At 68.8% G+C, this 55,859-nt stretch carries 55 protein-coding genes (1 of these 55 running past the window's edge); 33 read left to right on the plus strand and 22 right to left on the minus strand.

Annotated features, from left to right (window positions below; all coding sequences use genetic code 11):
* Nucleotides 1-58 precede the first annotated feature (58 nt).
* From GZ64_RS0112325 to GZ64_RS0112335, 3 genes are read left to right on the plus strand one after another with little or no spacing between them, the layout of a single operon-like run.
* On the plus strand, nt 59-1,417 hold the full coding sequence (locus tag GZ64_RS0112325; RefSeq protein WP_029266846.1) for an FAD-dependent oxidoreductase: 1,359 nt from the start codon (nt 59-61) through the stop codon (nt 1,415-1,417).
* The gene (locus GZ64_RS0112330) at nt 1,414-1,923 is read left to right on the plus strand and encodes a flavin reductase family protein (RefSeq protein ID WP_021199247.1); all 510 of its coding nucleotides are present in this window, start codon (nt 1,414-1,416) and stop codon (nt 1,921-1,923) included. Before GZ64_RS0112325 ends, GZ64_RS0112330 begins: the two co-directional genes overlap by 4 nt.
* Nucleotides 1,924-1,935: 12 nt before the next feature.
* Complete coding sequence (locus GZ64_RS0112335; protein ID WP_029266847.1) at nt 1,936-2,565, plus strand: superoxide dismutase; 630 nt, start codon at nt 1,936-1,938, stop codon at nt 2,563-2,565.
* Between the two features lie 13 nt (nt 2,566-2,578).
* Here the strand turns inward: GZ64_RS0112335 and GZ64_RS0112340 are convergent, their stop codons facing one another.
* Entirely contained in the window at nt 2,579-2,866 is a 288-nt protein-coding gene (locus GZ64_RS0112340; protein ID WP_021199245.1) for a metal-sensitive transcriptional regulator, read from the minus strand.
* Nucleotides 2,867-3,123: 257 nt separating this feature from the next.
* Here GZ64_RS0112340 and GZ64_RS0112345 point away from each other — a divergent pair, with 257 nt between their 5' ends.
* The gene (locus GZ64_RS0112345; RefSeq protein WP_029266849.1) at nt 3,124-4,770 is read left to right on the plus strand and encodes an FAD-dependent oxidoreductase; all 1,647 of its coding nucleotides are present in this window, start codon (nt 3,124-3,126) and stop codon (nt 4,768-4,770) included.
* On the opposite strand, the gene GZ64_RS0112350 is transcribed toward GZ64_RS0112345, so the two are convergent.
* Together GZ64_RS0112350 and GZ64_RS0112355 are read right to left on the minus strand one after the other, a co-directional pair.
* Entirely contained in the window at nt 4,767-5,774 is a 1,008-nt protein-coding gene (locus GZ64_RS0112350) for a LacI family DNA-binding transcriptional regulator (RefSeq protein WP_021199243.1), read from the minus strand. The two genes, GZ64_RS0112345 and GZ64_RS0112350, sit on opposite strands and share 4 nt — an antisense overlap.
* Before the next feature lie 86 nt (nt 5,775-5,860).
* A complete protein-coding gene (locus GZ64_RS0112355; RefSeq protein ID WP_021199242.1) occupies nt 5,861-7,531 on the minus strand; it encodes a glycoside hydrolase family 13 protein in 1,671 nt (556 codons plus the stop codon).
* A gap of 227 nt (nt 7,532-7,758) precedes the next feature.
* On the opposite strand from GZ64_RS0112355, the gene GZ64_RS0112360 reads away from it, so the two are divergent.
* Both GZ64_RS0112360 and GZ64_RS0112365 read left to right on the plus strand, forming a co-directional pair.
* Nucleotides 7,759-8,187, plus strand: a complete 429-nt coding sequence (locus GZ64_RS0112360) for a DUF1761 domain-containing protein (protein WP_021199241.1) — start codon at nt 7,759-7,761, stop codon at nt 8,185-8,187.
* Nucleotides 8,188-8,376: 189 nt separating this feature from the next.
* Nucleotides 8,377-9,642 carry a hypothetical protein gene (locus tag GZ64_RS0112365; protein ID WP_029266851.1) on the plus strand — a complete coding sequence of 422 codons (1,266 nt, stop codon included), beginning with the start codon at nt 8,377-8,379 and terminating at the stop codon, nt 9,640-9,642.
* A 55-nt stretch (nt 9,643-9,697) separates the two neighbouring features.
* Here GZ64_RS0112365 and purQ read toward each other — a convergent pair whose 3' ends face one another.
* The 3 genes from purQ to GZ64_RS0112380 all read right to left on the minus strand — a co-directional run bounded on the left by purQ (nt 9,698) and on the right by GZ64_RS0112380 (nt 11,392).
* The gene (purQ, locus tag GZ64_RS0112370) at nt 9,698-10,405 is read right to left on the minus strand and encodes a phosphoribosylformylglycinamidine synthase subunit PurQ (RefSeq protein ID WP_029266853.1); all 708 of its coding nucleotides are present in this window, start codon (nt 10,403-10,405) and stop codon (nt 9,698-9,700) included.
* On the minus strand, nt 10,402-10,650 hold the full coding sequence (gene purS / locus GZ64_RS0112375) for a phosphoribosylformylglycinamidine synthase subunit PurS (RefSeq protein WP_017204254.1): 249 nt from the start codon (nt 10,648-10,650) through the stop codon (nt 10,402-10,404). The genes purQ and purS overlap by 4 nt, the downstream gene beginning before the upstream one ends.
* A 208-nt stretch (nt 10,651-10,858) precedes the next feature.
* Nucleotides 10,859-11,392, minus strand: coding sequence for an adenine phosphoribosyltransferase (locus GZ64_RS0112380; protein WP_029258801.1), 534 nt, complete (start codon nt 11,390-11,392; stop codon nt 10,859-10,861).
* Nucleotides 11,393-11,527: 135 nt separating this feature from the next.
* Between GZ64_RS0112380 and GZ64_RS0112385 the strand changes: the two genes are divergently transcribed.
* From GZ64_RS0112385 to GZ64_RS0112405, 5 genes are all read left to right on the plus strand, one after another.
* Entirely contained in the window at nt 11,528-12,838 is a 1,311-nt protein-coding gene (locus GZ64_RS0112385; protein ID WP_029266855.1) for an ABC transporter substrate-binding protein, read from the plus strand.
* A 98-nt stretch (nt 12,839-12,936) separates the two neighbouring features.
* A complete protein-coding gene (locus tag GZ64_RS0112390) occupies nt 12,937-14,025 on the plus strand; it encodes a carbohydrate ABC transporter permease (RefSeq protein WP_029266857.1) in 1,089 nt (362 codons plus the stop codon).
* Nucleotides 14,022-14,912, plus strand: coding sequence for a carbohydrate ABC transporter permease (locus GZ64_RS0112395; protein ID WP_029266859.1), 891 nt, complete (start codon nt 14,022-14,024; stop codon nt 14,910-14,912). The genes GZ64_RS0112390 and GZ64_RS0112395 overlap by 4 nt, the downstream gene beginning before the upstream one ends.
* Nucleotides 14,913-14,917: 5 nt before the next feature.
* Nucleotides 14,918-16,348, plus strand: a complete 1,431-nt coding sequence (locus GZ64_RS0112400; protein ID WP_197020527.1) for a GH1 family beta-glucosidase — start codon at nt 14,918-14,920, stop codon at nt 16,346-16,348.
* 139 nt (nt 16,349-16,487) lie between these two features.
* Complete coding sequence (locus GZ64_RS0112405) at nt 16,488-17,483, plus strand: LacI family DNA-binding transcriptional regulator (protein WP_029266862.1); 996 nt, start codon at nt 16,488-16,490, stop codon at nt 17,481-17,483.
* A 99-nt stretch (nt 17,484-17,582) separates the two neighbouring features.
* On the opposite strand, the gene GZ64_RS19480 is transcribed toward GZ64_RS0112405, so the two are convergent.
* Together GZ64_RS19480 and GZ64_RS0112415 are read right to left on the minus strand one after the other, a co-directional pair.
* Nucleotides 17,583-18,620: a hypothetical protein gene (locus GZ64_RS19480; RefSeq protein ID WP_051668021.1), complete on the minus strand. Its 1,038-nt coding sequence runs from the start codon at nt 18,618-18,620 to the stop codon at nt 17,583-17,585.
* Complete coding sequence (locus GZ64_RS0112415; RefSeq protein ID WP_021199231.1) at nt 18,617-19,489, minus strand: DUF1266 domain-containing protein; 873 nt, start codon at nt 19,487-19,489, stop codon at nt 18,617-18,619. The genes GZ64_RS19480 and GZ64_RS0112415 overlap by 4 nt, the downstream gene beginning before the upstream one ends.
* A 125-nt stretch (nt 19,490-19,614) precedes the next feature.
* On the opposite strand from GZ64_RS0112415, the gene GZ64_RS19485 reads away from it, so the two are divergent.
* Complete coding sequence (locus GZ64_RS19485; RefSeq protein WP_231479890.1) at nt 19,615-20,301, plus strand: TetR/AcrR family transcriptional regulator; 687 nt, start codon at nt 19,615-19,617, stop codon at nt 20,299-20,301.
* 68 nt (nt 20,302-20,369) lie between these two features.
* Here the strand turns inward: GZ64_RS19485 and GZ64_RS0112425 are convergent, their stop codons facing one another.
* Entirely contained in the window at nt 20,370-21,188 is an 819-nt protein-coding gene (locus GZ64_RS0112425) for a matrixin family metalloprotease (RefSeq protein WP_029266867.1), read from the minus strand.
* 235 nt (nt 21,189-21,423) lie between these two features.
* Complete coding sequence (locus GZ64_RS0112430; protein ID WP_029266869.1) at nt 21,424-22,062, minus strand: GntR family transcriptional regulator; 639 nt, start codon at nt 22,060-22,062, stop codon at nt 21,424-21,426.
* A gap of 172 nt (nt 22,063-22,234) precedes the next feature.
* Here GZ64_RS0112430 and GZ64_RS0112435 point away from each other — a divergent pair, with 172 nt between their 5' ends.
* From GZ64_RS0112435 to GZ64_RS0112455, 5 genes are read left to right on the plus strand one after another with little or no spacing between them, the layout of a single operon-like run.
* On the plus strand, nt 22,235-23,512 hold the full coding sequence (locus GZ64_RS0112435; protein WP_021199227.1) for an NRAMP family divalent metal transporter: 1,278 nt from the start codon (nt 22,235-22,237) through the stop codon (nt 23,510-23,512).
* 4 nt (nt 23,513-23,516) lie between these two features.
* On the plus strand, nt 23,517-24,281 hold the full coding sequence (locus tag GZ64_RS0112440; RefSeq protein ID WP_021199226.1) for a LamB/YcsF family protein: 765 nt from the start codon (nt 23,517-23,519) through the stop codon (nt 24,279-24,281).
* A gap of 1 nt (nt 24,282) precedes the next feature.
* Nucleotides 24,283-25,083: a putative hydro-lyase gene (locus tag GZ64_RS0112445; protein ID WP_029266870.1), complete on the plus strand. Its 801-nt coding sequence runs from the start codon at nt 24,283-24,285 to the stop codon at nt 25,081-25,083.
* Nucleotides 25,083-26,687, plus strand: a complete 1,605-nt coding sequence (locus GZ64_RS0112450; protein ID WP_029266871.1) for an urea amidolyase family protein — start codon at nt 25,083-25,085, stop codon at nt 26,685-26,687. Before GZ64_RS0112445 ends, GZ64_RS0112450 begins: the two co-directional genes overlap by 1 nt.
* Nucleotides 26,684-28,423: an acetyl/propionyl/methylcrotonyl-CoA carboxylase subunit alpha gene (locus tag GZ64_RS0112455; protein WP_029266873.1), complete on the plus strand. Its 1,740-nt coding sequence runs from the start codon at nt 26,684-26,686 to the stop codon at nt 28,421-28,423. The genes GZ64_RS0112450 and GZ64_RS0112455 overlap by 4 nt, the downstream gene beginning before the upstream one ends.
* Before the next feature lie 84 nt (nt 28,424-28,507).
* On the opposite strand, the gene GZ64_RS0112460 is transcribed toward GZ64_RS0112455, so the two are convergent.
* A complete protein-coding gene (locus GZ64_RS0112460) occupies nt 28,508-29,836 on the minus strand; it encodes a uracil-xanthine permease family protein (RefSeq protein ID WP_029266875.1) in 1,329 nt (442 codons plus the stop codon).
* A gap of 234 nt (nt 29,837-30,070) precedes the next feature.
* Nucleotides 30,071-30,949, minus strand: coding sequence for a phosphoribosylaminoimidazolesuccinocarboxamide synthase (locus GZ64_RS0112465; RefSeq protein ID WP_029266877.1), 879 nt, complete (start codon nt 30,947-30,949; stop codon nt 30,071-30,073).
* 90 nt (nt 30,950-31,039) lie between these two features.
* Between GZ64_RS0112465 and GZ64_RS0112470 the strand changes: the two genes are divergently transcribed.
* From GZ64_RS0112470 to GZ64_RS0112495, 6 genes are all read left to right on the plus strand, one after another.
* Nucleotides 31,040-31,588, plus strand: coding sequence for a GNAT family N-acetyltransferase (locus tag GZ64_RS0112470; protein ID WP_029266879.1), 549 nt, complete (start codon nt 31,040-31,042; stop codon nt 31,586-31,588).
* 82 nt (nt 31,589-31,670) lie between these two features.
* Nucleotides 31,671-32,297, plus strand: a complete 627-nt coding sequence (locus GZ64_RS0112475; RefSeq protein ID WP_029266881.1) for a PadR family transcriptional regulator — start codon at nt 31,671-31,673, stop codon at nt 32,295-32,297.
* Complete coding sequence (locus tag GZ64_RS0112480; protein ID WP_269320247.1) at nt 32,294-33,865, plus strand: MFS transporter; 1,572 nt, start codon at nt 32,294-32,296, stop codon at nt 33,863-33,865. The genes GZ64_RS0112475 and GZ64_RS0112480 overlap by 4 nt, the downstream gene beginning before the upstream one ends.
* A 66-nt stretch (nt 33,866-33,931) precedes the next feature.
* On the plus strand, nt 33,932-34,486 hold the full coding sequence (locus GZ64_RS0112485; protein WP_029266885.1) for a GNAT family N-acetyltransferase: 555 nt from the start codon (nt 33,932-33,934) through the stop codon (nt 34,484-34,486).
* Nucleotides 34,487-34,540: 54 nt separating this feature from the next.
* Nucleotides 34,541-36,019: an amino acid ABC transporter substrate-binding protein/permease gene (locus GZ64_RS0112490; RefSeq protein WP_021199216.1), complete on the plus strand. Its 1,479-nt coding sequence runs from the start codon at nt 34,541-34,543 to the stop codon at nt 36,017-36,019.
* Nucleotides 36,016-36,744: an amino acid ABC transporter ATP-binding protein gene (locus GZ64_RS0112495; protein ID WP_029258788.1), complete on the plus strand. Its 729-nt coding sequence runs from the start codon at nt 36,016-36,018 to the stop codon at nt 36,742-36,744. Before GZ64_RS0112490 ends, GZ64_RS0112495 begins: the two co-directional genes overlap by 4 nt.
* Before the next feature lie 129 nt (nt 36,745-36,873).
* Here GZ64_RS0112495 and GZ64_RS0112500 read toward each other — a convergent pair whose 3' ends face one another.
* The 4 genes from GZ64_RS0112500 to GZ64_RS0112515 all read right to left on the minus strand — a co-directional run bounded on the left by GZ64_RS0112500 (nt 36,874) and on the right by GZ64_RS0112515 (nt 40,928).
* Complete coding sequence (locus tag GZ64_RS0112500; RefSeq protein ID WP_029266887.1) at nt 36,874-38,184, minus strand: MFS transporter; 1,311 nt, start codon at nt 38,182-38,184, stop codon at nt 36,874-36,876.
* A complete protein-coding gene (locus GZ64_RS0112505; RefSeq protein WP_051668023.1) occupies nt 38,181-38,660 on the minus strand; it encodes a winged helix-turn-helix transcriptional regulator in 480 nt (159 codons plus the stop codon). The genes GZ64_RS0112500 and GZ64_RS0112505 overlap by 4 nt, the downstream gene beginning before the upstream one ends.
* A 272-nt stretch (nt 38,661-38,932) precedes the next feature.
* On the minus strand, nt 38,933-40,210 hold the full coding sequence (gene purD, locus GZ64_RS0112510; RefSeq protein ID WP_021199212.1) for a phosphoribosylamine--glycine ligase: 1,278 nt from the start codon (nt 40,208-40,210) through the stop codon (nt 38,933-38,935).
* Between the two features lie 43 nt (nt 40,211-40,253).
* On the minus strand, nt 40,254-40,928 hold the full coding sequence (locus GZ64_RS0112515; RefSeq protein WP_081859751.1) for an NUDIX hydrolase: 675 nt from the start codon (nt 40,926-40,928) through the stop codon (nt 40,254-40,256).
* Nucleotides 40,929-40,977: 49 nt separating this feature from the next.
* Here GZ64_RS0112515 and GZ64_RS0112520 point away from each other — a divergent pair, with 49 nt between their 5' ends.
* A complete protein-coding gene (locus GZ64_RS0112520) occupies nt 40,978-41,346 on the plus strand; it encodes a sterol carrier family protein (protein ID WP_029266890.1) in 369 nt (122 codons plus the stop codon).
* Nucleotides 41,347-41,436: 90 nt separating this feature from the next.
* Here GZ64_RS0112520 and GZ64_RS0112525 read toward each other — a convergent pair whose 3' ends face one another.
* Entirely contained in the window at nt 41,437-42,255 is an 819-nt protein-coding gene (locus GZ64_RS0112525) for a BtpA/SgcQ family protein (protein WP_029266892.1), read from the minus strand.
* Nucleotides 42,256-42,380: 125 nt separating this feature from the next.
* Here GZ64_RS0112525 and GZ64_RS0112530 point away from each other — a divergent pair, with 125 nt between their 5' ends.
* The 8 genes from GZ64_RS0112530 to GZ64_RS0112565 all read left to right on the plus strand — a co-directional run bounded on the left by GZ64_RS0112530 (nt 42,381) and on the right by GZ64_RS0112565 (nt 52,375).
* The gene (locus tag GZ64_RS0112530; RefSeq protein ID WP_021199208.1) at nt 42,381-43,154 is read left to right on the plus strand and encodes a DeoR/GlpR family DNA-binding transcription regulator; all 774 of its coding nucleotides are present in this window, start codon (nt 42,381-42,383) and stop codon (nt 43,152-43,154) included.
* A 172-nt stretch (nt 43,155-43,326) separates the two neighbouring features.
* Nucleotides 43,327-44,361, plus strand: a complete 1,035-nt coding sequence (locus GZ64_RS0112535; protein ID WP_021199207.1) for an autoinducer 2 ABC transporter substrate-binding protein — start codon at nt 43,327-43,329, stop codon at nt 44,359-44,361.
* A 63-nt stretch (nt 44,362-44,424) separates the two neighbouring features.
* Nucleotides 44,425-45,963 (plus strand): sugar ABC transporter ATP-binding protein, encoded by a 1,539-nt coding sequence (locus tag GZ64_RS0112540; RefSeq protein WP_021199206.1) that lies wholly within the window; start codon nt 44,425-44,427, stop codon nt 45,961-45,963.
* Nucleotides 45,960-46,988: an ABC transporter permease gene (locus GZ64_RS0112545; RefSeq protein WP_231479891.1), complete on the plus strand. Its 1,029-nt coding sequence runs from the start codon at nt 45,960-45,962 to the stop codon at nt 46,986-46,988. Before GZ64_RS0112540 ends, GZ64_RS0112545 begins: the two co-directional genes overlap by 4 nt.
* A 2-nt stretch (nt 46,989-46,990) precedes the next feature.
* Nucleotides 46,991-48,088 (plus strand): ABC transporter permease, encoded by a 1,098-nt coding sequence (locus GZ64_RS0112550; protein ID WP_051668025.1) that lies wholly within the window; start codon nt 46,991-46,993, stop codon nt 48,086-48,088.
* 24 nt (nt 48,089-48,112) lie between these two features.
* A complete protein-coding gene (locus GZ64_RS0112555; RefSeq protein WP_036331505.1) occupies nt 48,113-49,600 on the plus strand; it encodes an FGGY-family carbohydrate kinase in 1,488 nt (495 codons plus the stop codon).
* Nucleotides 49,600-50,673, plus strand: coding sequence for an aminopeptidase (locus GZ64_RS19490; RefSeq protein WP_051668027.1), 1,074 nt, complete (start codon nt 49,600-49,602; stop codon nt 50,671-50,673). The genes GZ64_RS0112555 and GZ64_RS19490 overlap by 1 nt, the downstream gene beginning before the upstream one ends.
* A 1-nt stretch (nt 50,674) precedes the next feature.
* Nucleotides 50,675-52,375 (plus strand): dihydroxyacetone kinase family protein, encoded by a 1,701-nt coding sequence (locus GZ64_RS0112565; RefSeq protein WP_029258780.1) that lies wholly within the window; start codon nt 50,675-50,677, stop codon nt 52,373-52,375.
* Nucleotides 52,376-52,388: 13 nt separating this feature from the next.
* Here GZ64_RS0112565 and GZ64_RS0112570 read toward each other — a convergent pair whose 3' ends face one another.
* The 3 genes from GZ64_RS0112570 to GZ64_RS0112580 form a co-directional block, all read right to left on the minus strand.
* A complete protein-coding gene (locus GZ64_RS0112570) occupies nt 52,389-52,841 on the minus strand; it encodes a hypothetical protein (protein ID WP_029258779.1) in 453 nt (150 codons plus the stop codon).
* 122 nt (nt 52,842-52,963) lie between these two features.
* On the minus strand, nt 52,964-53,740 hold the full coding sequence (locus GZ64_RS0112575) for an inositol monophosphatase family protein (protein WP_051668029.1): 777 nt from the start codon (nt 53,738-53,740) through the stop codon (nt 52,964-52,966).
* A 64-nt stretch (nt 53,741-53,804) separates the two neighbouring features.
* Nucleotides 53,805-54,173, minus strand: coding sequence for a VOC family protein (locus GZ64_RS0112580; protein WP_029266904.1), 369 nt, complete (start codon nt 54,171-54,173; stop codon nt 53,805-53,807).
* A gap of 63 nt (nt 54,174-54,236) precedes the next feature.
* Between GZ64_RS0112580 and GZ64_RS0112585 the strand changes: the two genes are divergently transcribed.
* On the plus strand, nt 54,237-54,686 hold the full coding sequence (locus tag GZ64_RS0112585; RefSeq protein ID WP_029266907.1) for a MarR family winged helix-turn-helix transcriptional regulator: 450 nt from the start codon (nt 54,237-54,239) through the stop codon (nt 54,684-54,686).
* Between the two features lie 11 nt (nt 54,687-54,697).
* Here GZ64_RS0112585 and GZ64_RS0112590 read toward each other — a convergent pair whose 3' ends face one another.
* Entirely contained in the window at nt 54,698-55,471 is a 774-nt protein-coding gene (locus GZ64_RS0112590; protein ID WP_029266908.1) for a heme ABC transporter ATP-binding protein, read from the minus strand.
* Nucleotides 55,468-55,859, minus strand: partial view of a FecCD family ABC transporter permease gene (locus tag GZ64_RS0112595; protein WP_029258774.1) — the 3' portion only. Its footprint extends 682 nt past the window's final position; the window shows 392 of its 1,074 coding nt (coding positions 683-1,074); the start codon falls outside the window, past its right edge; the stop codon is at nt 55,468-55,470. Before GZ64_RS0112595 ends, GZ64_RS0112590 begins: the two co-directional genes overlap by 4 nt.

A 55,859-nucleotide genomic window follows, 5' to 3' on the forward strand; every position in this document is an offset into this window, starting at 1 on the left:
GCGTGTACGCGTTCGACCACCCGATCATCGCCGCGCTCGCACCACAGGGGGAACACGCATGACCAACGCCGAACCGCGCATCGCCGTCGTCGGCGCGGGGCCCGCGGGCATCTACGCGGCCGACATCCTGCTCGACCGGGTGCCGACCGCATCGATCGACCTGTTCGAGAAGCTCCCGGCACCGTATGGTCTCGTCCGCTACGGCGTCGCGCCCGACCATCCCCGCATCCGCAAGATCACGGATGCCCTGCACGAGGTGCTCGTGAACCCGCGCATCCGGCTGCGGTGCAACGTCGAGGTCGGCGTGGACATCGGGATCGACGAGCTGCGTGCCGCGTACGACGGAGTGATCGTGGCCACGGGGGCCGACCTCGATGTCGCTCTCGACATCCCGGGCATCGACCTGCCCGGTTCGTTCGGCGCGGCCGACTTCGTCGCCTGGTACGACGGGCACCCCGATGTGCCGCGCACCTGGCCGCTCGCCGCCGAGGCGGTCGCGGTGCTCGGCGCCGGCAATGTGGCGCTCGACGTGACGAGGATCCTCGCCAAGCATGCGTCGGCGCTGACCCACACCGACACCCCGGATGCCGTGCTCGACCAGCTCGCTGCCAGCCCGCTGCGCGACGTGCACCTGTTCGCCCGTCGGGGCCCGGCCGATGTGCGTTTCTCGGCCATGGAGCTGCGCGAGCTCGCCGAGCAGGACGACGTCGATGTGATCGTCGACCCGCACGAGCTCGCCCTCGACGAGCACGCCGAGCGGATGGTGGCGCAGTTCTCGCAGCGCCGTATCGTCGTGCGCACCATGACCGAATGGGCAGCCCTCGATCCCGCGAGCCGCAGCGCCTCGCGCCGCATCCACCTGCACCTGCGGCAGCGTCCGGTGCGCGTGCTCGGCACGGACGCGGTCACCGGTATCGAGATGGAACGCACCGCATCCGACGAGCTGGGCCGCATGGTCGGCACGGGGGAGCTGCTGCGCTATGACGTCGGAGCCGTCTACCGCGCAGTGGGCTACCGCTCGACACCTGTTCCCGGGGTGCCGTTCGACGCCGCTCGCGGCGTCGTGCCGCACGTCGAGGGTCGCGTCGTCGATGCGGACGGAGCGCCGATCCCGCGACTGTACGCGACCGGTTGGATCAAGCGCGGCCCGGTCGGGCTGATCGGGTCGACCAAGTCGGATGCCGCGCAGACGATCGGCCACGTCGTCGACGACCTCGATGCGATCGAGCGCGAGGCGCGCGACATCGATCCGATCGCCCATCTCTCGCAGGCGGTCGACCTCGACGGCTGGCTGCGCATCGACGCCGCCGAGCGCGGGGCCGGAGCGGAGCGCGGTCGCGAGCGGACGAAGCTCGTCGAGCGTGATGAGATGCTGGCACATGCGAAGCAGCAGCAGATGATGGAGGCAGGTCGATGACCGCGACACCCGTACCCACGCCGATCGGCGAGGCGCTCAAAGCCGCCTTCCGCACCCATCCGGCGGGAGTCGCGATCATCACCGCGAGCACCCCGGAAGGGCCGGTCGGTCTCACCGCGTCCAGCGTCGCCTCGGTGGCGGTCGATCCCGCGGCGATCGTGTTCTCGGTGACCCGTGCCACCGGTTCTGCAGGAGCGATCCTCGGTGCCGACACCTTCGTGGTGCACCTCATCGACGACGAGCACTCCGATCTCGCCCAGAGCTTCGCGGTCAGCGGGTCCGAGCGGTTCACGCCCGAGCAGGGATGGGCCACGCTGCCGACCGGCGAACCGCACCTCCCCGAGGCCAGGGTGGCCCTGCGCTGTCGTCCGATCCAGACGGTCGCCGTCGGTTCGTCGACCGTGGTCATCGCTGAGGTCATCGAGGTGCTGCCTGGTCTCTCCGGGCGCCCTCTGGTCTACATCGATCGCCGTTTCCACGCACTTCCACACGACAACAACCACTGAAAGGAAGACGTCATGACCACGCTCTACACACTCCCCGAGCTGCCGTACGACTACTCGGCCCTCGAGCCGCACATCTCGGGCAAGATCATGGAGCTGCACCACTCCAAGCACCACCAGGCCTACGTCACGGGGGCGAACACCGCACTCGAGCAGCTCGCCGCCGCCCGCAGCGCGGGTGACCTCGCGAACGTGAACAAGCTCGAGAAGGACCTCGCCTTCAACCTCGGCGGCCACATCAACCACTCGGTGTTCTGGCAGAACCTCTCGCCCGAGGGCGGCGGAGCACCCGAGGGTGAGCTCGAGGCCGCACTGGTCGACGCCTTCGGATCGATCGACGCCTTCCGCGCCCACTTCACCGCGACCGCACTCGGTGTGCAGGGATCCGGTTGGGCCGTGCTCGCCTGGGACAGCGTGGGCGCGCGTCCCGTGATCTTCCAGCTGTTCGACCAGCAGGGCAACGCGCCGCTCGGCGTCACCCCGCTGCTGCAGCTCGACGTCTGGGAGCACGCCTACTACCTCGACTACCTCAACGTGCGCGCCGACTACGTCAAGGCGTTCTGGAACCTCGTGAACTGGCCCAATGTGCAGCGCCGCTTCGAGGCCGCCCGCACGGCGACGAAGGGTCTCATCGTCGCGAGCTGACCCGCGCCGCCGGTCACGCGAGGGAGAGGAACAGCTTCTCCAGTTCGGCCATCGACACTCCACGGGTGTCGGTGGCCGCTTGCGTCTCCGCCTCGGGCTCGGTCATGCAGTCCTTCATGGCGGAGGCGATGATCTGGAAACCCGCCTTGTCGAGAGCCGAGGTGACGGCGGCGAGCTGTGTGACCACCGCCCGGCAGTCGCCACCCTCTTCGACCGCGGCGATGACGGCGCCGAGCTGTCCTCGGGCTCGCTTGAGACGGTTGGCGATCCTGCGCTGGGTGTCGGCGTCTGCGGATGACATGGTCGCTCCCTGGGTATCGGCTGGACTGCCCACTATACCCCTGGGGGTATAGTGGGCACCGATACCCATGGGGGTATCGGTGAGGAGACGATGAAGATGTGCCGAGCAGTCCGTTGCAAGACCTGCGGCAAGACGACCTGGGCGGGGTGCGGTCAGCACGTCGACGCCGTGCGGCGAACGGTGCCTGCCGCGCAGTGGTGTTCCGGACACCCGAAGGAGCAGGCGCAGGGCGGCTTCTTCTCGCGGATGTTCCGGCGATGACCACCGTGCAACCGCTCACCGTGGTCATCGTCGGTGGGGTCGCCGGGGGCATGTCCGCCGCCGCGCGCCTGCGCCGCCTCGACGAGCACGCGCAGATCATGGTGTTCGAACGAGGGCCCGAGGTCTCGTACGCGAACTGCGGCCTGCCCTATTACGTCGGAGGGGTGATCGCGGAACGCGAATCGCTGCTCCTGCAGACGCCGGAATCTCTGCGCAGCCGCTTCCGACTCGATGTGCGTGTGCGTCACGATGTCACGCGAATCGACACTGCGCAGAAGCTCGTCGAGGTCATGGACATCGACTCCGGGCGCCGCTTCACACAGAGCTACGACAGGCTGATCCTCGCCACCGGCGCACGCCCCCGTCTGAACGAGCCCTCCTCGGGCATCCGTACGCGCAGTCTGCGGACGGTCGAAGACGCGGATGCGATCGACGCCGCGCTCTCGCGGGCGGGCGTTCCGGTGGTGGTGGTCGGCGGAGGCTACACGGGCCTGGAAGCGGTCGAGAACCTCGTCGCTCGCGGCGCATCCGTGACGCTGGTGCAGCGGGGATCCCACCTCCTCTCCCCGCTCGATGCGGAGATGGCCGCACCGATCACCGCCGAGGTCCGCGCGCACGGCGTCGATGTGCGCCTCGGTGTCGAGGTCGTGCGTGCCGTATCCGGGCGGGTCACGCTGAGTGATGGGGCATCCGTCCCCGCCGAACTCGTGATCGATGCCTCCGGAGTCGTACCGGAGACGGCGCTCGCCGAAGGTGCCGGCATCCGGCTCGGTGAGACCGGCGGCATCGCGGTCGATTCGATGTGCCGCACGAGCGCTCCCGACGTGTTCGCGGTGGGCGACGGCGTCGAGAAGCTCGACCTCGTGGGCGGCGACACGGCTCTCATCACGATGGCCGGCCTCGCGAACCGACATGGACGCATGGTGGCCGACCTCATCGCGGGGAGGACGGAGACGGCGCGCCCCGCGCTCGGCACCGGGATCGTCCGCGTGTTCGGGGTCGACGCAGCGAAGGTGGGCTGGAGTGAACGGCAGCTCCGGGCCGCAGGACGTGACTTCTACGTCGTGCATGTGCATCCCGGATCCCACGCCGGCTACTACCCCGGCGCCGAGACGCTGTCCATGAAGATGCTCGCCGACCCGGCCTCCGACGTGATCCTCGGTGTGCAGGTGGTGGGGCGAGACGGTGTCGACAAGCGGATCGATGTGGTGGCGACCGCCATGCAGACCGGCATCACGGCCGCCGGGCTCGCGAATCTCGAACTCGCCTACGCCCCGCAGTTCGGCTCGGCGAAGGACGCGGTCAACATCCTCGGCTACGTCGCCGAGAACACCCGCTCCGGCACGACTCCGACCATCCAATGGCATGAACTCGCTGAGGAGCAGCGTGGGGGAGCGACACTGATCGACGTGCGCTCGACGGCCGAGCATGCTGCCGGCGCGATTCCCGGCGCCGTCAACGTGCCGCTCGACGAGCTCAGGGAACGGCTCGACGAGGTTTCCGATGGACCCGTCATCGTGCACTGCCAGGTCGGATTGCGTGGGCACATCGCCACGCGGATCCTCCGGCAGCGAGGCGTGGACGCGCGCAACCTCGACGGCGGCTATCGCACCTGGCGCGACGCCACCCTGGTCGAACGCTAGAGCAGGCGGGAGGTGGTCCCGCGCACGTTCAGCTCGTAGGGCAGCGCCGACGGGATGTGCACGGCGTCGGGGGTGGCGAGCTTCGCCAGCACGGCATCGGCTGCCCGCTCGCCCTGTCCGAGCGGGAACTGATCGACCGTGGTCAGGCGGAAGAACTCGCCGAGTTCATGCCCGTCGATGCCGACGATCGACAGCTCCTCGGGAACGCTGAAGCCCAGGTCTCGGGCCGCGAGGAGTGCGCCGATGGCCATCTCGTCCGAGGCCGCGAACACGGCGGTCGGGCGGGGGCCCGGGCGGCCGAGCAACTGCTTCGCCGCCCGGTAGCCGCCCTCGACCGTGAAGTCGGCGGGCTCGAGGAAGGCATGGTTGAGGGGGATGCCCGCCTTCGCCAGCGCCTTCTCGAACCCCAGGCGGCGGTTGGTCGGGATGTGGAAGTCGATGTCGAACTCCGGGTTCGCCCCGATGTGCGCGATATCGGTGTGGCCCAGGCTGATCAGATGCTCGGTGGCCAGTTGCGCGACCGCGACGTCGTCGACGGTGAGGGTGTCGAGCTTCGGGTTCGGACCGCCGATCGCGATCACAGGAAGTCCGAGGTCGAGCAGATACTGCGTCTCGTCCTCGTCGAGCTCGATCGACACCGCGATCACGGCGTCGACGCGCTGTCGGCGCAGGAAGGTGTCGAACACGTGCCGACGTACGTCCTTGTCGGCAGTGATGTTGTACAGCGTGATGTCATAGCCCTCGCGCATGAGGGCGGCGGAGACGCCGGAGAGCACCGTGCTGAAGAACCACCGGTCGAGGAAGGGCACGATCACCCCGACGTTGCGCGTGCGACCCGAGGCCAGGCTCGACGCCCGCGACGAGACGACATAGCCGAGCGACTGCGCCGCGGCCTGCACCCTCTCCTTCGCGGACTCCGATACGTGACCGCGTCCGCTCAGTGCGCGGGAGACGGTCGCGGTGGAGACTCCGGCGAGCCGGGCGACCTCATCGATGCTGGCCATGTGTTCCTCTGTCGAAAGTGCTCCGGTCGCGATTCCTGCCGGTTCACGCGGGCGTGAGCGACAGGAATCGCGACCGGAAGGGCGTGTCAGGCCTGCGTCGCTGTGGTGTACCAGACGGCGGTGTCGACCGGGATCGACGCGCCTTCGAACGGCTGGCTCTGCAGCATCACGAAGGCGTCGGCCGGCAGCTCGATCGGCGCCGTGCCGAGGTTCGCGACGACGTGCACGTCACCACGTCGGAAGGCGACCGCGTCGGGCCCGGCGTCTTCCCAGACCAGCGAGCCGCTGCCGAAGCCGTGCTCGCGGCGCGCGGCCAGCAGGCGCTTGTACAGCGCGAGCGTCGATGCGGGATCGACCTCTTCGACGTCGCGGGCGTAGGCCGCCCAGTCTGCGGGCTGCGGGAGCCACGAGAGACCGGTGTCGTTGAATCCGAAGGCCGGAGCCTCGGCCTCCCAGGGCAGGGGCACGCGGCATCCGTCACGACCGTAGCGCTCGCCGTTCGTGCGGAACCAGGTCGGGTCCTGACGGTACTCGTCCGGGATCTCCATGGCCTCGGGCAGGCCGAGCTCTTCGCCCTGGTACAGGTACGACGAACCGGGCAGTGCCAGCATCAGCGTGGTCGCGGCGCGGGCGCGGGCCAGGCCGATCGCGGTGTCGGGCTTGCTCGGGGTGTTCGGGCCGATGCCCTCGCCCTGGGGGTTGTCCGCCGTCAGCGCGAGGCGCGAGGCGTGGCGCACCACATCGTGGTTCGAGAGCACCCAGGTGCTCGGGGCGCCGACCGCGCCGAAGTCGTCGAGCGACTCCCGGATGACGTCGCCGAGGGCCTTCGCGTTCCACGGCGTCATCAGGTACGGGAAGTTGAACGTCTGGTGCATCTCGTCCGGACGCACCCACAGGGCCGTCTGCTTGAGCGTCGGCATCCAGGCCTCGCCGCACAGCGCGCGGTCGCCGTCGTACTCGGCGAGCACCTTGTGCCAGTCGCGGTAGATGTCGTGCACGCCGTCCTGGCCCCAGTACGGCACGTTCGACTCGCCGCCGCCCATGGAGTCGGCATCGCTCGGGGGCGTGTAGTCGGGCAGGCCTTCGGCCTTGATCATGCCGTGGGCCACGTCGACGCGGAACCCGTCGACACCGCGGTCGAGCCAGAAGCGCAGGATGGAGCGGAACTCCTCGCGCACCTCTTCGTTGGTCCAGTCGAAGTCGGGCTGGGTGGCGTCGAAGATGTGCAGGTACCACTGGCCCGGCGTGCCGTCGGCCTCGACGACGCGCTCCCACATGCCGCCGCCGAACACGGATTCCCAGTTGTTCGGCGGGAGCTCGCCGTTCTCGCCCTTGCCGTCGCGGAAGATGTAGCGCGCGCGCTCGGGGCTGCCAGGGCCGGCCTTCAACGCCTGCTGGAACCAGACGTGCTGGTCGGACGAGTGGTTCGGCACCAGGTCGACCACCACGCGGATGTTGCGGGCATGGGCGGCCTCGAGCATGTCGTCGAAGTCGGCCAGCGTGCCGAACAGCGGGTCGACGTCGCGGTAGTCGGCCACGTCGTAACCCGCGTCGCGCTGCGGGCTGGTCATGAACGGGCTCAGCCAGATCGCGTCGACGCCGAGCTCCTGCAGCGCATCGAGTCGGCTGGTGATGCCCGGCAGGTCGCCGATGCCGTCACCCGAGGCGTCCGCGAAGGATCGGGGGTAGATCTGGTAGATGACGGCGCTGCGCCACCACTCGGAACCGGGGGCTGCGATCTGCTCAAGCTGTGCCATGGGAACAGGCTAGTGCAAACGCTTACATTCATGCCAGAGCGGGGATCGAATCGGTTCGGTGCCGCGGATTCCGCCGGCCGAGGCCGCGCCACTTGCATGACGGTCGGTCATTCGCATGATCGTCCAGCGTCCGTGGTCATGCATCCGTCGCGGTCTCATGCCGGTGTCGCCGGCGGTGCGATCGCAGGCGGGGAGTAGGGTGAGGCATCCGATGAGTGGAGGCTGTCATGGTTCCCGAGATCAACTACTGGGCGGTCCTGCTGGCCACCGCGTCGAGCATGCTCGTCGGCTCGGTCTGGTACGCCCCGAAGGTGTTCGGCACGCGCTGGTCGAAGCTCGCGAACGTCGACATGGATCGTCCTGCGGCCACAGCGGCCTGGCCGATCATCACCACGGTCATCGTGAGCTTCATCACGGCCTGGGTGCTCGCCGGCGCCTCGTCGATCGCGTGGCACTTCTACGGCGGATCGTACTTCTGGGGCGCCGTCGTCACCGCTGTCACGCTGTGGGCGGGGTTCACGGCCGCCCGTTTCATCACGCACGACGCGTTCGAGGGGCGCTCGACCCGACTCACCACACTGAACATCGCGCACGAGCTGGTCACGGTCGTCGTCATGGCGATCATCATCGGCGTCTGGCCGCCGGCGCTCGCCTGAGGTACCGCTCCGCCTCCCGGGGGACCGGCGAACCGGTAGCCGGGTCGGTTCGGGGGACTCGCCGATCGGAGAGTCATCTCTAGACCTTCGCCGCTTCTGCGAGCGCATGCGGGGTGCGAGGCTCGTTGGGTGACCTGCCGGTCACCCGCGTGCTGCGGACCCGCGCGCGGTTCAGACCGAGGGGTCTCGATGTCCGGATCTTCGCGCCGATCGGCGCCGTGGGCGGTCGCCGCCGCGCTCGTCGCCGCAGTTGTGCTGGTGGGCGCGGCTCCTGCCGCGTGGGGCGCCATGCGCCCGTCGGATGACCAGGCATCCGGCGCGAGTGGCCTGGATCCCTCGCAGTCCGTCGCGCTGGCCTACGAGTTCCTGGATACGCGCGTCGACCAGTTCTGCGATGGAGCCGGACACTGTCTGCCGCGCAGCTACGAGGGCGGATTCTTCACCACTCCGAGCTGGGACTTCACCCCCTCGTTCGTCTACGACGATGCGCTCGTGATCATCGCATACACCGCCAGGGGGCTTCCGGACGACCTCCGTCGCGCGCGGGCGATCGGCGACACCCTGCTCTTCGTGCAGGAGAACGACCCGATCGGCGACGGCCGCACACGGGCGTCGTACGAACCGCACGGCATCCGCGAGGGGCGGGTGGAGATCACCGGCCCCGGCAGCTTCACCGGGAACCAGGCGTGGGTCGGATTGGCTCTCGCGCGTCTCGCGCACGCCACCGGAGATTCGCGGTACCTCGACGGCGCGCTGCGTGTGGGCCAGTGGATCCAGGACAACACGGCCGACATGCTCCGAGCCCCGTACGGGTACACCGGGGGTCAGCTCGAGGACGGCACGTCGCTGACCTGGAAGTCCACCGAGCACAACAGCGACGTCTCGGGGTTCTTCACGCAATTGGCTCAGCTCACCGGCGACCCCGTGTGGTCCGATCGGGCAGCGGTCGCCGCCGACTTCGTCGCGGCCATGCAGAGTGCGGACGGCCACGTCGACACCGGCACGGGCCTCGACGGTTCGACCATCAACACCCGTCCTATTCCGCTGGATGCGCAGACGTGGAGTTCACTCGCCACGGGCGACCCGCGCTACGGCGCCGCGCTGGACTGGACGCTCGCGAACCTGATCGCCACCGACGGCCCGTACACGGGCCCCTCGATCAGCGAGGTCGATGTGTCGAAGGCCTGGTTCGAGGGGAGCGGACACCTCGCGCTCGCCCTCACGCTCCGCGACGGCCCGGGAGACGCCGACCGGGCCGAGACGTTGCTGAGCAGCATCCGTCTGGCGCAGCGCGATGCTCCGAACGGTGACGGCAAGGGGATCGTCGCGACCTCGAACGACGGTCTCGACTCGGGTTTCGGCGACCTCTACTACGCCAGCCTGCACACGGGCGCGACGGCCTGGTACCTGCTCGCGGCGGCGGGGGACAATCCGTTCACCCTGCCTGCCGACTGACCTGCCGTTCGACCGGCCTGACGGCGGACCGGCCTGACGGCGGACCGGCCTGAGGTTATGCGGCGACGCGGGCGACCGCGGCGATGGCGCTCGTGAAGAAGTCGAGTCCGTCGATGCCGCTGCGCATGGCGACAGCGGTGTCGGGGCCGAAGCCCGCCTCGGTGGCGTGCTCGGGGTGCGGCATGAGCCCGACCACGTTGCCCGCCTCGTTGGTGAGACCGGCGATGTCGCGGAGCGATCCGTTCGGGTTGACTCCGGCGTAGCGGAAGGCCACGAGCCCCTCGCCCTCGATACGGTCGAGGGTCTGCTCGTCGGCGATGTAGCCGCCGTCGGCGTTCTTGAGCGGGATCACGATCTCCTGGCCGGTGCGGAACGCATTGGTCCACGCGGTGTCGGAGTTCTCGACCGTGAGCTTCTGGTCGCGACGCACGAAGTGCTGGTGGTTGTTGCGGATCAGGCCGCCGGGCAGCAGGTGCGCCTCGACGAGCATCTGGAAGCCGTTGCAGATGCCGAGCACGGGCATTCCCTTCGCGGCGGCATCCTTGACCTCGCTCATGATCGGCGAGAGCGCGGCGATCGCGCCGGCGCGCAGGTAATCGCCGTAGCTGAAGCCACCGGGGAGGACGAGTGCGTCGACGCCCTCGAGGTCGTGCGAGCCGTGCCACAGGGCGACCGGCTCTGCGCCGGCGATGCGCACGGCGCGCTGGGCGTCGCGGTCGTCGAGCGAGCCGGGGAAGGTGATGACGCCGATGCGGACGGTCACTCCGCGACCTCGATGCCGACGACGTCCTCGATCACGGAGTTGGAGAGCACCTCGTCGGCGATGCGCCGGGCCTCGGCGAGAACCTCGTCGGTGACCTCGCCTTCGACGGTGAGCTCGAAGCGCTTGCCGATGCGGACGTCGGTGAAGCCCTCGACGCCGAGGCGGGCGAAGGCGCCGGAGACGGCCTTCCCCTGCGGGTCGAGCAGTTCGGGCTTGGGCATGACGTCGACGACGATGGTGGGCATGACGGCTCCAAGAGTCGCGGGCGGACGGGCGCATCCAGTCTACTGCCCCCGGCTCACCCGCCCACTCGCCCCCTCGCTCCTCCGCCCCCTCGGTGCCGAGTGCACGACATCTCGCCGAGTGCACGGCCCGCGTGCGGGGGGATGCCGTGCGCTCGCCGAGTACCCGTGCGCTCGACGAGCAGTGCGTGGGGGCGTGAGGGAGAGGGGGCTATGCGGAGTGGAAGACGGTGTGCAGGTCGCCGACCGCCTCGCGGCCGCCGAGACCGTCGATCTCGAACAGCACCGAGATGCCGATGACATGGCTGCCGAGGCGCTCGACGAGCTCGCGTCCGGCCGCGAGGGTTCCTCCGGTGGCGAGCACATCGTCGATCAGCAGCACGCGGGATCCGGGGGGCAGGTCGTCGTGCATCTCGATCGTGGCGGTGCCGTACTCGAGGGCGTAGTCGACGGATGCCGCGGGGCGCGGCAGCTTGCCGGCCTTGCGGATCGGGATGAGTCCGACGCCTGCGGCGATGGCGGCAGCGCTGGCGAGGATGAAGCCGCGCGCCTCGATGCCCGCGATCACGTCGAACTGGCCGGCGAAGGGTTCGATGATCGCCTCGGTCGTCACGCGGAGGGCCTCGGCGTCGGCGAGGAGTGGCGTGATGTCGCGGAAGATGATGCCCGGTTGCGGGTAGTCCGGCACGTTGCGGATCAGGGCTTCGGCGCGGACGAGGGCAGGGGAGAGCGTGGCTTCGGGCACTGCCCAAGGGTACCCCGCGGCGGCTGGGTTGACACCGTGGGAGCGCTCCCATAGAGTGACTGCTCAGTTCGTGGGAGCGCTCCCACAACGTCTCGACGCACCACACACCGCACGACCACCACAAAGGAGTGAACTGTGAACACACGTGCCCGCAACCGGATCCTCGTGACTGCCGCCGTGGCATCCGTCTCCGCTCTCGCCCTCGCCGGCTGCTCCGGCAGCACCGGCGATTCCACGGAGGGGAGCGCTGACGAAGAGGTCACGCTGACCGTCACCACGTTCGGCACCTTCGGCTACGAAGATCTCTACAAGGAGTACGAGAAGGCTCACCCGAACGTCACGATCGAGGCGACCAACATCGACACCGGCGGCAACGCCCGCACCGATGCGTTCACCAAGATCGCCGCCGGCTCCGGCCTCAGCGACATCGTCGCGGTCGAAGAGGGCTGGCTCGGCGCGATCATGGACGTCTCCGACACCTTCGTCGACCTGCGCGACTACGGCATCGAGGACCGCAAGGACGACTGGGTCGACTGGAAGTACGGCCAGGCGACCGACGCCGAAGGCCGCGTCATCGGCTACGGCACCGACATCGGCCCGAGCGGCATCTGCTACAACGGCGCCGCATTCGAGGCGGCCGGGCTCCCGAGCGACCGCGAGTCGGTGGCCGAGCTCCTCAACGGCGACTGGGAGAACTACTTCCAGGTGGGCGCCGACTACACCGCGAAGACCGGCAAGGCCTGGTACGACCACTCCGGCTTCGTCTGGAACGCCATGGTGAACCAGCTCGACGAGGGCTACTACACGACCGACGGCGAGCTGAACGTCGAAGACAACGCCGAGCTCAAGGAGCGCTTCGAGCTGCTGGGCGCCGCGACCGAGGGCGGCCAGTCCGCCGCGCAGACCGCGTGGGACTGGAACGGCGGCAAGTCGTTCGTCGACGGCACCTTCGCGACCTTCGTGTGCCCGGGCTGGATGCTCGGTGTCGTGCAGGGTCAGGTCGAAGCCGGTGGCGGCGACGCGTCGACAGGATGGGACTTCGCCGACGTGTTCCCTGGAGGAGCGGCGAACTGGGGCGGCGCGTTCCTGTCGATCCCCGAGACCTCGCAGCACAAGAAGGCGGCCGCCGAGCTGGCCGACTGGCTGACGCAGCCCGAGCAGCAGGTCAAGCAGTCCGCCGCCGCAGGCAACTTCCCCTCGACGATCAAGGCGCAGGAGACGCTCGCCGCGGATGCGACGCCGAACGCGTTCTTCAACGACGCGCCGACCGGGGCGATCCTCGCCGAGCGCGCCAAGGGCGTCGTCGCCCAGTTCAAGGGTGCCGATGACTCGGTGATCCAGGAGAACGTCTTCGGTCCGGCGCTCAGCAGCCTCGACCGCGGCGACACCGACACCCAGGGCGCCTGGGACCAGGCCATCGGTCTGCTGAACGACCTCGTCGGCTGACATCCCCCTTCCGGTCGCAGTTCCCGCCGTCGCCACCCCGCGGCCGGCGGCAGGAACTGCGACCGGAACTCCTCGGAACCCCGGGACAAGGACACCCCATGACACTCACCGCCCCGCCCGCGGAACAGCAGCGCGCGGCATCCCCCGCGAAGGATGCCGCACCGAAACGCTCCTGGCGCCACCGCGTCTCACGGTTCGACCAGAACGCCTCGCCGTACTTCTACGTCTCGCCGTTCTTCCTGCTGTTCGGGCTGGTCGGCCTGTTCCCGCTGCTCTACACGGTCTGGGTGGCGGTGCACGAGTGGGACCTGCTCAAGGGCGAAGGCGAGTTCGTCGGGGTCGGCAACTTCGTCGAGATCCTCGGCGATTCGATGTTCTGGAACTCGATCGGCAACACCCTGAGCATCTTCCTGCTCTCCGCGATCCCGCAGCTGGCCGTGGCCCTCGTGATCGCCTACCTCCTCGACCGGGGCCTGCGCGCCCCGACGTTCTGGCGCATGAGCGTGCTGATCCCGTTCGTGGTCACCCCGGTCGCGGTCGCCATCATCTTCTCGAGCATCTTCAACGAGGCCGACGGTCTGGCCAACAACCTGCTCAACCTCATCGGCATCGCGGACCAGGAGTGGAAGCACAACACCGCGCTGTCGCACATCGCGATCGCCGTCATGGTGAACTTCCGCTGGACGGGCTACAACGCCCTCATCCTGCTGGCCGCGATGCAGGCCGTGCCGCGTGACCTCTACGAGTCGGCGGCCCTCGACGGGGCCGGCGCCGCGCGCCGCTTCTTCTCGATCACCATCCCCACGATCCGTCCCACCCTGATCTTCGTCATCATCACGGCGACGATCGGCGGGTTGCAGATCTTCGCCGAGCCGCGCCTGTTCGACGTGTCGACCGCCGGCGGCATCGGCGGCAGCGACCGGCAGTTCCAGACCACCGTGCTGTTCCTCTGGGAACTGGCGTTCTTCCGTCGCAACCTCGGAGAGGCATCGGCCGTCGCCATCCTGCTGTTCCTGCTGATCGTCGGGATCGGCGTGATCAACTTCCTCATCTCCCGACGGATCTCCACCGGAGACGGCCCGAAGAATCGTGCGGCCCGCCGCCGCGCGCACACCACCGACGCGGCCGCGACCGCGGCGGCTGCTGGAACGACGATCGCCACCACGACCGAGGAGAACGCGCGATGACCGCCACGCAGGCGCTGAGCGTCCCCGAGAAGATCCGCCGTCGCCGGAGTGCATCATCCGGCACCGCCGGGATCGGCAGCCGCCCCGGCTTCCTCGCATACGGGCTCCTGGCCGCGTTCATCATCGGCAGCGTGTATCCGCTGTGGTGGTCGGTCGTCGTCGCGAGCGGCACGAACGCCACCCGCGGTGAGACGCTGCCGCTGATCCCCGGGGGCAACTTCTTCACGAACGCGGCCAAGGTCTTCGACGCGATCCCGTTCTGGCTGGCGCTGGGCAACTCGTTCCTCATCTCCGGCATCATCACGCTCTCGGTCGTCACCTTCTCCACGCTCGCGGGCTACGCCTTCGCCAAGCTCCGGTTCAAGGGCCGCGACGGGCTGATGATCTTCGTGATCGCGACGATGGCGATCCCGACGCAGCTGGGCATCATCCCCCTGTTCATGCTGATGCGCGAACTCGGCTGGACGGGCTCGATCGGCGCGGTGATCGTGCCGACCCTCGTCACCGCCTTCGGCGTCTTCTTCATGCGGCAGTACCTGGTCGATGTGATCCCGGACGAGCTGATCGAGGCCGCCCGTATGGACGGCGCCAACCAGTTCCGCACCTTCCTGACCGTCGGACTCCCCGCAGCCCGCCCCGCCATGGCTATCCTCGGACTCTTCACCTTCATGACGGCGTGGACCGACTACCTGTGGCCGCTGATCGTGCTCTCCCCGCAGAACCCGACCCTGCAGACGGCGCTCAGCCAGCTGCAGTCGGGCTACTACATCGACTACTCGATCGTGCTCGCCGGCGCGGTGCTCGCGACCCTCCCGCTGCTCGTGCTCTTCGTGGTCGCCGGTCGGCAGCTGGTCAGTGGCATCATGGCGGGCGCGGTGAAAGGATGACCCCTATGACCCGCTCCTTCCCCGAGAACTTCCTGTTCGGCGCCGCGACCGCGGCGTACCAGATCGAGGGGGCGGCGTTCGAGGACGGGCGCACCGCCTCGATCTGGGACGCGTTCTCACGCGAGCCGGGCGCGGTGATCGGGGCCGAGAACGGCGACGTCGCCTGCGACCACTACCGCCGCTACCCGCAGGACGTCGCGCTCATGACGCAGCTCGGGCTGCAGACGTACCGCTTCTCGACCTCGTGGTCACGGGTGCGTCCGGACGGTGGAGCCGTCAACACGGCGGGCGTGGACTTCTACGAGCGCCTGGTCGACGAGCTGCTCGCCGCCGACATCCTGCCCTGGTTGACGCTGTACCACTGGGACATGCCGCAGGCCCTGCAGGAGGCCGGTGGCTGGACGAACCGCGACACGGTCGATCGCTTCCTGGAGTACGCCGGCACCATGCACGACGCGCTCGGCGACCGGGTGAACGTGTGGACCACGTTGAACGAGCCGTGGTGCTCGTCGTTCCTCTCGTACACTGCCGGCGAGCATGCGCCCGGGCACACCAGCATCGCGGAGGGGCTGCTCGCCTCGCACCACCTGCTTCTCGCACACGGCAAGACCGTGCAGGAGTTCCGCAGACGCGACGCCTCGCTCAACCTCGGCATCACCCTGAACCACACGGTCGCCGACCCCGCCGACCCGCAGAATCCGGCCGATGTCGATGCGGCTCGTCGCGTGGACGGACAGTTCAACCGCTGGTTCCTCGACCCGATCTACTGCGGCAGCTACCCCGCCGACATCGTCGAAGACATCCGCGCGGTCGATGCCGACGCGGTCGCGCAGTTCGAGGCGGCCGTGCAGGACGGCGACCTCCAGCTGATCTCGCAGCACATCGACACGCAGGGGGTGAACTACTACCACGGCGACCTCGTATCGGGCACTGCTCCGGCTGAGGGGCCGGTCTCCGCGGAGCCCGAGACCGAGCGCGTGCGGCGCAGCCCCTACCCGTCGAGCGACGGCATCCACGCGGTCGAGCGGGGGTTGCCCCGCACCGCGCAGAACTGGGAGGTGCAGCCCGAGGGTCTCACCCGTGTGCTGCAGCGGATCTGGAACGAGTACGCCGAGCCCGCGGGCACCGTGCTCTACATGACCGAGAACGGGGCGGCCTACGACGATGCCGTGGCGGTCGAAGACGGCGAGACACGCGTGCACGACGCCGAGCGCACCGAGTTCCTTCGCCTGCACCTGGGCGCGGTGCTCGATGCCGCCGAGGCGGGTGTCGATGTGCGCGGCTACTTCTACTGGTCGCTGTTCGACAACTTCGAATGGGCGTGGGGATACGACAAGCGGTTCGGCATCGTACGCGTCGACTACGACACCCAGGAGCGCACGCTCAAGGACTCAGGTCGGGAGTACGCCCGCATCATCGCGGCCCGGGCGCTCTGACCCCGCTGCCCGCCCCTCGAATCGCGTGAATGGTCGTATCCGGGGCCGAGATGCGACCATTTGCGCGACTCGGAGCGAGACGGTCGTCGTCGCACCCGTGAACCGGTGAGAATAGGGCGATGGAAGAGTGCGTACGCTGATGTCGCCCCGAGCGACCATCGAAGAGGTGGCATCCGCCGCCGGTGTCTCCCGGTCGACCGTGTCACGGGTCGTGAACGGGTCGACCGCCGTGAGCCCGGAGGCCCTCGCAGCGGTGCGCGCCGCGATCGACGAGCTGAACTACGTGCCCAATCGGGCCGCACGCTCGCTCGCCTCACGGCAGACGCATGCCATCGCCCTGATCGTGCCGGAGGACACCACCCGTTTCTTCGGCGACCCGTTCTTCGCAGCCATCGTCGCGGGCATCACCGGGGCGCTCGGCGGATCGGACTACCTGCTCAACCTGCTCATCGCGAGCGATGACCCCGGCGACAAGATGACCAGCTTCGTGCGCAACGGCGGCGTGGACGGTGCGCTGATCGTCTCGCACCACACGAGCGACGCCTTCGTCGATCGGATCGCGGATGCCGTGCCGGTCGTGTTCGGCGGCCGCCCGGTGCGCCGTCACGACGGGGACTACGTCGTCGACGTCGACAACGTCGCCGGAGCGAAGCACGCCACTCAGCGGTTGATCGACATCGGCCGCACACGCATCGCGACGATCTCCGGTCCGCTCACGATGGTCGCCTCGGAAGATCGTGTGCAGGGGTTCCGCGCCGCTCTGGCGGATGCCGGCCTCGCCCCGTACGCCGAGGAGGAGGGCGACTACAGCGAGGCGAGCGGTGCGGAGGCCGCCAGGCGTCTGCTCGACGGCGGGCGTCCGGATGCGATCTTCGTCGCGAGCGACCTGATGGCCCGTGGCGCCCTGACCGCCCTCCGCTCGGCGGGTGTGCGTGTGCCGGAGGACATCGCCCTGGTCGGCTTCGACGACTCCTCGGTCGCCGTCACCACCGACCCGCAGCTGACCACGATGCGCCAGCCGATGTACGCGCAGGGTGAGGCCATGGCCCGGGTCCTGTTGTCGCGGCTCGCGGGGGAGGAGCCGCCGACCACGACGATCCTGCCGACCGAGCTGGTGATCCGGGCCTCGGCCTGACGAGTCGCATCCGGCTCCCACTCATCGGCGGATGGGGATGAACACGGCTGTGGCCCTGGCGCCCCCTCCGGGCCAGGCCCACAGCCGTGGGTCTTGTGGTCAGTCGACGAACGTACTGAGCAGGTCGCCGCCGAACAGAGAGAATGCGGTGAGCCCTGCCGACAGCAGCAGCACCGCGGTCGTGCCCGCGACTGCGAAGACCGAGATTCCGCGACCACCCAGTCGCTGACCGCGCAGCCCGACCGCCACACCCGCTCTGGCAGCGATGTCGCCGGCGTTGTCGTCGCGGTACAGCTCAGTGCGTGCGGCGAAGCGGCGGTGGAACTCCTCGGCCAGCACGAGAGCGGCCGTCATGGTCTCGGCGCGGTCGAATCGGGTGCTTGCGGGGAGGTACACGTAGAGCCGGTCGGAGACGAGCTCGATCTCGGCGCCGGATCCGAGGTCGAGAACGCGGGCCATCAGATCCGGCGTGAAGATGTAGAGCGCGTCCTGCTGATAGCCCTCCGGCACGATGAGAAGGAACGTCTTCGCGAAATCCCCCTCCAGGTCCATCCGGGCGGCGCCGCGGCCGAGCCCGAGCGTCGGAATGATGCTGCGCTTGCGGTTCGCGAGCACGATGTGCGGCACGGATGCCGGCAGCGGCAGCTCGATGAAGGCGAACGGCCTCTGGATCGTGGCGCGCTCCTGCCCGTGTGACACCGAATGATGCATGCCCAACTCGAACGGCATCCGCGTGTCGTCACAGGCGATGACCGCGCGCTCCCGCCCATGCACCACGCGGGCGAACGCGGCGCCGGGGCGACGGGTGCGCTCGAGCATGTCGGCGTAGGCCCATCCGTTCTGCCAGGCGAAGGCGGCGACCTTCACCCGGCGACTCAATCCCACCGCCCACCACAGGAAGCCGACCGCGGCGAGCACGGTGTATCCGATCACGAACACGCCCAGGATCGGCGCGACGGCGAGGATGTCGCTGCGGCCGAGGAACCACAGCCCAGTGAGCATCGCGGCGGCGAACAGCAGCACGACCACCAGGATCACCAGGAAGCGGCGATGCGGCGGGATCCCGCAGATGCGCTCGTAGGTGCGGATGTCGCGCAGGCCCGCGCTCCGTCGCAGCGGTTCCAGGTCTACGGTCACAGGCTCCATGACAGCGTCGCCCACGGGCCGTTGCGCTTCTCGGACGCTGCGGCCTGGAAGTCGGACCAGCCGTCGCCGAACTTCTCGAACGACTTCTCATCGACGTTGCCGTCCGTCCAGTGCATGACACGTCCCACGATGTAGCTCAGGCCGAAGTCGGCCCATGATTCGAACGCCGGGCGCCCTTCGACGTTGATGCGGTGGATGATCGCGCGTGCCTCAGCGACGTCGCCGTGTCCGAGCGCGACACCCCAGGTCGTCATGGCCACGGCCTGACCCAGGCCGTAGCCATCGAGGGTCTTCACGAAGAGCCCGGGGGTGACGATGTCCTTGCCCACGCGCTTGCGCACCTCGGTCTCGGCGTACTCGATCGAGGTGACGAAAGCGCGTGCATCGCGCTTGTCGCCGCCCTCCTGCACGATGGCGGCGAGCCATTCCTTGGCCTTCGGCGTGCGGCCGAGGCGCTGGGCGAGTTCGGTGCGTACGGCGAGGTACAGCATCCATACCTCGCGACGGCGGCGGACGGTGCTCAGGCGCTCGATGTTGGCGAGCCATTCGTCTCGTGTGTGCACGCCCCACTGGTCGACGAGGACCTTCTTCTCGCGGTCGTCGAGGAGCGAAGCGGTCGGATCGTTCCAGGCGCCTGAGGGCAGGTTCACGATCTGCAGGAAGCCGAGCGCGATCTCATCGGCTTCGACCCCGGTGGTGGGGTGCTCGGGCGAGGCCTTGACCTTGGCGGCCGGCAGGATCCAGATCACGAGGAAGAACAGCACGACGACCCCGACGATCGTCCACGCCCACCACTGGCTCACGAGCCATTCGAAGATCGAGGTGACGCTGTTGAAGTCGACGCTCGCGAAAGAGTGCATGGGTGCTCCTGGGAAGGGTGAATCCGTGTCGGTTCATAGATTGAACGAACATTCAGTGAGTAATCTATACGGCAGGGGGGCGATTTCGAAAGACGGACCGGCGGGACTCAGGAGGTGGATGCCACGTGGCGCGCTCCGACGAGCAGAACCGGTTGGCCCGCGAGCGTGCCAGGGAGAACATCCTGCAGGCGGCGATCGAGACGTTCAGCGAACGGGGCGTCGCAGGGGCGAGCATCGCCGAGATCACGAAGCGTGCCGGCGTCGCCCAGGGGCTCGTGAACTATCACTTCGGTGGCAAGGAGCAACTCGTCGCCGCCGTGATCGATCGCTGGTTCGAGACCGTGCTCGGCTTCGCCCGCGTCGAGGGCACGCCCGACGAGATGCTCGCCGCGGTGATCGACGGTGCTCTCACGGCCACCGCCTATGCGATACCGCTGCAGCGCGCGGTGCTCGCGATGCAGCAGCAGCCGGCCACGCATCGACTCTTCGCGGAGTCGGAGGCCCGGCACGAGGCGGGCGCCACCGCGGCGGAGGACGCGGTCCGTGACCTCTTCCGCGCGCGAGGGGCCGACGACCCGGCGCTCGAAGAGGTGATGCTGCGCAGCACGATCGAGGGTGTCTTCGTGAAATCCGCCGTCTTCGGCGATACGTATCCGCTCGAGGAGGCCCGCCGCTGGATGTTCCGACGGTACGGACTCCCCGAGCCCACGGCGTCCATCGCGCCACCGGCTCCGCTGCGTGACGGTGAGCCGCGGCCGCGGGCCACGGCGGCTCTGCGGGGGCGCGAGCAACTGCCGGGTGACTCCGCCTGAACGACGGACGAACGCGGGGCCCGGTCGCGAACGACCGGGCCCCGCTGATTCCGACGTGCTGACCGGTGTCAGTTCCCGTAGAGGGAGACGACTCCGGCGGTGTCGACGCTCGTCATCGACAGGTCGTCGGACGATCCGTTGCACTGCGGGTAGTGCATGATCGACGAGGAGTCGTACGGCGTCAGAGGACGCCAGTTGTTGTCCTCGAAGCAGGTGCCGGCCTCCGGGCGGGTGTGCTCGTGGCGGAAGCCGAGCACGTGGCCCAGTTCATGGCCGAGCACGTTCGTCGGGGTCCAGGACGAGCCGGGGGTCCAGATCGAGTCGTCGATGAGGACGTTCTGCAGACGCGGTGCGGTGCTCGGGAAGAAGGCCCTGGCGATGTACTGCGTCGTCTGCACCGGCTCCACCGAGAACAGGACGGCGTTGTTGCGCGTCGTGCAGTTGGCATCGGCGCTGCTGTCGTAGATGAAGTCGATCTTCGAGGATGCGGCTTCCCAGAGGGCAGCACCGCTTTCCATCGCGTTCACGACGTCGGCGTGACGTGCACCGAAGGCGGTGCTGACGCAATAGGTGAGGTTCGCCACCTGCGCGTCGGACCATTTGTCGTCGACGGTGTTGACGGTGTTGACGATGAGACCGTTGGTCACGGGGTCGGCGCCGAGGAGCTGCTCGTAGAACGAACGCAGTTCGCCCTGGTTGGAGATCACCTCGTCTCCGTTGACGACGTAGGCACCGTCGACGTCTCGGTAGGTCGACGCCTCGAACTCCTGGAAGGTGGGGATGTCATCGGCGTCGGGTGCGGAATTCGCGGCAGCGGGGATGACCGTGCCGAGGCAGAGCGCAGCAGCCGCGGTAGCGGCGAACGCCAGTTTTCTCGTGAGTCGCAAAGTAGTAGTCCTTTTCGATCTGAACGATTCCGCGCGCCCCCTCGGCACGCGGCCCCCGGCGGAAAGGTGAGCAACTCTGCGCAGCCGATCCTGTCGAAGTGCGCTCACGGTAAGCATGGCTCTCACGCGATGGCAAGGCATCTCCCGGCACGTTCACAGATTTATGCACTCAGGTCAAAAATACCGAACGTCGTTCTGGTCGAAGGTGGTGTGCGTCCCGGCGAGACGTCGGGGGTCAGGCGTGGCCCATGCGGGCGAAAGCCCCCAACACACTGCGCTCCGATGCGGTGAGGTAGCGCTCGAGTTCTTCCGCAGCGGCTTCGGGTCCCCGTTCCAGCAGAGCCGTGAGCACCGCGCGGTTTCGACGGACGTACGGCTCGTGCAGCGACCTCGGCTCGTCGATCTCGAGGAAGACGAGACGCAGCTCGGCGGCGACATCGCGGTAGGTGCGGGCGAGCCGTGCGCTGTCGGCGAGGGCGACGATCGCGTCGTGGAAGGCCATGTTCGCGCTGCCGATGCGTCGCCAATCCTCGTGCGGCAGCTGCTCCTCGGCCTCGGCCAGGGCTTCGCGCATGAGCTGCACGGCGGGGTGCTCGGGCTCGGACTGGCGCAGTGCGGTGCATTCGATCACGCGGCGGGCCCGATAGATGTCGATCACGTCGGCGATGGTCGGTGACGCCACCGAGACCCCGCGGTGGGGGATGTGCTCGACGAGGCCCTGCTCGGCGAGCACACGGAAGGCTTCGCGAAGCGTGTTGCGCGAGACGTCGAACTGCTCGGCGAGGGCTGATTCCGAGAGTCGTGACCCCGGCGCGAAGTCGCCGTCGATGATGCGCTGACGGAGGACGTCGGCGAGCGGGCCCTGCTGGTTCATGCCTTCATCGTAGGCGGCGGGGCTGCGGCATCGTCTGCGGTCGCAGGAGGGAAATCACACGAAAGCAACCGTTCTGTAGCACGGCCGTAACACGATTGTTGAACAATCAATGCCTATCCGTTCTACACTGGGGGTCACCCGACACCCACCAACGACGATGGGAACCCCCCGCATGTCAGAGCAGACCACCGCCTCCCTCTCCCCGGAGGACGAAGCCCGCCTCTCGTCCGCCAAGAAGCGCGCGGGCCGCAGTGCCGTCATCGGCGCGATCTTCCTCATGGCCACCAGCGCCATCGGCCCCGGCTTCATCACGCAGACCGCCACGTTCACAGCGACGATGGGGGCCGCCTTCGCGTTCGCGATCCTCATCTCGATCCTCGTCGACATCGCGGTGCAGCTGAACGTCTGGCGCATGATCACCTCGTCCGGCAAGCGCGCCGGCGAACTCGCGAACAGCGCCATCCCCTTCTCCGGACACCTGATCGCCGTGCTCGTCGTGATCGGCGGGCTGGCCTTCAACATCGGGAACATCGCCGGTGGCGGACTGGGACTCAACGCCCTGCTCGGCATCGACCCCAAGCTCGGCGGCATGGTCACCGCGGCCCTCGCGATCATCATCTTCCTGGTGAAGAAGGCGGGCCCCGTGATGGACATCGTGCTGGTCGTGCTGGGAATCGCCATGATCGTCATGACCGTGGTCGTGGCCGTGATCGCCCAGCCGCCGATCGGCGAGGCGCTGCGCCAGACCTTCGTGCCCGACGAGCTGAACTTCGCCACCATCACCACCATCGTCGGCGGCACCGTCGGCGGATACATCACGTACTCCGGCGCCCACCGCTACCTCGACTCGGGACACACCGGACCGGAGCACGCCGGCCCCGTCATGCGTGCGGCGACCAACGGCATCCTCGTCACCGGCGTGATGCGCTACGTCCTGTTCCTCGCGATCCTCGGCGTCGTGGCCTCCGGCGTCACGCTCGACCTCTCCGGGCAGGGCGCGAACCCCGCGGGTCAGGCGTTCGGCGCGGTGCTCGGCGACGCCGGCCTCCGCATCTTCGGTGCGATCTTCTGGGCCGCGGCGATCAGCTCGGTCATCGGTGCGGCCTACACCTCCGCCACCTTCCTCTCCACCTTCACCACGAAGCTCAAGGGCGGGTGGCCGCTGCAGCTCGCGACCGTCGCGTTCATCGTGGTGTCGCTGGCGGTGTACCTCTCGATCGGTACCGCTCCTGCGGCGATCCTCGTGTTCGTCGGCGGCTTCAACGGCCTGATCCTGCCGATCGGACTCACGGTGTTCATGTACATCGGCTGGTTCCGTCGCGACCTGCTCGGCTCGAAGAAGTACCCGATGTGGCTGCTCGTCGCCGGTACGCTCGTGACGCTGCTCACCTGGTACATGGGTATCGTCTCGGTCGGCCCCATCTTCGCCTTCCTCGGAATCGGAGCGTGATCGCATGACATCGATCGACCTGAACTCGGACCTCGGCGAGAACGTCGCCGACCGGATCGTCAGCGACGACGCGAGCATGCTCCGCCTCGTCACGAGCGCGAACGTGTCGTGCGGTTTCCATGCCGGCAGCCCCGAGGGGATCCGCGAGACGCTCGCGGCTGCCGTGGCGGACGGCGTGGTGATCGGCGCGCACCCCGGTTACCGCGACTACGAGAACTTCGGACGCACGAAGGTCGACATCGACTCGGCCACGCTGCAGGCGCACGTCGAGTACCAGCTCGGTGCGCTCATCGGGCTCGCCTCCGCGGTCGGCGGCCGGGTCTCGTACGTCAAGCCGCACGGCGCTCTCTACAACACGATCGCCCGCGACGAGCGGCAGTCGAAGGACGTCGTGGCCGCGATCCGCGCGATCGACCCTGGTCTGGTGCTGCTCGGGCTCTCCGGAGGCGTCGTGCTCGACGTGGCCGAGCGGGCAGGGCTCGCCGTCGCCGCCGAGGCGTTCGCGGACCGCGCGTATCAGCCCGACGGGCAGCTCGTCTCGCGCACCGAGGAGGGCGCGGTGCTGCACGACCCGGCAGCGGTCGCCGAGCGCATGGTGCGCCTCGCCGCCGACGGCGTGATCCGTGCGATCGACGGCACCGATGTGCCCGTGGTCGCGCAGTCGATCTGCGTGCACGGCGACAGTCCCGGCTCGGTGGCCATGGCCGCAGAGACCAAGCGGATGCTGCAGGAGGCGGGAATCACGATCGCCCCGTTCGCGGGCGCCTGACATGACCGTTCTCGCCACCGCCGACCAACTCGCCGACGCACGCGCTGCTCGCGCCGCGATCCGGGCCGGTCACGCCGAGCCGACCAGCGGAGTCGCGGTCGGGCTGACCCAGGCGAACCTCATCGCGGTGCCGGCCGACTGGGCCTTCGAGATGCTGCTCTTCGCGCAGCGGAACCCGAAGCCGTGCCCGGTGCTCGAGGTGATCGAGCAGGGCGCGGTGGAGTCACGGCTCGCGCCCGGCAGCGACATCCGCACCGACATCGGCCGGTACCGCATCTGGCGCGAGGGGGAGCTGGTCGAGGAGGTCGCCGACGCGACTGCGGCCTGGGCGGAGCATCCCGACCTCGTGGCTTTCCTCATCGGATGCAGCTTCACCTTCGAATCCGGACTCGTACGGGCAGGGATCCCGATCCGCCATCAGGAGCTCGGCCGGAACGTGCCCATGTACCGCACCTCCGTGTCGTGCGCGCCCGCCGGACGACTGCGCGGAGAGATGGTCGTCTCGATGCGTCCGATCCCCGCGGCTCGCGTCGCGGATGCCGTGCAGATCTCCGGCCGCACTCCCGCGGTGCACGGCGCTCCGGTGCACATCGGCGACCCGGCATCGCTCGGCATCCACGACCTGGCGCATCCCGACTTCGGGGATGCTCCCGAGGTGCGCGACGGCGAAGTGCCCGTCTTCTGGGCCTGCGGTGTCACCCCACAGGCCGCGATCATGGCCTCGAGGCCGCCGTTCGCGATCACGCACGCGCCCGGGTACATGTTCATCACCGATGTTCCGGATGCGGAGTACCTCGTCTGATGCGCATCCTCACGGCATCCGATCACGCTCTCCTCGTCGAGGCATCCGACCTCGACGAGGCGATGCGCCTGAACCTCGCGTGGGAGGGCGTGCCCGGCATCGTCGAGCGCATCCCCGGCGCCCGCACCGTGCTCGTGCGCTTCGATCCGGTCCGGGTCTCGGCCGCCGATCTCTCAGCGGTGCTGGCCGCGACCGAGATCGACACCGCGCATCCGCCGGGCACCGGCGAGGTCACCGTACCGGTGCGGTACGACGGCGAAGACCTCGACGAGGCGGCATCGCTGTTGGGCGTCTCGGCGGAGGAACTCGTCAACAGGCACCTCGCCGCGGACTGGCGGGTGGCGTTCTCCGGTTTCGCCCCCGGTTTCGGATACGTCGTGAGCAGCGATCCCCTGTTCGACGTGCCGCGCCGATCGTCGCCGCGCACACGCGTGCCCGCCGGCTCGGTCGCGCTCGCCGGGCAGTTCACCGGCGTCTACCCGCGCGAGAGCCCGGGCGGATGGCAGCTCATCGGACGCACGGACGCCGTGATGTGGGACATCGAGCGGAACCCTCCCGCGCTGCTGTCGCCCGGGACGGCGGTGCGGTTCGCGCAGGTGCGGGAGGCCGCTCGGCTGGAGGGCGGTCACCCGGGCCGAAACGGAGACGACCCGACGCACGCACCGCGCGTCGCGGCGCAACACTCCGCGACGGATGCGGATGGTCTGGGTTTCGGCGCGGGAGCTGCCGTCGAGGTGGTCCGCCCGTCGCTGCAGCTGCTCGTGCAGGACGCCGGGCGCCCGGGCTATGCGGCACTCGGCGTCTCGGCATCCGGGGCTGCGGACCGCCGGGCCATGCACGACGCGAACCGTGCCGTGGGCAATGCGCGCGACGCCGCGGTGCTCGAGAGCGTCGGAGGAGCGGTCCTGCGGTTCCGGGGAGCCGGCGTCGCCGCGGTCGCCGGCGCGATCGGCGCGCTCCGCCTGACCGAGGTCGGCGGCACCGTTCGTTCCGTGGCGCACGGTGAGCCCTTCGCCACCGTCGACGGCGACGAACTGACCCTCGGTCACCCCGAGCGCGGGCTGCGCTACGTCGTCGCCGTGCGAGGAGGCCTGGATGCGGTGCCCGCACTGGGCAGCCGTGCGGCGGACACCCTCGCCGGGCTCGGCCCGGAAGCGCTCGTGGCAGGTGCCGTCGTCCCGGTCGGCGGCGCGGCGCCGCATCCCGTCGAGCCCGATGCGCTGCCGCGCGAGCTCCCTGCCTCGGGAGAGCTCGTCGACCTCGAGATCACGCTCGGCCCTCGGGACGACTGGTTCACGGCGCACGCGCTCGCGACCCTCACCGGACAGGAGTGGACCGTCACGCCGCGTTCGGATCGCGTCGGCATCAGGCTCCAGGGGGAGGTGCCCCTGGAGCGCGCGGTCGGTGGTGAACTGCCGAGCGAGGGTGCTGTCACGGGGGCCGTCCAGGTGCCGCCCGATGGGCAGCCCGTCCTGTTCCTGCCGGATCATCCGCTCACCGGGGGATACCCCATCATCGGCGCCCTCACGGACCGCAGCCTCGACCTCGCCGGTCAACTGGCTCCGGGAGTGCGTCTTCGTTTCACCGTCAAGGAGTCCTCATGACCACCGTGTCGACCGAGCCGACCACGCAGAGGGTCCTGATCGCCAACCGCGGGGAGATCGCGGTGCGCGTCGTCCGCGCCTGCGCCGAGGCCGGATACACCTCGGTCGCGGTCTATGCGGATCAGGATGCCGACGCCCTGCACGTGCGCCTGGCCGATGAGGCCGTGGGCCTGGCGGGAGCAACGGGGGCCGACACGTATCTTTCCATCGAGGCGCTGCTCGCCGCCGCGCGCCGGGCGGATGCGACCGCCGTGCACCCCGGGTACGGCTTCCTCTCGGAGAGCGCCGCGTTCGCACGGGCCGTCGAGGATGCCGGGCTGGTCTGGATCGGGCCGTCGCCCGAGAGCATCGACGCACTCGGCGACAAGATGACCGCTCGCCGTATAGCGCAGCGGGTCGGAGCGCCGCTCGCCGCCGGTACCGACGAGCCGCTGGCCGGACCTGAGGAGGCGGTGGCGTTCGCCGAGGAACACGGACTCCCCATCGCGATCAAGGCGGCGTTCGGCGGTGGCGGCCGCGGGCTCAAGGTGGTGCGTGAGCTGTCCGAGGTCGCGGCGGCTTTCGACGCGGCCACTCGCGAGGCGATCGCGGCATTCGGTCGCGGAGAGTGCTTCGTGGAGCGCTTCCTCGAGAGCCCGCGGCACATCGAGGTGCAGGTGCTCGGCGACGGGCGCGGCGGTGTCGTGGTGGTCGGCGACCGCGACTGCTCGATGCAGCGTCGCAACCAGAAGCTCATCGAGGAGGCGCCGGCGCCGGGACTCTCCGTCGAACAGCGGACGCGTTTCCACGACGCGGCACGGTCGATCTGCGGCGAGGTGGAGTACCGCGGGGCCGGCACCGTGGAGTTCCTGCTCGCGGCCGACGGCACCATCTCGTTCCTCGAGGTGAACACAAGGCTTCAGGTGGAGCATCCGGTCACCGAGGAGGTCACCGGAACCGACCTGGTGCGCGAGCAGTTCCGCATCGCGTTCGGGGAAGGTCCGTCCTTCGTCGAGACGCCGGCACCCATCGGGCACGCGTTCGAGTTCCGCATCAATGCCGAGGACCCCGGGCGCGGCTTCCTGCCGAGCCCCGGTCGTGTCGAGAGACTGCGGATCCCCGGCGGACCCGGCGTGCGCTGGGACAGCGGCATCGAAGAGGGCGACGTCGTGCAGCCGGCCTTCGACTCGATGATCGCCAAGCTGATCGTGCACGCCGAGTCCCGCGATGCGGCCATCGTGCGGGCGCGGCGGGCTCTGCGTGAGCTGACCGTCGAGGGGCCGGCGACGGTGATCCCGTTCGACGTGATGGCGCTCGACGAGAGGGCGTTCGGTACGGCGACCTTCGCGGTGCACACGCAGTGGATCGAGAGCTCCCTGCTGCCGAAGCTGGAGACGCAGTCGCGGCCGGCGGCCGTGTCGGACTCCGCACTGCAGCGCTTCCCTGTCGAGATCGACGGCCGACGCGTGATGCTGGGTCTCCCGGCCGGGCTGCTGTCGGGCCTCGGTCGTCCGGCTGCCCCCGCGCCCGCAGCGCCCACGTCCGAGCCGACCGAACTGCGCGCACCGGTGCCGGGCACGCTGGTGCGCTGGCTCGTCGACGACGGCACCCAGGTCGCGGAGGGAGAGCCGGTCGCGGTCCTCGACGCCATGAAGATGGAGACCACGGTGATCTCCCACAGATCCGGATCGCTGTCTCAGCGGGTCGAGCTGTCCGCGATGGTCGCCGCCGATGGGGTGCTCGCGGTCATCGACTGAGCGTTCTGGCGCACCACCCGAAACGCAGAGATCCCGGATGCCTCACGAGAGGCATCCGGGATCTCCGTCTGTGCGCGGCGCGGCCTACTCGGGGTCGCCGCCGAGCGGACCGACCGCCTCGAGCGGCTTCGGGTCGTCGGCACCGGTCTTGCGCAGGCGCGCGATCAGGTTGCCGAGGTGGTAGATGAGGATCGCAGCCACCGTGGCGATGACGATGCCGCCGAGTTCGAAGCCGGAAGCCTCGTCCTTGATCATGAAGCCGCCGACCGCCATGATCAGCGCGACGGCCGCCGTGTACTGGTTGACCGGGCGCGAGAAGTCGACGCGGTTGTCGACCCAGATCTTGATGCCGATGACCCCGATCAGACCGTAGAGCGCCGTCGTCACGCCGCCGAGCACACCGGCGGGCACCGAGTTGATGACTTCGCCGAACTTCGGGGAGAGGCTGAGCAGGATCGCGGCCGTGCCCGCCACCCAGTAGGCGGCGGTCGAGTAGACGCGGGTGGACGCCATCACGCCGATGTTCTCGCCGTAGGTCGTCGTGCCGGAACCGCCGGAGAAGCCGGCGAGGGTCGTCGAGACGCCGTCCGCGATCAGCGCCTTGCCTGTCTGCTGGTTCACCGTCGCGTCTCCGGTCATGGTCGCGACACCGCGGACGTGGCCGACGTTCTCGGCGATCAGAACGAGAACGACCGGGAGGAACATCGCAAGCGCCGTGAGCGTGCCGGGCTCGGTGAAGTTCGGGAAGGTGAAGGTCGGAAGGCCGACCCAGTCCGCCTTCTCGACGGCTGCGAAGTCGAGCTCACCGCGGAACGCCGCGAAGATGTACCCCGCGATGACGCCGAGGAAGATCGAGATGCGGCCGAGGAAGCCGCGGAAGACGACGGCGAAGAGAATGGTGATGGCGAGGGTGAAGGTCGCGGTCACCGGCGCTGCGGCGTAGTTGTTGTGCGCTGCGCCCGCGAGGTTGAAACCGATGAGGGCGACGATCGTTCCGGCGAGTACCGGCGGCAGGAAGCGGTCCACCCACTTCACCCCGACCGTGTGCACCACGACGCCGATGATCGCCAGCAGCACGCCGACGGCGACGATCCCGGCCAGGGCGGTGCCCATGTTCGCGGACGCGGTCGCTGCGGTCACCGGCGCGATGAACGCGAACGACGAACCCAGGTAACTGGGCAGCTTGTTGCGGGTGACCAGCAGGAACAGGATCGTGCCCACACCGCTGAAGAGCAACGTGGTGGCGACCGGGAACCCGGTGATGATCGGCACCAGGAACGTCGCGCCGAACATCGCCACGACGTGCTGGAGACCGATCGCGATCGTCGCGGGCCAGTTCAGGCGCTCGTCGGGACGGACGACGGCACCGGGCTCGACCGTGCGGCCGTTTCCGTGCAGCTTCCACAGGGCCATGCGGGCTCCTCAAGGTTCGGGGGATGGCAGGAGTGCTGGAGCAACACTACCGATTCCTGAGTTTTTCCTGAGCGCGGGCGCCGACCTGCGCTCAGGTGCAGGAGCGGATGAAGGATGCATGAGGGGCGCGCAGCCGATGGTCATGCATCTGTCCGGTCGTCATGCATCCGTCCGCGGACCGGTCCGCGGACCGGTGCGCGGACCTGCGTGACGAGTGGCCTCGACGGTCGCGAGTCAGGCGCCGAGGCGCTCGATCAGCTCGCGGTAGCGGTCGGCGGTGCGCGCGACCACGTCGTCCGGAAGCAGCGGCGGCTCGCCCTGCTGGTCCCAGTTCGCGGCCAGCCAGTCGCGCACGATCTGCTTGTCGAAGCTCGCCATGCGCGCGCTCGGCGTGGTGCCGGTGCGCCAGGCCTCGGCGTCCCAGTACCGGGAGGAGTCGCTCGTGAGCACCTCGTCGGCCAGGCGCAGGGTGCCGTCGGCATCCGTCCCGAACTCGAACTTGGTGTCGGCGAGGATCAGGCCCTTCTCCTCAGCGATGGCGGCCGCAGCCGTGTAGATCGCCAGGGAGGTGTCGCGTAGTTCGGCCGCCCGCTCGGCGCCGACGAGCTCGACGGCGCGCTCGAACGTGATGTTCTCGTCGTGCTCGCCCATCGGGGCCTTGTACGCCGGGGTGAACAGCGGCTCGGGCAGCCGATCGCCGTTCTGCAGGCCGGCCGGGAGCGGAATGCCGCACACGGTGCCGCTCTCCTGGTACTCGACCCAGCCGGAACCGGTGATGTAGCCGCGCACGACGCACTCGATCGGCAGCATCTCGAGCGACTGCGCGAGCATGGCGCGATCGGCGACGGCCTCGGGCAGCTCGCCCGCGGCGATGTGGTTGGGGAAGTCGGAGAGCTGAGCGAACCACCAGCGGCTCAGCCGTGTCAGCAGAGCGCCCTTGTCGGTGATGCCGGGGGAGAGCACGAAGTCGAAGGCGCTCACGCGGTCGGAGGCCACGACGAGGATGCGGGTGTCCGCCGGGTCTTCCGAGGCGTACAGGTCGCGGACCTTGCCCGAGTAGATGTGCCGCCAGCCGGGAATGCTCTGTGCCGTGCCTTCTGAAGGTGTGCTCACCCGCCTATTATCCCGGTTCCGTGCGACCGCGATCGCCCGCGTCCGTGGGTCGCGCCGACGGGTGTCGGAGCCGGTGTCTAGCGTGGAGGCGTGGCTGACGACATCTTCACCGACCGGCTCCGTCTGTCGCGGGCGGTGGAGGCCGACCTCGATGCGATCTTCGCGATCCAGAACGATCCGCGGGTGTGGACGCACTTCCCGAGCCTTCGACACACCGACCCCGCCGCGACTCTCGACATGATGAGGCGTTGGGACCGCAGCTGGGAGCAGGCGGGACTCGGATCATGGGTGGCACGTCTGCGCGACACGGGCGAGATCATCGGGAACGGCGGCTGCACGTTGCTTCGCGGCGAGGTGTGGAACGTCGGCTACCGCATCGCGGCCGACCAGCACGGGCACGGGTATGCGACCGAGCTGGCGCGCGCCGGCATCGAGCAGGCGCGGCTCGTCGACCCCGATCGACCGGTCATCGCCTATCTCGTGGAGCACAACCGGGCGTCGGCGCACGTCGCGGAGAAGCTGGGCCTCCGCCTCGTGCATCGCGCGCCGGATGTCGGCAACCCCGATCCTGCGGTGATGCGGCTCGTCTACGCGGACCGACCCCTCACCGCGACGCAGCTCGCGGCCGCTCTGGGCTGATCAGCTGAGGGACCGCGGATGTCGGTCTTGTCGGTGTCCGTTGGGGGGCGTATAGTCCACATGGACTATTTGAGGTGGGGACATGAAGAAGGATGCCGTCGACCGACTCACCCCCATGGGGGTGATGGTGCTCGCGTTGCTGCGCGAGGGCGACATGCACCCCTACGAGATGGTGCGGCTCATGCGGGCCCGCCACGATGATCGCCTGATCACGATCACCAACGGGACGCTCTACCACACGGTGTCCCGGCTGCATCGTGCCGGGCTGATCGATGAGCTCGGCATCGACCGCGAGGGCAATCGTCCGGAGCGCACGACCTACTCCCTGACGGATGCCGGACGCGACGCGGTCGTCACGTGGGTGCGGCGCGAGCTGCCCCGCATCGACCGACCTGCCGACTTCCGTATCGCGCTCGCCGAGGCCCATAACCTCGAGAGGCCGGAGGTGATCGACCTCCTGCAGGAGCGGCGGGTGGCGCTCGTCGGCGATCACGCGCGGCACCGTGACGGCCTGCGGGCGGCCAGGGAGAAGAGCGTGCCCGAGCAGGTGCTCGTCGAGATCGAGCGTCAGGAGGCACTGCTGGACGCCGAGCTGCGCTGGCTCGACACCCTCCTGGACCGTCTCCAGACCGAAGTCCTGCCGTGGGGTCCCACGGCATTCCAGAACTCAGACCGCTACCGCGCTCAGCGAAAGGCCGCACAGCAATGACAGATACCCCTCGCGACGGAGACCGCCCCCCGGTGTCCACGCCCTCGACCTCCGGTCCGTCGACCGGCACCTATTCCGTGGGGCACAAGCCCACGAGCCCCTGGCCCGCCCTCTGGGCGCTGGTCATCGGCTTCTTCATGATCCTCGTCGACACCACGATCGTGTCGGTCGCGAACCCGGCCATCAAGGCGGCGCTCGACCCGAACACGAACAATCTCGACAACGTCGTGTGGGTCACGAGCGCCTACCTGCTCGCCTATGCGGTGCCGCTGCTGATCACCGGACGCCTCGGTGACCGCTTCGGCCCGAAGAACATCTACCTGATCGGCCTCGCGGTCTTCACCCTCGCGTCGCTGTGGTGCGGACTGTCGACCACACTCGAGGGCCTGATCGTCGCCCGCGCGGTGCAGGGTCTCGGAGCGGCGTTCATGACGCCGCAGACCATGGCCGTGATCACCCGCACCTTCCCGCCCGAGCGCCGCGGCGCCGCGATGGGTCTCTGGGGGGCGACCGCTGGTGTCGCGACTCTCGTCGGTCCCCTCGTGGGCGGTCTGCTCGTCGACGGCTTCGGCTGGGAGTGGATCTTCTTCGTGAACATCCCGGTCGGCATCGTCGCCTTCGTGCTCGCCTGGCGTCTGGTGCCCAAGCTCGCGACGCATCCGCACCGGTTCGACATCGTGGGTGTGGTGCTGAGCGCCGTGGCGCTGTTCCTCATCGTGTTCGGACTCCAGGAGGGCGAGAAGTACGACTGGGGTGTGATCTGGGGGCCGATCTCGGTATGGAGCCTGATCATCGTCGGTCTCGTGGTGCTCGGGTTGTTCATCTTCCAGCAGGCCAAGACCCGCAGCGAGCCGCTGGTGCCGCTCGACCTGTTCCGCGACCGCAACTTCTCGGGCGCGAACGTGGCGATCGCCGCCGTCGGCTTCACGGTGACGAGCATGTCGCTGCCGATGATGTTCTTCTTGCAGACCGCACGTGGACTCACGCCCACCGAAGCGGCACTGCTCCTGATCCCGATGGCGGTGCTCTCGGGTGTGCTCGCCCCGGCCGCGGGCAAGTTGCTCGACCGGGTCGATCCGCGCATCATCCTCATCCCCGGCCTGCTCTGCGTCGCCGGAGCGCTGGTCTGGTACTCGGCACTGATCAACATGGACACCCCGATCTGGATGTTCCTGCTTCCCTCTGCGCTGATGGGCATCGGCAACGCCGGCATGTGGGGTCCGCTCGCCACCACGGCGACGCGCAAGCTGCCGCCGCGTCAGGCGGGGGCGGGCGCCGGCATCTACAACACGACCAGGACCATCGGGTCGGTGATCGGCTCGGCATCCATCGCCGCGTTCATGCAGTCGCGTCTCGAGGCGAACCTTCCGGGCCTCGCCGACGCCCCGGCGGGCATCTCGACCGGCGGATCGCTGCCGCCCCAGGTGGCCGAAGGGTTCGCGGCGGGGATGTCGCAGTCGATCCTGCTGCCGGCGTGCGTCATGGCGGTCGCCCTGATCGCCTCGCTGTTCCTCGGTCGTTACGACAAGACGGAGGCGGCGGCACCCGCGGCCGTGCGGGCCGAGTAGTCGAACCCGGGAAGGGGTCGTGTCCGTCGGTTTGCGGACCCGGCCCCTTTCTGGTGTCATCGGGCGATGACGATCGCACTCTCTCGACCGACCACCGACCTCTTCGAATCCTGGGCCGCCGCAGTGGGCGAGTTCGAGGGCGGACACGTCGACGGGGGCGGTCTCGAGAAGGGTTTCGTGCCCGACCGGGCCGCTTTCGAGGAGTTCGTCGAGCGCGCAGAGCTGTACGCCACACCCGGTGCGGTTCTCCCGGAGGGCCACGTGCCCTGCGATTACTACTGGATCACCGAGGGGGACCAGGTGGTCGGCTTCCTCTCCTTCCGCCGCGAGCTCAACGACTACCTGCGTCGCTTCGGTGGCCACATCGGCTATTCGGTGATCCCTTCCCGTCGCCGCGAAGGGATCGTGCGCGAGGCGATGCGGCAGATTCTCCGCCAGGCGAAGGTGGAGGGGTACGAACGCGTGATGCTCACCTGCGATGACGACAACATCGGGTCCATCCGCACCATCGAGGGCGCCGGTGGCGAGCTCGAAGACGTGATCGATGCGCCGGAGGCCGGGCGGCCCCGCGTGCGGCGGTACTGGATCGATATTTCGGGGACCCGACTCGCCGCGAGCTAGGGTAGATCCTCGGCGGTCGTCCGGTCGCTGCTGTCGACCCGAGGAGCACACGTCGTGATCCGAAATCCATCCGCCGCGGCGGGCCGCCTGCGCCGATCGATGCGCACCGCCGGTGCGGCCGCGCTCGTCGCCTTCGTCGCCGTCGGAGCGCTCCTCGCCGGAGCCGCCCCCGCCACCGCCGCGAGCGACGGCGACAAGTACGTCATCGGCACCGACACGACCTTCGCGCCGTTCGAGTTCACCGACAAGGACGGCAACCTCGTCGGCATCGACATGGACCTGCTCCGCGCGATCGCGAAGGACCAGGGCTTCGAGGTCGAGATCCGCCAGCTCGGATTCGACGCCGCGGTGCAGGCGCTGCAGTCGAACCAGGTCGACGCGGTCATGGCCGGCATGTCGATCACCGAGGAGCGACAGAAGACCTTCGACTTCAGCGAGCCCTACTTCACCAGCGGCATCCAGCTCGGCGTGCTCGAGTCGAGCGACATCCAGTCGCTCGATGACCTCGACGGCAAGGCCGTGGCCGTGAAGACCGGCACGCAGGGGCAGACCTTCGCCGACGAGAACAAGGACGAGTACGGCTTCAAGGTCACCCCGTACCAGGACACGACCGACATGGTGGATGCCGTGAAGGCCGGCCAGGCGGTCGGCTACTTCGAGGACTTCCCGGTGCTGGCCTACGGCATCCAGCAGGGTTCCGGCTTCCGCCTGATCGGTGAGCCCGAGCTCGGCGGCGAGTACGGCTTCGCGGTGAACAAGGGGCAGAACCCCGAACTGATCGAGATGTTCAACGCCGGACTCGCGAACCTCAAGTCTTCGGGCGAGTACGACAAGATCGTCGACACGTACCTGGCGGGCGGCGAGGAATCGTCGCAGCCGACCGACATCATCTCGGTCGCGGTGCAGTACTGGCCCGCGCTCATGGAAGGCCTGTGGCTGACGATCCTCGCGACGATCGTCGCCATCGTGGCCGCCTTCATCCTCGGGCTCATCTTCGGCTTCGGCCGGGTCTCGAAGTTCGCACCGTTCCGCTGGATCGCGACGGCCTACGTCTACGTGTTCCGCGGGACGCCGATCCTCATCCAGGCGTTCTTCGTGTTCTTCGCGATCCCGCAGCTGTTCCCTGGCCTCACGTTCAACCCGTTCGTCGCCGGAGCGATCACGCTCTCGCTCAACACGGGCGCGTACATGACCGAGATCATCCGCGGAGGCATCCAGGCGGTCGATCCCGGACAGAACGAGGCCTCGCGCTCGTTGGGTCTCGGCCACTGGAAGACCATGCAGAAGGTCGTGCTCCCGCAGGCGTTCCGCATCATGATCCCGTCGTTCGTCAACCAGGGCATCATCACGCTGAAGGACACCTCGCTGATCAGTGTGATCGGCCTGGCGGAACTGACGTTCGTCTCTCGCCAGATCATCGCCTCGACGTACCTGTCGGCACAGGTGCTGACGATCGTCGCCATCATCTACTTCGTCGTGATCACGCTGCTGACGCTGCTCGCGAACCGCCTGGAGAGGACGTTCAACGCATGAGCAAGATCGTGGTGCAGGACCTGCACAAGTCGTTCGGAGACAACGAGGTGCTCAAGGGCATCAACCTCTCGGTGGAAGACGGCGAGGTCGTCGCGGTCATCGGTCCGTCGGGGTCGGGCAAGTCCACGCTGCTGCGCTGCCTCAACAAGCTCGAGGAGCCCACGTCGGGACACGTCATCATCGACGGCGTCGACCTGACCGACAAGAGCGTGAAGCTCGACGAGGTGCGCCAGCGCATCGGCATGGTGTTCCAGCACTTCAACCTGTTCCCGCACATGACGGTGCTCGAGAACATCACCCTCGCGCCGGTGGAGTGCGGGAAGATGACGAAGGCCGAGGCCCGTGAGCGGGCGCTGTCGCTCCTGGAGCGGGTCGGTCTCTCGGAGAAGGCCGATGCGAAGCCCGCATCCCTGTCCGGTGGTCAGAAGCAGCGCGTCGCGATCGCGCGTGCGCTCGCGATGGACCCCGAGATCATGCTGTTCGATGAGGCCACGAGCGCGCTCGATCCCGAGATGGTCGGTGAGGTGCTGCAGGTCATCCGCGACCTGGCGTCCGGCGGCATGACCATGGTGCTGGTGACGCACGAGATGGGCTTCGCGCGCGAGGTCTCCGGCCGCACGGTCTTCATGGACGGCGGTGTCGTGGTCGAGGAGGCCCCGCCCGCCGAGCTCTTCGGCTCGCCCAAGAACGAACGCCTGAAGGACTTCCTCTCCAAGGTGCTCTGAGCCTGGCGCACATCCGCGTCGACTTCCCGTGTACTCGCCGAGTGCACGGGAAGTTTGCGTTCAGAAGCCGTGCATTCGGCAGCTTCCCGTGCACTCGGTGCGGTGCGGTGCGGTGCGGGATGGGGTGAGCTACTCGCGAACGGATACGGGGTGGCGGCGGATGGTCGCGCTGACGAGGGCGGCGACCGCGCACAGTCCGGCGGCGGCGAACCAGGCGAACGTGTACTGGCCGGTGTGGTCGCGCACGATCCCGGCGAGGACCGAGGCGATGCCGGCGCCGATCTGGTGGGCCGCGAACACCCAGCCGAACACGAGCGGGCCCTTGTCTCCGAAGACCTCACGGCAGAGCGCGATCGTCGGTGGCACGGTCGCGACCCAGTCGAGCCCGTAGATCACGATGAACACGATGATGCTGGGTTGCACCTCGGCCGAGAGCAGGCTCGGCAGGAACAGCAGACTCACTCCGCGCAGCGCGTAGTAGGCGGCGAGCAGGATGCGCGGGTTCACCCGGTCGGTGAGCCAGCCGGAGAACACGGTGCCGACGATGTCGAAGACGCCCACCACGGCCAGCAGCCCGGCCGCGGTCGTCGTCGCCATCCCATGGTCGTGCGCGCTCGGGATGAAGTGCGTGCCGATCAGTCCGTTGGTCGTCGCTCCGCAGATCGCGAAGCCGATCGCCAGTGCCCAGAAGGTCTTGGTGCGAGCGGCCTCCCTCAGGGTGGAGATCGCGAGTTTCGCCGCACCCCACGCCGTGCCCCGAGGAACGGGATCCGCCGCCATGACGGGCGTGGTCTCGCCGTACCGGGCGACCCCGAGGTCGCTCGGTCTGTTGCGCAGGAAGATCCAGACGAGGGGCGCGACGGCGAGGGCGCCGCCTGCGATGATGAGCGACGCCCCGCGCCATCCGACGTCTTCCGCGGCAGCCGCGATCACGGGGAGGAAGATCAGCTGCCCGGTCGCACTGCCGGCGGTGAGCACGCCGGAGACGAGCCCGCGCCGGGTCGCGAACCAGGTGTCGGTGATGGTCGCGGCGAACACCAGGGCCATCGATCCGGTGCCGAGCCCGATCAGCACACCCCAGGTCAGGATGAGCTGGCCGGGAGTCGCCACGAAGACGCTCAGCGCCGCGCCCGCTCCGATGACGAAGAGTGCGACCACCGTGACCGCGCGGATGCCGAAGCGCTGCATGAGGGCGGCCGCGAACGGGGCGATGAGGCCGTACAGCAGCAGGTTGATCGAGACCGCGAGCGAGAGCTCCGCCGTGGTCCATCCGAACTCCTCCTCGAGCGGCACCATGAGCACACCGGGCGCGGCGCGGAACCCGGCGGCGCCGATGAGCGCGATGAGGGCCACCATGGCCACGGTCCAGGCAGGGTGGAAGCGGCGCTGCCGCGTGCCGAGGGGGTCGTCGATCGGACCGTCGAGCGATTCGGCGGTCATGCCGCGTCTCTGGCGAGAAGGGCGAAGGGCTCCCCGCCCATGCTGCGCCGTGCCCACCGGGTGCTGCCGGCGTCGAGCGGTGCCGCGCAGGTCGCGCACCAGTCGACGGAGTCCGAGACATCGCCGCAGCGGCCGCAGCTCACGGTCAGTCCCCACGGCCCGTCGGGGTCGGTGATGCGAGCGAACCGCGCGTAGGCGTGCAGGATCGGAAGCGTCTCGCGTCCGGCGGTCGTGAGTCGATAGCCGCTGCGCGCATCGTCGGGGTCTTCGCGGGCGATGAGGTCGGCCTCGCCCATCGCGGTCAGGCGACGGGAGAGCACCGAGTCGGCGGCGCCGGTGGCGTCACGAAGCTGATCGAAACGCGTGCGGCCGGAGAAGAGCTCGCGCAGGATGAGCAGCACCCAGGGGTCGGCGAGCACGTCGGCGGTGCGGGCGATGGGGCAGGTCGCAGAGGACCAGTCGGAGCGGAGCGGCATCCGCTAACTTTCTTGAAGAAAGTCCCCCGTGTCAATCGCGAACCCGTACGTTGGCAGGATTCCTTCCCGCATTCGCCCGAATTCGCGCGACCGCACCTCACGTATCCCCGCTCGTGGTGCTGCCGAGTGCACGGGAACTCGCCGAGCGAACGGGGTATCCGCGTCGGGAAGCCGTGCACTCGTCGAGACCCCGTGCGCTCGGCGGAGGGGGCACACAGAGGGGGCGGGACGGGCCGGGGCGGGACGGCGGGGCAGGGGCGGGGCGCGGAGGGCTACTCGGCGACGCGAGCGGCGATGTCGGTGCGGTAGTGGGAGCCGTCGAGATGAATGCGGGCGATCGCCTCGTACGCGCGGTCGCGCGCGGTGCGGAAGTCGGAAGCCACCGCCACCACGTTCAGTACACGGCCTCCCGTCGCGATGAGCGATCCGCCGGGAGCATCCGGGCTCGCGGTCGCGGCGTGCACGATGCGGACGCCCTCGACGGCTGCGGCTTCCGCGAGGCCCTCGATCGGGCGGCCGGTCTGCGGTGCCTCGGGGTATCCCTCGCTGGCCAGCACGACCGTGATGGCGACATCGTCGCTGAAAACGGGATCCGGCTGATCCTCGAGGGTTCCCGAGGCCGCGGCGAACAGCAGGTCCGACAGCGGGGTGACCAGTCGCGGGAGCACGATCTGCGTCTCCGGATCTCCGAAGCGCGCGTTGAACTCGATCACGCGCACGCCGGCGGGGGTGAGGATCAGGCCCGCGTAGAGGAGTCCGATGAACGGCGTGCCCTCTGCGTCGAGCTGGCGCACCACGGGAAGTGCCACGTCGCGCGTGACCTCGTCGACGAAAGCCTGCTCGCTGCCGAACTGCTCGGTGAGCCAGGGCAGCGGCGAGTAGGCACCCATGCCACCGGTGTTGGGGCCGGCGTCGCCGTCGAGTGCGCGCTTGAAGTCCTGGGCGGGGCTGAGCGCACGCACGGTGTCGCCGTCGCTCAGGAAGAACAGGGAGACCTCGGGACCGGACAGGAACTCCTCGATCAGCACCGGGCCGGCGGGAAGATACTGCTCGGCGTGCGCGAGCGCCTCGGCGCGGTCGGACGTGACGATGACGCCCTTGCCCGCAGCCAGACCGTCGGCCTTCACGACGTAAGGAGCGCCGAGATCGTCGAACGCGTTCTCGACCTCTGCCGTGGTGGCGGCGCGCACGGCACGGCCGGTGGGCACGCCGGCGGCATCCATGACCCGCTTCGCGAACGACTTCGAGCCCTCCAGCTGCGCTGCGGCCTTGCCCGGTCCGAACACCGGGATGCCGCGGACGCGCAGGGCATCCGCGACTCCGGCGACGAGCGGAGCTTCGGGGCCCACCACGACGAGGTCGATCGCGTGCTCATGCGCGAACGCGGTGACTGCGCCGCCGTCGAGCGGATCGAGCGAGACGGGGCTCGCATCCTGTGCCATGCCGGCGTTGCCGGGAGCCACGAAGATCTCGTGCTCCGTCTGCTCAGCCCGCAGGGCGAGGATGATCGCGTGCTCACGGGCACCGGAACCGAGGACGAGAATCTTCACCCGTCCAGACTACCGAGGGTCGCGCTCCGGGTTTCGGTGGGGCTCAGAGGTCGACGGTCCGTTCGACGGCAGCATCCCAGGTCACGGTCCAGCCGGCCGCGTCGAAGAGCGCATCGAGCACCATCGCGGTGAAGCCCCAGACGATCGTGCCGTCGACGTCGAACGCCGGGCCCCGGAACGTGTGCCCCATGCGGGTGATCGTCGAGGTGAACCGGGTCTCGGGGGCGAGCAGTTGCGCGACGGGAACCCGGAACACCTCGACCGTCTCGGCGTGATCGACCGCCACGACCCGCGACGGCGACTGCCACCATGCCAGGACGGGCGTGACGAGATGGTTGCTCGCGGCGAGCGGGATCTCCGGCAGCGTGGCCAGGATCTCGACTCCCGCCGGATCGAGCCCGGTCTCCTCCTCGGCTTCGCGCAGCGCCGTGGCGACGACGTCGGCATCGTCCGGCTCCACGCGTCCACCGGGGAATGAGACCTGACCGGGGTGGGACGACAGGGTGGGCGCGCGTCGCTGCAGCAGCACGTCGAGGTCACGGGCGACGGCCGCGTCGGTCGTGGGGGCGGGGATGCGATCGAGCACGCCGAACAGGATGAGCACAGCCGCGTCGTGCGCGCTCTGCGGGTCGGCGAGTGGCGGGATCCGCACGCCCCACGAATGGTCGGCGACTGCCGCGAGCAGCTCGGCGCGGGCGCCCTGGGGATGCATGCTCATGCGTCCGAGCATAGGACTCGTCGCGCGCGGTCGGTCGTAGTCTGGAGAGATGGCCAGGAAGATCGACATCGTCGACGGACGCGCGGCTCTCGATGCCGTCCGCTCCGCGGATGCCTCGGGCGTGAAGCCGCAGCGCATCGATCTCGCCACCGCCGTGCGCTATCTGTTGCAGCTGCTCGACGAGAAGGCACCGGGCAACAGCGTGGAAGTGCGAGTGCCTCCCTTCGGTGCGGTGCAGGTCATCCAGGGCCCCCGGCACACCCGTGGCACGCCGCCGAACGTGGTCGAGATGGATGCGGCGACCTGGATCGCCGTGTCCACCGGCACGGAGCGATGGGCGGATGCCGCAGACGGCGGACGCATCCACGCTTCGGGCACGCGCGCTGACTTGAGCGACGTGCTGCCGGTGCGTCCCTAGCGCAGCCGCACGGGACGCGCCTGAGGCACACGGAGCCGCCCCGCGGTCACCAGGATCGCGGGGCGGCTCCGTGTGGCCGGCGGTCGCGTGTCAGGCCAGCTGCGACCGGAACGCCTTCGCAGCACCCATGAGCTCTTCCACCCGTGCGCGGTCGGCGCGGTTCTCGAACCTGCCGTCGTGCTTGAAATAGGTGCCCACGACGGCCCCGTCGGCCACTGCCAGCTGGTCGGCGACGTTGGAGGCGCGCACTCCGGTGTTGACGAATACCGGCACGTCTCCGGCGTTCTCCTTCACGATGGCCAGCGACTGCGTGTCAGTGGGGGCGCCGGCGGTGAGCCCGGAGACGCAGAGGGCATCGGGGTTGGTCGCGAACACCGTGGAGCGGGTGATGGACCCGAGGTCGCGCTCGGCGAGGTAGGCCGCCGACTCCGGCACGATGTTGAACAGCAGCTTCACGTTCGATGCGCCGATGCGGTGTCGGTGGCGCGCGACCTCACCGACGTTCGTGTTCCAGAGGCCGAAGTCGCTGGCGTAGACGCCGGTGAAGATCTCACGAACGAACGCCGCATCGGTGGCGGTGGCGAGATCGATGGAGGCGCGGCCGTCCCAGAGCACGTTCACGCCGAAAGGCACGGCGAGGTCGCCCTGCAGCGCGCCGATGATGCGAGCCATGCTGATCGCGGTGATCGGCTCGGTCTTCGTGAGGTACGGGAGGCTGAATTCGTTGGAGATGAGCACGGCATCGACGCCGCCGCTCTGCAGCGCGTCGAGCTCGCCCTTGGCGCGATTCACGATCGCGGCCATTCCGGCCGCGGTGTCGTAGCCGGGGTCGCCGGGGAGCGGGGCCAGATGCAGCATCGCCACGATCGGCTTCTGCGTGCCGAACACCTCGGGGAGCCAGTTGGGCATGTCTTTCCTCGTTTCTTCGGAATGGATCACAAACTCTGTGAAAGATTCACGATGAGCAAAGCACAAGTTACTCATTCACACAAGCGTGTCGCCTAAGGTGGGATCTGCCACACGAGGAGGTCGGGATGGAAGCCCATGAGCGCCGCGCGCTGATCGAACAGCGGGTCCTCTCTGATGGGGAGGCCGAGTTCAAGGCCCTCGCGCTGGAGTTCGACGTCTCCGAGATGACCATTCGGCGCGACCTGGAACTCCTCGAGGAGCGCGGCAGCGTGCGCCGGGTTACCGGTGGTGTGATCGCCGCCCACGGGACGGCGGTGGAGCCCGGATTCAACTCTCGGGCGTTGATGGGCGCACGCGAGAAGATCAATATCGCGGCAGCGGCCGTCGCCCATCTCAATCACGGCGAGACCGTCGTCCTCGACAGTGGCAGCACCGCCCTCGCGGTGGCCAGGGCCATCGTCGGCAAAGGCCTCGGACTCACGGTCGTCACGCCGAGCATCCTCGTCGCGCTCGAGCTCCATGACGAGCCGAACACCACGATCCTCGTCACCGGCGGGAGGGTGCGTCCCGGCGAACTCAGCCTGGTCGGAGCCGAGTCGATCGAGGCCTTCAAGCGCTACAACTGCGACGTCTACGTCATGGGCGTCTCCGGCGTCGATGGCAAGCGCGGTCTCTCCGACTACAGCAACGAGGAGGGAGCGGTGAAGCGCGCGGCGATCGAAGCCTGTGACCGCGTCATCGTCGTCGCCGACGCGTCGAAGCTCGGCCGGGTGCACCTGACGAATGTCGCGGGTCCCGGCGAGGTCGACCTGCTGGTCACCGACGGAGCGGTGGACCATCCCGCGCTCGTCGGCCTGCGTGCGGCCGGTGTGCAGATCGAAGCCGTTCCCGCGCTCTAGCTGCGTCGTTCCTTCGGTCTCGCCGTTGCGCAACGGTTGCGCAACGGGTGTGAGATTTCGCATTGACAACCGGCGGGATCACGTTTTACTGTTCCACAGCGATGAGATTTCTTCCCATTCCTCCGTGGGGGTGGTGGAAACTAACACTGGTTCACACACGAAGGAGTGGAACATGCGTAAGACGAAGTTGCTTGCAGGTGTCGGATTCGGTGCCGTGGCGATGCTCGCCCTCGCCGGCTGCGGTCAGGTCGGCGGCACCACCGGTGGTGGCGATACCGGCGGAAGCGCGGAAGACGGCGCGATGGTCACCGTAGTCAAGATCTCGGGTGTCGGCTGGTTCGACCGTATGGAGGTCGGCGTCAAGGAGTTCGCCGAGGAAACCGGGATCGACGCCCGCCAGGAGGGTGCGGACGACGCCAGCCCCGAGAAGCAGATCCAGATCATCCAGGACCTGATCGCCCAGTCGCCCGCCGCGATCACGGTCGTCCCCAACTCGCCAGAGGCGCTGGAGTCCGTGCTCAAGCAGGCCAGGGACCAGGGGATCATCGTCGTCGCCCACGAGGCTGCAGGCATCAAGAACGCCGACATCGACATCGAGGCGTTCGACAACCGGGCCTATGGCGCGAAGATCATGGACAACCTCGCCGAGTGCATGGGCGACTCGGGACAGTACGTCTCCTTCGTCGGAGGCCTCACGGCCAAGACCCACATGGACTGGGTGGGCGGCGCCTACGACCAGCAGCAGGCGGAGTACCCCGACCTGACACGTGTCGAGGAGCCGGTCGAGAGCAAGGAAGACGAGAACGTCGCCTATCAGCGGGCGAAGGAGCTGCTCGCGAAGTACCCCGACATCAAGGGCTTCCAGGGGTCGGCCGGCACCGACGTCGCCGGTATCGCCCGCGCCGTGCAGGAGGCCGGTCTGGAGGATCAGGTCTGCGTGATGGGCACCAGCATCCCGTCCGTGGCGAAGAAGTACATCGTCGACGGCTCGATCGACAAGATCTTCTTCTGGGACCCGGCGATGGCCGGCAAGGCGCAGCTCAAGATCGCGCAGCTGCTCGTCGACGGCGAGAAGATCACCGACGGCACCGACCTCGGCATCGAAGGCTACAACTCGCTGAAGAAGCTCGACGGCTTCGACAACGTCTACGTGGGTGACGCCGCCGTCATCGTCGACAAGGACAACGTCGACGACTACGACTTCTGACCCGACGTCCACCACGACTCAGGGCGGGGTCGCCAGCGTGCGGCCCCGCCCCGGAGGAAGAACATGAACGCAGAACAGGCGCAGCCGGCGCCCGAGGCGGGGCACGCACCCGAGCCCAGGCCCGTTCTCGAGGTCACAGGGGTGCGGAAGGTGTTCGGTGGGGTCGTCGCACTCGACGACGTCGCGATCACCCTCTACCCCGGGCGGGTGCACTGCCTGGCCGGCGAGAACGGATGCGGCAAATCCACGCTCATCAAGATCATCAGCGGGGTCGAGAAGCCGGAGGCGGGGGAGATCCTGCTCGATGGCGAACCGCTCACCCATCTCTCGCCGACGCAGGCCCTGCGCGCCGGCATCCAGGTCATCTACCAAGACTTCTCGCTCTTCCCCAACCTGACCGTGGCCGAGAACATCGTGCTCCCGGCCGCGATCGCCGCGCGGCGCAAGCTCTACAGCTCGAAGAAGCGGCGTCCCGAGGCGCAGCGCATCGTCGAGGAGCTGGGGCTCACCCTCGACCTCGACACCGATGTCGAACGGCTCTCGGTTGCCGACCGGCAGCTCACCGCGATCTGCCGGGCGCTCGTGCAGGATGCCAGGGTCATTTTCATGGATGAGCCGACCACGGCTCTCACCCACTCCGAGGTCGAGCGGCTCTTCACTCTCGTGCGCCGACTGCAGCAACGCGGCGTCGCCCTGGTGTTCGTCAGCCACAAGCTCGACGAGGTATTGCAGGTGTCGCAGGACATCACGGTGCTGCGTTCAGGGCGCCTGGTCGCGAACGGTCCGGCCGACGAGTTCGACGTGGCCTCCCTCACCCATGCCATGACCGGCCGTGCGGTGGATGACTCGCGCGTCGTCGTCGAGGTCGACGAGGAGGCTGAGCCGCTGCTGCGTGTGGAGCACCTCGATCTGCCTGGCGCCTTCACGGATGTCTCCTTCGACCTGCAGCCGGGCGAGATCCTCGGCCTCACCGGATTGCTCGGCTCGGGCCGTGGTGAGATCGCCGATGCGCTGTTCGGCCTGCTCACTCCACAGTCCGGAACCGTCACCGTCGGCGGCCGCGCCGTGCGACCAGGCAGCATCCGGGCATCCGTCGACGCGGGCATCGGATACGTGCCGGAGGACCGGCTCACCCAGGGCCTGTTCCTCGACAAGTCGATCTCCGACAACATCATCGCGGGCTCCCTGAGCGAGCACGCGGTCGGCAAGGTGCTGCTGAGTCGAAAGCGCACCGCCGAGACCATCTCCCGACTGTTCTCGCGCCTGCGCATCAAGGCGCCGAGCGTCGAGGCGCCCGTGCGATCGCTGTCCGGCGGCAATGCGCAGCGCGTCGTACTGGCCAAGTGGCTCGCGACCAAGCCGCGGGTGCTGATCCTGAACGGACCGACGGTCGGTGTCGACGTGGGGTCGAAGGAAGAGATCCTGCAGATCCTCCGCGAGGCAGCGAACGACGGGATGGGCGTGATCATGATCTCCGACGACGTGCCCGAACTCGTCTCGCTCTGCAACCGCGTGCTCGTGGTGCGCCGCGGCGAGATCGTCTCACGACTGGCCGGCGACGAGATCGCCGCGCCTCGAATCCAGGAGGTGATGGCCGCGTGAGCGCCACTGACGCCCGCATCCGCCTTCCCCGCATCGGACGCATGTCGAACGAGCTCGTGCTCGCGAGCATCATCCTCGTCCTGGTGATCGTGATGTGCGCCGTGAACCCCGCCTTCTTCAGCGTGCACACGCTGTTCTCCATCCTGCGCTCCACTCTGGTGCCGATGGTCTTCGCGCTCGCGGTGCTCTTCGTGATCATCTCCGGCGGCATCGATGTGTCGTTCGCGGCCATCGGCATCTTCGCCGCCTACACGACCGTGTCACTCGCCCAGGGCGGAACCCTCGACTTCGGACTGATCGGCATCCTCGCGTTCGCGATCGTGATCGGTGGCGCCCTCGGGTTCGTCAACGGCATCGTGATCGCCCGGTTCCGGCTCCCCACCCTGATCGTGACTCTCGCGACGCAGGGCATCTTCAAGGGCGTGCTGCTCGCCTACATCGGCTCCAAGTACATCGCCGAGCTGCCGGATGGCATCTCCTGGCTGTCGACGGCGAACCTCATCTCGATCGAGTCGACCCGCGCCTATCTGCCGATGCTGATCGTGCCGGTCGTGCTGCTCGTGATCGGTGCCGCGTTCGTTCTGCGCCGCACGATGTTCGGCCGCGGCATCTACGCCATGGGCGGCGACCTGGAGGGGGCGCGACGGGCCGGCTTCCCGGTCGTGCGCCTGCAGATCATGCTCTACGTGCTCGTCGGGGCGGTCGCCGCGATCGGCGGACTCATCCACGTCGTGCTCGGGCGCAGCGCCAACCCGCAAGACCTGGTCGGCACCGAGCTCGACGTGATCGCCGCGGTCGTGCTCGGCGGGGCCTCGATCTTCGGCGGACGCGGCACCGTCACCGGCACCGTGCTCGGCGTGCTGCTGGTGCAGATCATCAACAACAGTCTCATCCTGATGGGCGTGCCCACGGCCTGGCAGCGTGCCGCCGTCGGGTTCCTGCTGGTGATCGGCGTGGGGATCCAGGCCGTCATGGCCCGCCGCGCCTCTCGTCGGACGTTCGTCCTCGACACGGTGAAGGAGTGACCATGCCTCAGACGACCCCTCCCGGGCAGTTCGCCCGGATGAACGACCAGGTCGATCGGTCGGTGCGGTCATTGCTCGGCCGTATCCACGTGAATCGTGGCGTCGGCCGGATGCTGGTGCTGTTCGCACTCGCGTTCGGACTGTTCGCGATCCTGAGCCCGAGGGTCTTCCTCAATCCGATCAACCTGCAGAACATGATGGTCGCCTCGCCCGAGGTCGGCATCCTCGCCATCGCCATGGCGCTCGCCATGCTCACCGGAGGGATCGATCTGTCACTGGTGGCGATCGCGAACCTCTCGGCGATCACCGTCAGCACGATGTTCACGGCGATCGCCAGCAGCGATCCGGCGACCGCCGAGTCGATGGGCGGCCTCATCGCCCTGGTCGGCGTCCTGGTCGGCGCGCTCGCGGGAGCCGTCAACGGCTTCCTGATCGCGACGGTAGGCGTCACGCCTATCCTCGCGACGCTGGCCACGATGCAGATCTTCAACGGCATCGCGATCGTCTGGACCGGGGGCACCACGCTCTACGGCGCCCCGGCGGTGCTCTCCACGGTCGGGCAGGCGACGGTCGGCGGCATCCCTCTTCTGTTCCTCGAATTCCTCGTGGTCGCTGTTCTGATCGGGGTGCTGATCACGCGTACGCCGTTCGGACGACGCACACAGCTGCAGGGGGCGAACTCGACGGCCGCGATGTACTCCGGCATCCGCAGCACGAGCGTGCTCTACGGCACGTACGTGACGACGGGTGTGCTCGGCGGCATCGCGGGTCTGGTGTTCCTCTCCCGCAACCCGACGGCGAGCGCCGACTACGGCACGTCGTACGTGCTGCTCGTGATCGTGATCGCGGTGCTCGGCGGCACGAACCCCACCGGCGGGTTCGCGACCATCACCGGAGTGGTCCTCGCGACGCTCGTGCTGCAGGTCGTGCAGTCCGGCTTCACGGCGATCCGGCTCTCGGCCTACGAGTACGCGATCGCGCAGGGGGTGATCCTGATCGCGGTGATGGTGTTCGATCAGGTGAGGGTCAAACGAAGGCCGCGCCGGGCACCCAGCAGTCAGACCGAGACGATCGCGCTCGCAGAGATCCCCCGGGCCTGACCCGCGCATCCGAAAGGCATCCTGATGGAACTGTTCCTCGGCATCGATGTCGGAACCTATGAGACCAAGGGCGTGCTGATCGATGCCACAGGTCACGTGCACGCCGAGGCGCGCGTCCGGCACGGGATCAGCACTCCCGCGCCTGGCATGGTCGAGCAGGATGCCGATGCAGTGTGGTGGCACGATGTCGTCGAGGTCGCCTCGACGCTACGGAAGGCGATGCCGGATGCCGTGATCGCCGCGGTCGCCTGCAGCGCGATCGGTCCGTGCGTGCTGCCGGTCGATGCCGAGCTGCGTCCGCTGCGCCCGGCCATCCTCTATGGGGTCGACACCAGGGCCACTGCGGAGATCGACATCCTCGAGACGCGCCTCGGGCGCGAGGAGATCTTCCGGCGGGCGGGCAATGCGCTGACGAGTCAGTCCGCGGGCCCGAAGATCCTGTGGATCGAGCGCAACGAACCAGCAGTCGCCGCACGCACCCGGTGGTATCTCACCAGTCAGAGCTATCTGGTCGCGCGCCTTACCGGCGAAGTCGTGATCGACCACGCGACGGCGGGGTACTTCCACCCCGGCTATGACCTCGCTCGGCTCGACTGGGGCCTCGATGGGATCGACGACCTGATCCGCCCGGAGACTCTGCCGCGGCTCGGGTGGTCGACGGATGTCGCGGGCACGGTCACAGCCGCGGCGGCCATGGCGACCGGCATCCCCGAGGGCACTCCGGTGCTGGTGGGCACGACGGATGCCGTCGCCGAGGCGGTCGGCGCATCGGTCGTGGCCACCGACGACCTGATGCTCATGTACGGATCGAGCGGGTACTTCATCCGCGTGACCGACGAGCCGCATGCGGATCCGCGGCTGTGGGCGGCGCCGTTCGCTTTGCCCGGGCGTTATGTCCTCGCTGCCGGAACCTCGACGGCGGGCACGGCGACGCGATGGATCGCCGACATGCTCGGACTCGACCACGGCGACGGCGACACGGCGATGTTCGGGCGCCTGATGGAACTCGTGCGCTCAGCGCCGCCGGGCGCGAACGGCGTGCTGCACCTGCCGCATTTCAGCGGGGAGCGCACACCCCTGCACGACCCCGATGCCAGGGCCTTGTTCAGCGGTCTCACGCTCGCGACCGGTCGTGCCGATCTCGCCCGTGCGGTGGTCGAAGGGGTCGGGGAGTCGATCGCGCTCGCGGTCTCCGCATTGCTCGATGCCGGTGCTGCCGAGCCGCGCGTGGTCGCGATCGGCGGCGGAACGCACAACGAGGTGATGGTGCAGACGGTCAGTGACCTGACGGGTCTTCGTCAGCAGACCGCCGCGACGCTCGGGGCGGCCTACGGGGATGCGATGCTCGCGGCGATCGGCCTGGGTGCCGTGACGGAGAAGCAGGCCGCAAGCTGGGTCGCCTTCCCGGGCGAGGTCGTACCCCAGGAGAATCCCGCCCCGCAGTTGCAGGCCGCCTACGAGAGTTTCCCGAAGACGTACCGCGCCCTGCGCGCGCTGAGAGAGGTGGACTGATGAGCAGGTGGCAGGAACTGGCGGAGCATCTCGCCGAGGTGAACGAGGTCGGCGAGGGCACGAAGGTCTCGGTGTTCGCGACGACCTCCTCGGTGCTCGATGCCGTGGACGCCTTCGTGGAGGAGGTGTATCGCCGGGGCGGGATGCCCCAGGTGCTGCTCGTCGAGGAGAAGTACGACCGGTTCGCGCTCGAACACGGGAGCGAGTCGCTGCTGCGTGAGGCCGCACCGCTCGAGCTGGCTTCGATGGAGTGGGCCGATGTGCACGTCTCGTTCCGAGGTATGGAACCGCCGGCGGAGGAGATCGACGGCGCCAGGCTCAGCCTGCAGCGCGAGGGCAAGGGCCTCGTGTCGACCGCACGCTGGCAGGGCACCAAGTGGACTCTCGTGCGCATCCCCACTCCTGAGTGGGCGGCGCTCATCGGTGTGCCCCGCGCGCAACTGGAGCGGGAGTTCTTCGCCGGCACGCTCGCCGACTGGGCCGCGCACCGCGCGCACCTCGAACAGCTCTGCGTCGAGTTGAAGAGCACGTCGGTCGTGCGCATCCTCGACGACGACACCGATCTGCGCCTGAACTGCGCCGGCCGCACCTGGGTGCCGTTCGCGGGGGAGGCGAATCTGCCCGACGGCGAGGTCGCCACCGCTCCGGTGGAAGACGGCGTCGACGGGCACATCACGTTCCCCGGTTCGTTCTGGTTCGGCGGGGCGACCATCTCCGACCTCCGGCTCGAATTCGTGGCAGGGCGGGTGGAGAAGGTGTCGGCCACCCGCGGCCTCGACCTCGTGGAGCGCATCCTCGAGGCCGACGGCGCCCGCCGCGTGGGCGAGCTCGGCATCGGCACCAACCCGCATGTGCAGACGATGACCGGCGACCTGCTGATCGACGAGAAGATCCTCGGCACGGTGCACATCGCGCTCGGCCGCTCCTACCCGCAGTGCGGGGGCAAGAACGAGTCGGCCATCCACTGGGACATCGTGAAGGACCTGCGGTCCTCTGGCAGGCTCGAGGCCGACGGGCGGGTGCTCATCGACCGCACGGCCTACGATCCGATCCTCTCCGGGCAGGAGCACTGACATGCGCAAGATCATCAACGACCCTCAGACGTTCGTAGACGAGACGCTCGAAGGCATCCTCCTCGCGCACCCCGACGAGCTGCGGGCGGTCACGGCGGACCGACGTGCGCTGGCGCGGACGGATGCTCCGGCACCGGGGCGCGTCGGCATCGTCACGGGTGGCGGTTCGGGGCACCTGCCGTTCTTCCTCGGCTACGTCGGTCGCGGCCTGTGCTCGGCGGTCGCCGTGGGGAACGTCTTCTCCTCGCCGAGCTCCGCCCAGATCCATGCCGCGTCCGTCGCCGTGCACTCCGACGCCGGACTCCTCTACCTCTACGGAAACTACGGCGGCGACGTGCTGAACTTCGACATCGCCGCCGAGCGCTGCCGTGCCGAGGGCATCGAGGTGCGCACGGTGCTCGGTGCCGACGACATCCAGTCCGCGCCGACCGATCGCGCGGACTCCCGCCGTGGTGTGGCAGGGCTCGTGCTCGTCTACAAGGTCGCGGGGGCGATGGCCGACCGCGGGGCCTCCCTCGACGAGGTCGAGCGGGTGACCCGCAAGGCGTCGGAGTCGACCCGCACCATGGGGGTCGGCCTGTCGCCGACCGTGCTCCCGGCAGCGGGGGAGGAGACCTTCACGCTCGATGAGGGCGAGATGGAGATCGGTGTCGGCATCCACGGAGAGCGCGGCACCCACCGCGGCCCGTTGGAGACGGCAGATGCGATCACCGACCGGTTCCTGGCTGAGATCGGGACGGAGCTCGACCTGACCGAGGGGCGCCGAGTGGCCGTGCTCGTGAACGGGTTGGGCTCGACGCCGCTCGAAGAGCTCTACGTGATGTATCGGCGGGTGCATCACACGCTCGCGGACGCCGGGGTGACCATCGGCTACCGGCTCATCGGCGAGTACGTCACAAGCCTGGAGATGGCCGGAGCCTCGCTGTCGATCATGCAGCTCGACGACGAGTTGGAGGAGCTGCTGCACGACCCGGCGGGATCACCGTTCTTCCGTCAGGGGGCGGCTCCGGTGGGGCGCGTGCTCATGGCCGAGACCGCCGTTGACGAAGACGCGGCCACGGTCGAGGTGACCCTGGCCGGATCCCGCAGCGACCTGCGCGACCTGCTCCTGACCGTGCTGCCGCAGATGGAGCGGCACCGCGAAGAGCTCCGCACCCTGGATGCCGCGCTCGGCGACGGCGACCTCGGTGTCACGGTCGCGGTCGGCAGCGCGGCGGTCGCCGATGCACTGCGACAACTTCCGGATGACCTCGACGCCCGCAGCATCCTGCGCGCGGCGGGTGATGCGTTCGCCGCAGCGAACCCCTCGACCTTCGCGGCTCTGCTCGGAAGCGGCCTGCTCGCCGCTGCGGAGCAGGTGCCGCAGGGGATCCACCTCGATCGCGCTGGCCTCGCCGACATCGTGCAGACGGTGGCGGCGAGGATCGGCGCGCAGGGCGGGGCCGTGCGCGGCGACAAGACCGTCATCGACGTGCTGCTCCCCGTCGCGGAAGCGCTGGAGGCCGGAGCGGATGCGGCCGGAGCATCGGAGGCGGCGCTCGCCGCGGTCACCGAGAGCAGCGGATGGCAGTCTCGGCGTGGTCGCGCGGGCTGGCAGCAGGAGCGCTCGGTCGGTCACGCGGATCCCGGCTCGGTCGCCGTGGCACGGTTCCTCGAGGAGGTCGTGAGAGAGCAGCAGGGCACAGGTCAGACCGGCGTCTAGGGCGCGGTGCGGGTCAGCCCCGCCGGCGACTCGCGATCTCGTCGGCGAGCTCCTGAACACGGACGGGGTCGGCGTCTTCGGCGAGGGCGACGTAGTGGTCCATGACCGCCGGACGGTAGCGCACCGGCATCGTCTGCCCGGGTGCGAGCCGGGTGAGCGCGGTGATCGTGAGGTCTTCGTCCGCGATGCCGCGGAACGAGATGCCGTCGGCGGTCTCCACATCGAGCATCAGGACCACGCGGGGACTGCCGTCGCTGCTGACCTCCCGCCAGTCGACGAGAACGCCGAGCGCGAGCGTGCCTGTGCGCAGTTCCGCATTGCGCCTGCGTGCCTCACCGCTCAGGAGCGGGTTCGGGGCGACGCCGGGGAAGTCGGGTCCGACGCCGAGCGATTTCCGACTCAGGTCGGGACGGAGCTGCTCCATCAGGTCGTCGAGCTTCTGCTTCCTCTTCTTCGAACCGAACACCAGAGCCCTCCCTCGCGCCGGTGCCCGGATCTCGGCCTGGCGCTTCGCCTCACCGCGATTGTAGGGGCGCCGGTCCCCGTCCAGCCCCGTTCGGGTGAGAGATCGCGGGCTTTCGGATCGGTCTACGCGACCGGCAGGTGCGGTGGATGGGCGACGATGCCGCCCCGCATAGTCGCCGGACGCTTCACGATGAGCCCTGCCTCTTCGGCGATGAGCGCGCCCGCTGCCCAGTCGAACTCGTACAGGTCGGTTTCGATGAAGGCGTCGACGCTGCCCTCTGCGACCAGGCACAGTCCGAGCGCGGCAGACCCGATGCTGCGCAGATCCGTGAACGCCGACATGCGCGTCGGGAGCTCCGCGAGCTGCCGCGCCCGCTGCTCGGGGTCGTAGGAGAACCCGACGGCGAGCAGCACGGGAGTGGCGTCGGTCGCCGGTCCGCGCAGCCGTCTCCGGATGCCGCCAGACTCGCGGTACGCGCCGAGTCCTGACCCCGCGGAGTAGACGTGATCGAGCTCGGGCGCATGCACGACGCCGGCGAGCCAGACACCGGAGTCCACGTCCTGCACAGCGACGGACGACCCGTAGTGCGGCAGCCCGCGCACGAAGTTCGATGTGCCGTCGAGCGGGTCTATCGACCAGCGGAGCGCGGAGCCGCCGCCGGTGGTCGCATACTCCTCACCAGACACCTCGTCGTCGGGGCGGTGCTCGGCGAGCAAGGCGCGGATAGCGCGTTCGGCCCGCAGATCGATCTCGGTGACCACGTCGCCGGATGCGCCCTTGGTGCGGAGTCCCAGTCCATCGGAGGAGGCGTCGCGATCCCTCGCCGCCTCGGCGAGCACGGCGGCTCCGGCTGAGGCCGCGGAGAGGGCGATGTCGAGCAGGTCGGATGCAGACGGCATGGCGATATCGGTCCTCCGGTGGGCGATCCTCCAGCGTAGCGCCGGCCGGCTCACGCGGAGGGTGTCAGGCGCGGTCGTGGAGGGTGATCCGGTAGCCGTCGGGGTCGGCGAACGTGAAGGTGCGGCCGAACGGTCCGTCGATCGGGTCCGCGACGATCGTGTGGCCATCGGCGAGGAGTGCATCGTGGATGGACTGGACATCAGTGGCGTGAAGCCAGATCGCGGTGCCGATGCCGGGCTGGGCGACACCGGTCAGGTCGGTGCCCGGGGCGATGTCCCGGAGGGCGAACGCGATCGGAGCCGTCTCGAAGACGACGGCGTGAGGCGGTCCTGCCGGGGAGCGGACGAGGCCGAGGGACTGCTCGTAGAACGCCTGCGAGGCGTCGAGGTCGCGTGCCTGAAGGGAGATGAAGTCGGGGCCGGTGACGGGCATGAGGCAAGTCCTTCCATTTGTGTCAGTTTTCTGACACGGGTCAGCGTATGTCAGAATACTGACATGAGTCAAGACCACGACGGGATCGACCTCGACACCTCACTGGGCTACCTGCTGAAAGAAGCGTCCAGCGCCCTGCGTGCCGCGATGGAAGAGGTGCTGCGCCCGCTCGGGATGACCATCACCCACTACTCCTGCCTCGAACTGCTGGCGCAACGACCCGGGCTGTCGAACTCCGAGCTCGCGCGCGGCGCATTCGTCACGCGACAGTCGATGAACGTGCTGCTGCAGGCGCTGGAGCGGGACGGGTTCGTGACCAGGCCGGCGGAGGCCCCGGTCGGCAAGGCTCTCCCCGCCCGCCTCACCGACCGCGGTCGTGAGAGTCTCGCGACGGCGACTGCCGCCGTCCGCTCGGTCGAGGTCCGGATGCTCTCCGGCATGACCGAGGACGAGCAGGCGGGTGCGCTGAAGATCCTCCGGAGCATGATCCGCTCGCTGCGGGAGGAGTCCTAGCCCCGAGCGGATCAGCGCCGAGCGACCACCAACGGAACCCCGGTCACCGGATGCGGGAACACGTCGACCGCCTGGCCGTAGACCTGCTCGATCCGCTCGGCGGTCAGCACCTCGGCCGGAGTGCCCGTCGCCGCGACCCTGCCCTCGGCGAGCAGCGTGACGCGGTCGGCATGCGCGAGGGCGGCATTGAGGTCGTGCAGCACGATGGCGACCGCGATCCCGGCATCCGCGCGTCCGCGGATCAGCCGCATGACGTCTTCGTGGTGCTTCAGGTCGAGAGCCGCGGTCGGTTCGTCGAGCAGCAGGAGGCCGGTGCTCTGGGCGAGCACGCGGGCGAGGGCGACCCTGGCGCGCTCGCCGCCGGACAGCGACGGCACCGCACGGGCCCGGAGTGCCGTGACCTCGGTCTGCGCCATCGCTGCGGACACCCGTTCATCGTCGTCGTCGGCCGCCGGTGTGCGGGCCCAGGGAGTCCTTCCCATCCGCACGACCTGCTCTGCACTGAACGGAAACGTGACGGTGTTCTCCTGCAGGAGCACAGCCCGCTGCTGGGCGAGCGTGCGCGGCTTGACGCGCTCGATCGGCTGGCCGTCGAGCTCGACCGCGCCGGCCTGTGCTGTGACATCTCCGGCGAGCACTCCGAACAGGGTGGATTTGCCCGCCCCGTTCGGCCCGACGAGAGCGTGGACCTCTCCGGAGCGGATCGCGATGGACGCGTCGTCGAGGATCGTCCGCCCTTCGCCGACGCGCACGGTGAGTCCCGACCCGCGGAGCCTGACGGTCATGCCCACCCTCCCGAGCGACGACGGGTGCGCACGAGCAACCACAGGAAGAACGGGCCGCCCACGAGCGAGGTGATCATGCCGATCGGCAGGTCGGCGAGCGGCACGGCCGTGCGGGCCACGAGGTCGGCGACCGCGATGAGCAGTGCGCCGCCGAGTGCCGAGGCGATCACGAGCGGCACGTGGGCGGGGCCGATCATCATCCGCATCAGATGTGGCACGACGAGACCGGCGAATCCGATGATCCCGGCGAAGGCGACCGCCGCGCACACCAGCAGCGCGACCGTCACGATCACCACGATCCGCAGCAGCTCGACATTGACGCCGAGGTGTCGCGCGGTGCGCTCGCCGAGGGCGAAGAGGTCCAGGCTCGGTGCGACGATCAGCGCGA

Origin of the sequence: Microbacterium sp. Cr-K32, from assembly GCF_000708345.1 — a bacterium.
GTDB lineage: Bacteria > Actinomycetota > Actinomycetes > Actinomycetales > Microbacteriaceae > Microbacterium > Microbacterium maritypicum_A.

Excerpts from the sequence above, each read along its gene's own strand:
- GZ64_RS0112325 (WP_029266846.1), top strand. The coding sequence starts at position 59 with ATGACCAACGCCGAACCGCGCATCGCCGTCGTCGGCGCGGGGCCCGCG.
- GZ64_RS0112330 (WP_021199247.1), top strand. The coding sequence starts at position 1,414 with ATGACCGCGACACCCGTACCCACGCCGATCGGCGAGGCGCTCAAAGCC.
- GZ64_RS0112335 (WP_029266847.1), top strand. The coding sequence starts at position 1,936 with ATGACCACGCTCTACACACTCCCCGAGCTGCCGTACGACTACTCGGCC.
- GZ64_RS0112340 (WP_021199245.1), bottom strand. The coding sequence starts at position 2,866 with ATGTCATCCGCAGACGCCGACACCCAGCGCAGGATCGCCAACCGTCTC.
- GZ64_RS0112345 (WP_029266849.1), top strand. The coding sequence starts at position 3,124 with ATGACCACCGTGCAACCGCTCACCGTGGTCATCGTCGGTGGGGTCGCC.
- GZ64_RS0112350 (WP_021199243.1), bottom strand. The coding sequence starts at position 5,774 with ATGGCCAGCATCGATGAGGTCGCCCGGCTCGCCGGAGTCTCCACCGCG.
- GZ64_RS0112355 (WP_021199242.1), bottom strand. The coding sequence starts at position 7,531 with ATGGCACAGCTTGAGCAGATCGCAGCCCCCGGTTCCGAGTGGTGGCGC.
- GZ64_RS0112360 (WP_021199241.1), top strand. The coding sequence starts at position 7,759 with ATGGTTCCCGAGATCAACTACTGGGCGGTCCTGCTGGCCACCGCGTCG.
- GZ64_RS0112365 (WP_029266851.1), top strand. The coding sequence starts at position 8,377 with ATGTCCGGATCTTCGCGCCGATCGGCGCCGTGGGCGGTCGCCGCCGCG.
- purS (WP_017204254.1), bottom strand. The coding sequence starts at position 10,650 with ATGCCCACCATCGTCGTCGACGTCATGCCCAAGCCCGAACTGCTCGAC.
- GZ64_RS0112390 (WP_029266857.1), top strand. The coding sequence starts at position 12,937 with ATGACACTCACCGCCCCGCCCGCGGAACAGCAGCGCGCGGCATCCCCC.
- GZ64_RS0112395 (WP_029266859.1), top strand. The coding sequence starts at position 14,022 with ATGACCGCCACGCAGGCGCTGAGCGTCCCCGAGAAGATCCGCCGTCGC.
- GZ64_RS0112400 (WP_197020527.1), top strand. The coding sequence starts at position 14,918 with ATGACCCGCTCCTTCCCCGAGAACTTCCTGTTCGGCGCCGCGACCGCG.
- GZ64_RS0112405 (WP_029266862.1), top strand. The coding sequence starts at position 16,488 with ATGTCGCCCCGAGCGACCATCGAAGAGGTGGCATCCGCCGCCGGTGTC.
- GZ64_RS0112415 (WP_021199231.1), bottom strand. The coding sequence starts at position 19,489 with ATGCACTCTTTCGCGAGCGTCGACTTCAACAGCGTCACCTCGATCTTC.
- GZ64_RS0112430 (WP_029266869.1), bottom strand. The coding sequence starts at position 22,062 with ATGAACCAGCAGGGCCCGCTCGCCGACGTCCTCCGTCAGCGCATCATC.
- GZ64_RS0112435 (WP_021199227.1), top strand. The coding sequence starts at position 22,235 with ATGTCAGAGCAGACCACCGCCTCCCTCTCCCCGGAGGACGAAGCCCGC.
- GZ64_RS0112440 (WP_021199226.1), top strand. The coding sequence starts at position 23,517 with ATGACATCGATCGACCTGAACTCGGACCTCGGCGAGAACGTCGCCGAC.
- GZ64_RS0112445 (WP_029266870.1), top strand. The coding sequence starts at position 24,283 with ATGACCGTTCTCGCCACCGCCGACCAACTCGCCGACGCACGCGCTGCT.
- GZ64_RS0112450 (WP_029266871.1), top strand. The coding sequence starts at position 25,083 with ATGCGCATCCTCACGGCATCCGATCACGCTCTCCTCGTCGAGGCATCC.
- GZ64_RS0112455 (WP_029266873.1), top strand. The coding sequence starts at position 26,684 with ATGACCACCGTGTCGACCGAGCCGACCACGCAGAGGGTCCTGATCGCC.
- GZ64_RS0112460 (WP_029266875.1), bottom strand. The coding sequence starts at position 29,836 with ATGGCCCTGTGGAAGCTGCACGGAAACGGCCGCACGGTCGAGCCCGGT.
- GZ64_RS0112475 (WP_029266881.1), top strand. The coding sequence starts at position 31,671 with ATGAAGAAGGATGCCGTCGACCGACTCACCCCCATGGGGGTGATGGTG.
- GZ64_RS0112480 (WP_269320247.1), top strand. The coding sequence starts at position 32,294 with ATGACAGATACCCCTCGCGACGGAGACCGCCCCCCGGTGTCCACGCCC.
- GZ64_RS0112485 (WP_029266885.1), top strand. The coding sequence starts at position 33,932 with ATGACGATCGCACTCTCTCGACCGACCACCGACCTCTTCGAATCCTGG.
- GZ64_RS0112495 (WP_029258788.1), top strand. The coding sequence starts at position 36,016 with ATGAGCAAGATCGTGGTGCAGGACCTGCACAAGTCGTTCGGAGACAAC.
- GZ64_RS0112500 (WP_029266887.1), bottom strand. The coding sequence starts at position 38,184 with ATGACCGCCGAATCGCTCGACGGTCCGATCGACGACCCCCTCGGCACG.
- GZ64_RS0112505 (WP_051668023.1), bottom strand. The coding sequence starts at position 38,660 with ATGCCGCTCCGCTCCGACTGGTCCTCTGCGACCTGCCCCATCGCCCGC.
- GZ64_RS0112515 (WP_081859751.1), bottom strand. The coding sequence starts at position 40,928 with ATGAGCATGCATCCCCAGGGCGCCCGCGCCGAGCTGCTCGCGGCAGTC.
- GZ64_RS0112520 (WP_029266890.1), top strand. The coding sequence starts at position 40,978 with ATGGCCAGGAAGATCGACATCGTCGACGGACGCGCGGCTCTCGATGCC.
- GZ64_RS0112525 (WP_029266892.1), bottom strand. The coding sequence starts at position 42,255 with ATGCCCAACTGGCTCCCCGAGGTGTTCGGCACGCAGAAGCCGATCGTG.
- GZ64_RS0112530 (WP_021199208.1), top strand. The coding sequence starts at position 42,381 with ATGGAAGCCCATGAGCGCCGCGCGCTGATCGAACAGCGGGTCCTCTCT.
- GZ64_RS0112535 (WP_021199207.1), top strand. The coding sequence starts at position 43,327 with ATGCGTAAGACGAAGTTGCTTGCAGGTGTCGGATTCGGTGCCGTGGCG.
- GZ64_RS0112540 (WP_021199206.1), top strand. The coding sequence starts at position 44,425 with ATGAACGCAGAACAGGCGCAGCCGGCGCCCGAGGCGGGGCACGCACCC.
- GZ64_RS0112550 (WP_051668025.1), top strand. The coding sequence starts at position 46,991 with ATGCCTCAGACGACCCCTCCCGGGCAGTTCGCCCGGATGAACGACCAG.
- GZ64_RS0112555 (WP_036331505.1), top strand. The coding sequence starts at position 48,113 with ATGGAACTGTTCCTCGGCATCGATGTCGGAACCTATGAGACCAAGGGC.
- GZ64_RS19490 (WP_051668027.1), top strand. The coding sequence starts at position 49,600 with ATGAGCAGGTGGCAGGAACTGGCGGAGCATCTCGCCGAGGTGAACGAG.
- GZ64_RS0112565 (WP_029258780.1), top strand. The coding sequence starts at position 50,675 with ATGCGCAAGATCATCAACGACCCTCAGACGTTCGTAGACGAGACGCTC.
- GZ64_RS0112575 (WP_051668029.1), bottom strand. The coding sequence starts at position 53,740 with ATGCCGTCTGCATCCGACCTGCTCGACATCGCCCTCTCCGCGGCCTCA.
- GZ64_RS0112580 (WP_029266904.1), bottom strand. The coding sequence starts at position 54,173 with ATGCCCGTCACCGGCCCCGACTTCATCTCCCTTCAGGCACGCGACCTC.
- GZ64_RS0112585 (WP_029266907.1), top strand. The coding sequence starts at position 54,237 with ATGAGTCAAGACCACGACGGGATCGACCTCGACACCTCACTGGGCTAC.
- GZ64_RS0112590 (WP_029266908.1), bottom strand. The coding sequence starts at position 55,471 with ATGACCGTCAGGCTCCGCGGGTCGGGACTCACCGTGCGCGTCGGCGAA.